General features: G+C 58.6%; 43 protein-coding genes and 4 tRNA genes. 27 read left to right on the forward strand and 20 right to left on the reverse strand.

The annotated features are described in order from the left end of the window. The 3 genes from ABRP87_RS07705 to ABRP87_RS07715 form a co-directional block, all read right to left on the reverse strand. Nucleotides 1-76 (reverse strand) — tRNA-Gly (locus tag ABRP87_RS07705). A 38-nt stretch (nt 77-114) separates the two neighbouring features. Continuing rightward, a tRNA-Val gene (locus tag ABRP87_RS07710) sits at nt 115-186 on the reverse strand. A gap of 53 nt (nt 187-239) precedes the next feature. Then, nucleotides 240-315 (reverse strand) — tRNA-Gly (locus ABRP87_RS07715). Nucleotides 316-572: 257 nt separating this feature from the next. Between ABRP87_RS07715 and ABRP87_RS07720 the strand changes: the two genes are divergently transcribed. From ABRP87_RS07720 to msrB, 5 genes are all read left to right on the forward strand, one after another. Beyond that, nucleotides 573-647 (forward strand) — tRNA-Val (locus tag ABRP87_RS07720). Nucleotides 648-734: 87 nt separating this feature from the next. Then, complete coding sequence (locus ABRP87_RS07725; RefSeq protein WP_349853703.1) at nt 735-1,637, forward strand: DMT family transporter; 903 nt, start codon at nt 735-737, stop codon at nt 1,635-1,637. A 46-nt stretch (nt 1,638-1,683) separates the two neighbouring features. Further along, nucleotides 1,684-2,382, forward strand: a complete 699-nt coding sequence (locus ABRP87_RS07730) for a pyrimidine reductase family protein (protein WP_349868249.1) — start codon at nt 1,684-1,686, stop codon at nt 2,380-2,382. A gap of 6 nt (nt 2,383-2,388) precedes the next feature. Further along, the gene (locus tag ABRP87_RS07735; RefSeq protein ID WP_349868250.1) at nt 2,389-3,540 is read left to right on the forward strand and encodes a glycosyltransferase family 87 protein; all 1,152 of its coding nucleotides are present in this window, start codon (nt 2,389-2,391) and stop codon (nt 3,538-3,540) included. 10 nt (nt 3,541-3,550) lie between these two features. Then, the gene (msrB, locus tag ABRP87_RS07740) at nt 3,551-3,967 is read left to right on the forward strand and encodes a peptide-methionine (R)-S-oxide reductase MsrB (RefSeq protein ID WP_349853699.1); all 417 of its coding nucleotides are present in this window, start codon (nt 3,551-3,553) and stop codon (nt 3,965-3,967) included. A gap of 86 nt (nt 3,968-4,053) precedes the next feature. Here the strand turns inward: msrB and hemQ are convergent, their stop codons facing one another. After that, nucleotides 4,054-4,755, reverse strand: coding sequence for a hydrogen peroxide-dependent heme synthase (gene hemQ / locus ABRP87_RS07745; RefSeq protein WP_349868251.1), 702 nt, complete (start codon nt 4,753-4,755; stop codon nt 4,054-4,056). 149 nt (nt 4,756-4,904) lie between these two features. Between hemQ and ABRP87_RS07750 the strand changes: the two genes are divergently transcribed. Together ABRP87_RS07750 and ABRP87_RS07755 are read left to right on the forward strand one after the other, a co-directional pair. Next, nucleotides 4,905-5,579, forward strand: a complete 675-nt coding sequence (locus ABRP87_RS07750) for a DUF3000 domain-containing protein (protein ID WP_349868252.1) — start codon at nt 4,905-4,907, stop codon at nt 5,577-5,579. Between the two features lies 1 nt (nt 5,580). Further along, on the forward strand, nt 5,581-6,801 hold the full coding sequence (locus ABRP87_RS07755) for an HRDC domain-containing protein (protein WP_349868253.1): 1,221 nt from the start codon (nt 5,581-5,583) through the stop codon (nt 6,799-6,801). On the opposite strand, the gene dxs is transcribed toward ABRP87_RS07755, so the two are convergent. The 5 genes from dxs to dut all read right to left on the reverse strand — a co-directional run bounded on the left by dxs (nt 6,798) and on the right by dut (nt 12,247). Then, a complete protein-coding gene (gene dxs, locus ABRP87_RS07760; RefSeq protein WP_349853695.1) occupies nt 6,798-8,696 on the reverse strand; it encodes a 1-deoxy-D-xylulose-5-phosphate synthase in 1,899 nt (632 codons plus the stop codon). The genes ABRP87_RS07755 and dxs overlap by 4 nt on opposite strands. 106 nt (nt 8,697-8,802) lie before the next feature. Then, the gene (locus tag ABRP87_RS07765; RefSeq protein ID WP_349868254.1) at nt 8,803-10,059 is read right to left on the reverse strand and encodes a class I SAM-dependent RNA methyltransferase; all 1,257 of its coding nucleotides are present in this window, start codon (nt 10,057-10,059) and stop codon (nt 8,803-8,805) included. Next, entirely contained in the window at nt 10,052-10,759 is a 708-nt protein-coding gene (locus ABRP87_RS07770; RefSeq protein WP_349868270.1) for a DUF3159 domain-containing protein, read from the reverse strand. The genes ABRP87_RS07765 and ABRP87_RS07770 overlap by 8 nt, the downstream gene beginning before the upstream one ends. A 29-nt stretch (nt 10,760-10,788) precedes the next feature. Beyond that, nucleotides 10,789-11,760, reverse strand: a complete 972-nt coding sequence (locus ABRP87_RS07775) for a DUF3710 domain-containing protein (protein ID WP_349868255.1) — start codon at nt 11,758-11,760, stop codon at nt 10,789-10,791. 13 nt (nt 11,761-11,773) lie between these two features. After that, a complete protein-coding gene (gene dut, locus ABRP87_RS07780; protein WP_284849651.1) occupies nt 11,774-12,247 on the reverse strand; it encodes a dUTP diphosphatase in 474 nt (157 codons plus the stop codon). A 103-nt stretch (nt 12,248-12,350) separates the two neighbouring features. On the opposite strand from dut, the gene ABRP87_RS07785 reads away from it, so the two are divergent. Continuing rightward, a complete protein-coding gene (locus tag ABRP87_RS07785; RefSeq protein ID WP_005278947.1) occupies nt 12,351-12,812 on the forward strand; it encodes a DUF3093 domain-containing protein in 462 nt (153 codons plus the stop codon). A 657-nt stretch (nt 12,813-13,469) separates the two neighbouring features. On the opposite strand, the gene ABRP87_RS07790 is transcribed toward ABRP87_RS07785, so the two are convergent. Then, complete coding sequence (locus ABRP87_RS07790; RefSeq protein WP_005278945.1) at nt 13,470-13,760, reverse strand: DUF4193 domain-containing protein; 291 nt, start codon at nt 13,758-13,760, stop codon at nt 13,470-13,472. A 111-nt stretch (nt 13,761-13,871) separates the two neighbouring features. After that, on the reverse strand, nt 13,872-14,759 hold the full coding sequence (locus ABRP87_RS07795) for an inositol monophosphatase family protein (protein WP_349868256.1): 888 nt from the start codon (nt 14,757-14,759) through the stop codon (nt 13,872-13,874). On the opposite strand from ABRP87_RS07795, the gene ppgK reads away from it, so the two are divergent. Both ppgK and ABRP87_RS07805 read left to right on the forward strand, forming a co-directional pair. Beyond that, nucleotides 14,758-15,516, forward strand: coding sequence for a polyphosphate--glucose phosphotransferase (ppgK, locus tag ABRP87_RS07800; RefSeq protein ID WP_349863668.1), 759 nt, complete (start codon nt 14,758-14,760; stop codon nt 15,514-15,516). The two genes, ABRP87_RS07795 and ppgK, sit on opposite strands and share 2 nt — an antisense overlap. Before the next feature lie 196 nt (nt 15,517-15,712). Beyond that, the gene (locus ABRP87_RS07805; protein ID WP_349868257.1) at nt 15,713-17,191 is read left to right on the forward strand and encodes an RNA polymerase sigma factor; all 1,479 of its coding nucleotides are present in this window, start codon (nt 15,713-15,715) and stop codon (nt 17,189-17,191) included. Nucleotides 17,192-17,342: 151 nt separating this feature from the next. On the opposite strand, the gene ABRP87_RS07810 is transcribed toward ABRP87_RS07805, so the two are convergent. Together ABRP87_RS07810 and ABRP87_RS07815 are read right to left on the reverse strand one after the other, a co-directional pair. Beyond that, nucleotides 17,343-19,106 carry a DEAD/DEAH box helicase gene (locus ABRP87_RS07810; protein WP_023030626.1) on the reverse strand — a complete coding sequence of 588 codons (1,764 nt, stop codon included), beginning with the start codon at nt 19,104-19,106 and terminating at the stop codon, nt 17,343-17,345. After that, on the reverse strand, nt 19,103-19,354 hold the full coding sequence (locus tag ABRP87_RS07815) for a DUF3039 domain-containing protein (RefSeq protein ID WP_005278940.1): 252 nt from the start codon (nt 19,352-19,354) through the stop codon (nt 19,103-19,105). Before ABRP87_RS07815 ends, ABRP87_RS07810 begins: the two co-directional genes overlap by 4 nt. A gap of 138 nt (nt 19,355-19,492) precedes the next feature. On the opposite strand from ABRP87_RS07815, the gene ABRP87_RS07820 reads away from it, so the two are divergent. From ABRP87_RS07820 to galE, 9 genes are all read left to right on the forward strand, one after another. Next, complete coding sequence (locus ABRP87_RS07820) at nt 19,493-19,876, forward strand: DUF3099 domain-containing protein (protein WP_349863663.1); 384 nt, start codon at nt 19,493-19,495, stop codon at nt 19,874-19,876. A gap of 48 nt (nt 19,877-19,924) precedes the next feature. Next, complete coding sequence (locus ABRP87_RS07825) at nt 19,925-21,502, forward strand: DUF7782 domain-containing protein (protein ID WP_349868258.1); 1,578 nt, start codon at nt 19,925-19,927, stop codon at nt 21,500-21,502. Nucleotides 21,503-21,543: 41 nt separating this feature from the next. Continuing rightward, nucleotides 21,544-21,987, forward strand: coding sequence for a D-aminoacyl-tRNA deacylase (gene dtd / locus ABRP87_RS07830; protein WP_349868259.1), 444 nt, complete (start codon nt 21,544-21,546; stop codon nt 21,985-21,987). A 361-nt stretch (nt 21,988-22,348) separates the two neighbouring features. Next, nucleotides 22,349-23,743 carry an SLC5/6 family protein gene (locus ABRP87_RS07835; RefSeq protein WP_349868260.1) on the forward strand — a complete coding sequence of 465 codons (1,395 nt, stop codon included), beginning with the start codon at nt 22,349-22,351 and terminating at the stop codon, nt 23,741-23,743. A gap of 36 nt (nt 23,744-23,779) precedes the next feature. After that, nucleotides 23,780-25,153, forward strand: a complete 1,374-nt coding sequence (locus ABRP87_RS07840; protein ID WP_349868261.1) for an L-serine ammonia-lyase — start codon at nt 23,780-23,782, stop codon at nt 25,151-25,153. A gap of 128 nt (nt 25,154-25,281) precedes the next feature. Continuing rightward, nucleotides 25,282-26,046: a helix-turn-helix transcriptional regulator gene (locus ABRP87_RS07845; RefSeq protein ID WP_023022681.1), complete on the forward strand. Its 765-nt coding sequence runs from the start codon at nt 25,282-25,284 to the stop codon at nt 26,044-26,046. Between the two features lie 194 nt (nt 26,047-26,240). Continuing rightward, complete coding sequence (locus tag ABRP87_RS07850; protein WP_349868262.1) at nt 26,241-27,254, forward strand: sigma-70 family RNA polymerase sigma factor; 1,014 nt, start codon at nt 26,241-26,243, stop codon at nt 27,252-27,254. A gap of 236 nt (nt 27,255-27,490) precedes the next feature. Then, nucleotides 27,491-28,168 (forward strand): metal-dependent transcriptional regulator, encoded by a 678-nt coding sequence (locus ABRP87_RS07855; protein ID WP_239269833.1) that lies wholly within the window; start codon nt 27,491-27,493, stop codon nt 28,166-28,168. A gap of 3 nt (nt 28,169-28,171) precedes the next feature. Continuing rightward, nucleotides 28,172-29,155: a UDP-glucose 4-epimerase GalE gene (gene galE / locus ABRP87_RS07860; protein ID WP_237800525.1), complete on the forward strand. Its 984-nt coding sequence runs from the start codon at nt 28,172-28,174 to the stop codon at nt 29,153-29,155. Between the two features lie 9 nt (nt 29,156-29,164). Here galE and ABRP87_RS07865 read toward each other — a convergent pair whose 3' ends face one another. Continuing rightward, nucleotides 29,165-30,250, reverse strand: coding sequence for a DUF4192 domain-containing protein (locus ABRP87_RS07865; RefSeq protein WP_239269834.1), 1,086 nt, complete (start codon nt 30,248-30,250; stop codon nt 29,165-29,167). A 260-nt stretch (nt 30,251-30,510) separates the two neighbouring features. On the opposite strand from ABRP87_RS07865, the gene ABRP87_RS07870 reads away from it, so the two are divergent. Together ABRP87_RS07870 and ABRP87_RS07875 are read left to right on the forward strand one after the other, a co-directional pair. After that, nucleotides 30,511-31,530 carry a PAC2 family protein gene (locus ABRP87_RS07870; RefSeq protein ID WP_239269835.1) on the forward strand — a complete coding sequence of 340 codons (1,020 nt, stop codon included), beginning with the start codon at nt 30,511-30,513 and terminating at the stop codon, nt 31,528-31,530. 34 nt (nt 31,531-31,564) lie between these two features. Beyond that, nucleotides 31,565-34,108, forward strand: a complete 2,544-nt coding sequence (locus ABRP87_RS07875) for a DEAD/DEAH box helicase (RefSeq protein WP_349868263.1) — start codon at nt 31,565-31,567, stop codon at nt 34,106-34,108. A 119-nt stretch (nt 34,109-34,227) separates the two neighbouring features. Here ABRP87_RS07875 and ahpD read toward each other — a convergent pair whose 3' ends face one another. Beyond that, complete coding sequence (gene ahpD, locus ABRP87_RS07880) at nt 34,228-34,752, reverse strand: alkylhydroperoxidase, AhpD family (protein ID WP_023022695.1); 525 nt, start codon at nt 34,750-34,752, stop codon at nt 34,228-34,230. Nucleotides 34,753-34,850: 98 nt separating this feature from the next. Then, nucleotides 34,851-35,444 carry a peroxiredoxin gene (locus ABRP87_RS07885; RefSeq protein WP_349853674.1) on the reverse strand — a complete coding sequence of 198 codons (594 nt, stop codon included), beginning with the start codon at nt 35,442-35,444 and terminating at the stop codon, nt 34,851-34,853. A gap of 162 nt (nt 35,445-35,606) precedes the next feature. On the opposite strand from ABRP87_RS07885, the gene ABRP87_RS07890 reads away from it, so the two are divergent. After that, entirely contained in the window at nt 35,607-36,554 is a 948-nt protein-coding gene (locus tag ABRP87_RS07890; protein ID WP_005283411.1) for a LysR substrate-binding domain-containing protein, read from the forward strand. A gap of 65 nt (nt 36,555-36,619) precedes the next feature. Here ABRP87_RS07890 and ABRP87_RS07895 read toward each other — a convergent pair whose 3' ends face one another. Then, nucleotides 36,620-37,552, reverse strand: a complete 933-nt coding sequence (locus tag ABRP87_RS07895; protein ID WP_349868264.1) for a hypothetical protein — start codon at nt 37,550-37,552, stop codon at nt 36,620-36,622. A gap of 120 nt (nt 37,553-37,672) precedes the next feature. Here ABRP87_RS07895 and hrpA point away from each other — a divergent pair, with 120 nt between their 5' ends. Continuing rightward, nucleotides 37,673-41,575 (forward strand): ATP-dependent RNA helicase HrpA, encoded by a 3,903-nt coding sequence (gene hrpA, locus ABRP87_RS07900; RefSeq protein WP_349868265.1) that lies wholly within the window; start codon nt 37,673-37,675, stop codon nt 41,573-41,575. A 290-nt stretch (nt 41,576-41,865) separates the two neighbouring features. Here the strand turns inward: hrpA and nrdR are convergent, their stop codons facing one another. Next, entirely contained in the window at nt 41,866-42,324 is a 459-nt protein-coding gene (gene nrdR, locus ABRP87_RS07905) for a transcriptional regulator NrdR (RefSeq protein ID WP_023022704.1), read from the reverse strand. A gap of 205 nt (nt 42,325-42,529) precedes the next feature. Next, on the reverse strand, nt 42,530-42,934 hold the full coding sequence (locus tag ABRP87_RS07910) for a hypothetical protein (RefSeq protein ID WP_349868266.1): 405 nt from the start codon (nt 42,932-42,934) through the stop codon (nt 42,530-42,532). 251 nt (nt 42,935-43,185) lie between these two features. On the opposite strand from ABRP87_RS07910, the gene lexA reads away from it, so the two are divergent. Together lexA and sugR are read left to right on the forward strand one after the other, a co-directional pair. Beyond that, a complete protein-coding gene (gene lexA / locus ABRP87_RS07915) occupies nt 43,186-43,896 on the forward strand; it encodes a transcriptional repressor LexA (RefSeq protein WP_023022709.1) in 711 nt (236 codons plus the stop codon). 483 nt (nt 43,897-44,379) lie between these two features. Continuing rightward, nucleotides 44,380-45,162 carry a transcriptional regulator SugR gene (sugR, locus tag ABRP87_RS07920; protein WP_023022711.1) on the forward strand — a complete coding sequence of 261 codons (783 nt, stop codon included), beginning with the start codon at nt 44,380-44,382 and terminating at the stop codon, nt 45,160-45,162. Between the two features lie 79 nt (nt 45,163-45,241). On the opposite strand, the gene ptsP is transcribed toward sugR, so the two are convergent. After that, nucleotides 45,242-46,930 carry a phosphoenolpyruvate--protein phosphotransferase gene (ptsP, locus tag ABRP87_RS07925; protein WP_349868267.1) on the reverse strand — a complete coding sequence of 563 codons (1,689 nt, stop codon included), beginning with the start codon at nt 46,928-46,930 and terminating at the stop codon, nt 45,242-45,244. Nucleotides 46,931-47,140: 210 nt separating this feature from the next. Here ptsP and ABRP87_RS07930 point away from each other — a divergent pair, with 210 nt between their 5' ends. Both ABRP87_RS07930 and ABRP87_RS07935 read left to right on the forward strand, forming a co-directional pair. Next, nucleotides 47,141-48,103, forward strand: a complete 963-nt coding sequence (locus ABRP87_RS07930; RefSeq protein WP_349868268.1) for a 1-phosphofructokinase family hexose kinase — start codon at nt 47,141-47,143, stop codon at nt 48,101-48,103. Nucleotides 48,104-48,121: 18 nt separating this feature from the next. Then, nucleotides 48,122-48,831: fructose PTS transporter subunit IIA (locus ABRP87_RS07935; RefSeq protein WP_349868269.1), on the forward strand; the 710-nt coding region annotated here is incomplete at its 3' end.

The following is a 48,831-nucleotide window of genomic DNA, read 5'->3' on the forward strand; positions in this document are numbered from 1 at the left end:
TGGAGCGGATGACGAGACTCGAACTCGCGACCCTCACCTTGGCAAGGTGATGCGCTACCAACTGCGCTACATCCGCATGCGAAACCAGGCCCGGTTTCTAGGACAAAGTCCTTGTGCGCGATACTGGGATTGAACCAGTGACCTCTTCCGTGTCAGGGAAGCGCTCTCCCACTGAGCTAATCGCGCGTTATTCATTTAGTTCCACTTTCCTTTGCGGTATAACACCCTCCAGAAAAGCGTGGAGCGGATGACGAGACTCGAACTCGCGACCCTCACCTTGGCAAGGTGATGCGCTACCAACTGCGCTACATCCGCATCGCGCCGCAGTGCTTAATGCTTTGCGGTGCGTGAACAAACATTATCGTGCTCCCTGCCAGTTTCCAAATCCCCAGCCCAGCACACCTATTGCGCGGCGTAAATCACTCACTTATCGGCGCTGTAAATTGCAATGTTGTCATTTAATCCGCAAGCCAGCCTTTCTAGGCATTTCAGCTTTAACCCACATCTTCCACGCCCTCCATCCAGCCAATTAGGAAAATGGAACGCACCGGGTGTAGATTTATCCCCCGCAAGGTCCTATAGCTCAGTGGGAGAGCGTTCCGTTCACACCGGAAAGGTCACTGGTTCAATCCCAGTTAGGACCACCACCGCCCACTTAAGCTTAATTTTCTTCGCTTAGGTGGGCTTTCCCATTCAAGTGGGCTTTTTGTCTTATCTGAGTAAAGTGTCCACTCGTGTTGTGGATACTTTTGGGAATTCTTGCTGGTCTGGTCTTACCGATACAAACGCTGGTCAATACCCGCCTTCGCGCCTCCACCGGTACCCCGTTTTCCTCCTCGATGATTTCCTTCGCCGTGGGAACGGTCACCCTGCTTATCGTGGCCACGGCCATTACCGGCGGGGATTACGGCATTGCGCAGGCTTTTGATGAACCACTCTGGATTTGGTTCGGCGGTTTGCTGGGAGTTGTGGCTCTGACCGGAAATATTCTTCTCTTTCCACACTTAGGCGCGGTACAGACTGTGGTCTTACCCATTGCTGGGCAAGTTATCATGGGTCTCATTGTTGACCACTTCGGGCTCTTCGAATCCCCTCAATCTTCTCTAACCGCATTGCGCGCCATCGGTGCCATTATCGTGCTTGCCGGCGTAATTGCAGTAGTTGCCACCCCGAGCGCAGCAACAAGTAATGAAGATTCCGCGACCGCCCTGTGGCTGTGGCGGCTAGCCGGATTTGTCTTTGGCTGTTTTACCGCTAGCCAATCTGCCATCAACGGCCACCTGGGCCAAGTCACGGGCTCTCCGGTGAGCGCTGCGCTGGTTTCTTTCGCCGTCGGCGTTACCGCCCTGGTCATCGTCAATATCGTGTTGCGCTGGCGCCCGCGCATCGAGCACCCAGAAGGAAAACCCAACCCGTGGTGGATGTGGATAGGCGGTGTATTGGGCGCGCTTTTCATCTTCGGTAACGCCGCCCTCGTTCCACAGATTGGCACCGGCCTCACAGTCGTCGCCGGCCTGCTTGGCTCGATGCTGGGCTCGCTCATCATTGACCGCGTCAGCGGCGCCCCCATTAAATCTCGCCAGGTGCTAGGGATTGCCCTTCTCTTGACCGGCGTGGTGCTTATTAGGCTGGTGTAGCCGCCAGGACGATTCACGTCCCGCACAACCACTACACTGGCACAACATGGACATCGCTTCGCTTTTAGGGCCCGAACCCGCTCACTTACCCGCCCTCCGGGCCAATATGGTTTCTACCCTCACCGGGTCTGCTACCATCAATGACCTTTCTGAGGCCATGGGCAATGACACCGATGGAGAGCTTTTCCAGGCCTTGCGTGGCTGGGCGGACGTTGTGTTTGTCGGTGGGCAAACGGTCAGGTCAGAAGATTATGCGGGAGTAGAGCAACACTCTCGCGATTCACCTCCCGCCCCCATTGCCGTGCCCACGCAAAGCTTGAAGCTTGATCCGAACTCGAAATTCTTAACTCACTTCACCACCGCCCCACTCTTCCTTGTCCCCCACGCGGCGCTGCAGAACCCGGAGGTCTCCGCGAGGAAAGGCCCCCTTGAGGCAGCAGGTGCAGAGGTAATCGATGCCGGTAAAGGCACCATGCAAGACTATCTCCGCGTATTGCGGGAGCGGGGATTTCAGCGAATCCTCTGTGAAGGTGGGCCAGGAATGCTCGGCCAGCTGGTGCATATCGATGCCATTGATCAGATGTATTTAACCCTGGATCCCCATCTGTCCACCGGCGTGGAAAAGCCCGTGGCTACCTTTCATGGCACGCACTCCCACCGCCGAATGCGGCTAGACAATGTTGCCGCCGATACAGATAGCACGGTGTTTCTGCGGTACTCGCGCGCAGCTGAGTCCGTAGACTAAAAGGTCGTGACTGCTCGAATAAACGCCGCCGCATGGCCTATTGCCATTCTCCTCGTCATTCAGCGCGTCTTCATCGTGGCGCGCAATGGGACGTTGACTGATGATTTCACCACGGTCTATCGCGCGCTAAGGCGCATGATCGACGGTGTTCCGGTGTATGAACAGGCTTATAACCATGTGGATCCGCTGTATCTCTACACCCCGGGTGCAACGCTATTCTTATCGCCTTTAGCGTGGCTCGATTTCAGCCTCGCGCGCGGGCTTTTCATCGTGGTCAATGCCCTTGGCATCATAGCCGCACTGGCGATATTGACCCACGTGGTGGGAAGAGCGCTTACCTCGCCGGTGTTTCCGGTCTCTATCGCTTTAGCCTTCGCCACCGAAGCTGTCACCAATACTTTGGCGTTTACCAATATCAATGGTGTGCTCTTATTCTGCATGGCGCTTTTCCTGTGGGCTTTCTTAGAGGTTGAGCGCACCCCGCAGCTCGCGTGGGTTTCCGGCATAGCCCTTGGACTAGCCATTTTGATTAAGCCCCAATTTGCACCCCTCCTCTTCTTGCCCTTGGTCAAACTGCAGTGGCGCAACCTCCTCGCGGGCCTGGGGATTCCGGTGGTGTTCAATATCCTCGCGTGGCCGCTCGTCCCGGGCGCTAGCGGTTACCTCGACAAGCTGGTGCCCTATCTTTCCACACCCCGCGATTATGCCAATTCCTCCTGGGCGGGATTACGCGCCTATGTGGATTTTGGCCCCGTCCTCTACTGGGTGGTGTGGGTAGTCTTCGCCGCCTTGGTCGGGTGCGCGGTGCTCGGACTGTTGCGGTGGCGACAATCCGAACCGGTATTTTGGGCACTGACGACGAGTGGCACGATTATGGTCGGGATTTTCTTCTTGTCCTCGCTAGGACAGCAATATTATTCAATGTGGCTATTTCCGCTGATATTCACCGTGTTCCTGCCGCGCTCGGTCTTTCACTCAGTGGGCGCATGGGTGGCCGCGTTCCTGTTCTTGGCCCCGGTGACATGGACGTCACACGCGCACCCGGATGCTGGGCGGTGGATGAACACCTTCTCCGGCACAGTGGGATGGAGCCTGCTCATCGTCATCATCTTCTCCTGCGTTGCCGGGTGGTGGCGTGCCACGCAAATAAAGGATTAAACTTAAAGTCATGACTGATTTTAAGCTCATTGCTGATGCCGACTGGCAAAAGCGCCTTAGCCCCGAAGAATATTACGTATTGCGCGAAGCTGGCACGGAGCCGCCGCACGTGGGCGAGTACACGGATACCACCACGGAGGGTGTCTACTCCTGCAAGGCCTGCGGCGAGGAGCTATTCCGTTCCACCGAGAAGTTTGCTTCCCACTGTGGTTGGCCTTCCTTCTTCTCCCCACTAGCCGGTGACAAGATTATCGAGCGAGAAGATAACTCCCTGGGCATGCGCCGCGTCGAGGTTCTGTGTGCCAACTGCGAGTCCCACTTGGGCCACGTTTTTGAAGGCGAAGGCTACGATACCCCGACCGACCTGCGCTACTGCATCAACTCAATTTCCTTGAACCTGGAAGAAAAGCCCGTCGAGGAAAACTAAGATTTCACTACCACGCGCAGTGAGATGAAATGACAGCGCTGGGAGCACTTGTAAAGGGTGCTCCCAGCGCTGTTTTATATCAAGACTTAAGGCAGAACCTTGATGAGTTCCGCGATGTCTTTTACACGGCGTCCGGTGTGGAAAGGAATTTCCTCGCGAACGTGGTGGCGGGCTTCGGTATAGCGCATCTTATACATCAGGTCCACAATGCGGTGCAGTTCGTCGGCCTCAAAGGCTAGCACCCACTCGTAGTCCCCCAGCGCGAATGCCGGCACCGTATTGGCGCGCACGTCCGGGTAGTCGCGTGCCTGCATGCCGTGTTCCATCAGGATGCGGCGACGCTTTTCTTCTTCCATCGTGTACCAGTCATACGAACGCACGAATGGGTAGACGGAAATCCACTCCTTGGGCTCTTCCCCCATGATGAAGGAAGGCAAATGGGATTTATTGAACTCGGCCGGCCGGTGCAAGGAGTTTCCAATCCAGGTCACCTCGCTTACCTGGCCCAAAGTGGTCTCCCGGCGGAAATCGCCAAAGGCCTTTTGGATATCGGAAAATTCCTCGGCGTGCCACCAGATCATGAAGTCTGCGGAATCGCGCATCGCGGTCAGATCGTAGACGCCGCGGACGGTGACCTTATTGTCCTTTTCTAGCTCCGCAAAGAATTCTTGGGCTTGGGAGATGATCTCCTCGCGCTCGGTGCCTAGGCCGCCCGGGATCACCTTGAAAACGGCGTGTTGGGAGTACTGCTGTACCTCGTTGAGTTCCTTGAAATCGAGCTTCGCCATTGCTTTCTCCTTTGCAGAAGCTTATTCGAATATTCGGACATATCCATCATAAGTTGGAGTTACACAGATTGTCATCCCTCCCCCTATGTGCCTCCCACTATCGGCGCGCCTCCGCCAGCTCAACGTAGCGAAACTATAGCTTTAGCAAGGTGAGTAATTCCGAATCGACCACGCCCAGCGCCGGTAAGAATGCCGGAGCCAACTCAGGAGATGGCGCAGCCTTTACCTACCTACGCCGCAACGACGAGGCACAGGAGCCAACGACACCGCCGGCGTTTACTCAGGCGGTAGAGTCCATGCACGCGGCCACTCTTCGCCCAGAGATTAGCCTCGGGTCCATTCGCCCGCCGCAGCGATTAGCGCCCTTTAGCCACGCCATTGGCCTTGAGGTGGGCACGGAAGAGGAGCCGGATATTATCGCCACCGATTCAGATGGCGATGCCTTCGGGCGCCTCATCCTCCTCCATGACCCAGGCGCGGAAGAGGCCTGGGAGGGCGCGATGCGCCTAGTGGCGTATATCCAGGCCGATATGGATGATTCGGTTGCAGGAGATCCACTGCTGCCGGACGTCGCCTGGCAGTGGCTCAATGAAGGCTTAGAAAAAGAGGGTGCAGAGCTTACCAACCTCGGCGGCACCGTCACCTCCACCGCCTCGGTCCGCTTCGGGGAGATCGGCGGTCCCCCGCGCGCTTATCAGATTGAAATGCGCGCATCGTGGACAGCGGAAGGACTAGATTTAGCACCGCACGTGCAGGCCTTTGCACAAGTATTAGCCAACGTCGCGGGCCTGCCGCCTGAAGGCGTTACTGAGCTCGGCCGCTAAGATGGTGGAATTTCGGGAGCGTCCGAAAGAGGGGATTCCGAAGGTCTTATCCACCCCGGCGGAATTTGCCGCTGCCGCCGCGCGGTTGCAGGCAGGCACCGGGGCCTTTGCCATCGATACCGAGCGCGCCTCAGGCTACCGGTACGATAACCGCGCCTTTCTCATCCAGATCCGCCGGCGCGGCGCTGGGACGATGCTTTTTGCCCCAGAAGGCCACCGTGCGGAACTGACCCAGGCGCTGGCTCCGGTGCTCAATGGGCAGCATTGGATCATTCACGCCGCCCCCTCGGATCTCCCCTCTCTTGGGTGGTTGGGGCTTTTTCCCGGCACCCTTTTCGATACGGAATTGGCCGCCCGGTTTGCCGGCTTTCACCGCACCAATTTGGGCGCCATTATCGCGGAGCTTTTCGATGTCCAGTTAGAAAAGGGCCACGGCGACGATGACTGGTCCATCCCGCGGTTGAGTGAAGAAATGCGCGCTTATGCCGCGCTCGATGTCGAGCTCCTGCTGGAACTAGCTACGACGCTGCGCGATATCTTGGCCGAACAAGAAAAGCTGGAGTGGATGGTGGAGGAATGCGCGGCGATCGTCGCCAAGCATGCCCATGACACCGCCCCACAGCCGGGCTCTTGGCACGATATCAAGGGAGTTTCGAGCTTAAAGAATGGGAAGCAGCGCGCCGCGGCGCGGTCTTTGTGGAACCTGCGCGATGATATTAGCCGGCGAACCGATACCGCGCCCGGGCGGGTGCTTCCCAATAAGGTGCTGGTAGAGATTGCCCGGGTTTTGCCCAGCACGCAGCCCCAGCTCACCCGCATCAAGGGGTTTCCGCACCGGCGCAAGGGTGCCGCGCAGCGCTGGTTGCGGGCGGTGCAGCAGTCCCAGAAAATTCCACCGCGGGGGCGCCCGGGTCCGCTCCGTAAGGAAAGAACCGTCCCTTCCAAATCGGTCTGGTCCAGGGAGTATCCAGAACTGTGGGAGGAATATCAGCAAATCCGCGCCGCCGTTGGGGATATCGCCGAAGAGCTCGGGCTACCATCGGAGCTGCTGCTGCGCCCCGCTAGCCTCCGCGCCACCGTGTGGGCGGCCATTGGTGGGAGCGGAACCATCAGCCAACCGGACGACGTACCAGCTTTCCTAGAGCGCGAAGGCGCGCGGCCGTGGCAGGTGAGCCTCGTTGCCCCGGTATTGATTGAGAGCCTATTTTCCCAACCAGATTAAGCGGTGAGGTTTTCTACCCACTCTGTAATCGACGCAGAAATGAGCTCTGGGCTTAGGCCGAACTCTTCCAAAACCTCGCCGCGGGAGCCGTGCTTGGGGAAATACCCAGGAACGCCGAGGCGCCGCACGGGGGTATCCACCTCGGCCGCGCCGAGAGCCTCAGCAATCATGGACCCAATGCCGCCGCGAATGAGTCCATCTTCTACCGTCACCACCAGATCGTGATCTGCCGCCATTGCGATAACGGAACTAGCCACCGGCGCGACCCACCGCGGGTCAATAACCGTGACGTTAAGCCCCTGCTTCTCCAGCTTTTGCGCCGCCTTGATACTGCGCGCGGACATCGCACCGATAGAAACGATGAGGACCTCGGGGGTATCTTCGCCCGCGTCGGCCTCGCCGTAGTAGAGGATATCGACGCCATCGGCAAGCGTATCCACGGCTTCCATATCGGGCAGCAAGTTTCCCTTGGGGAACCGAACAACCGAGGGTCCAGAATCAATGTCCAGCGACTCGTGGAAGAGCTCGCGCAGACGCGCACCATCGCGCGGGGCGGCGATGTGCATACCTGGGACGATGCTCATTAAGGACATATCCCAAATGCCGTTATGGGAGGCGCCATCAGAGCCCGTCACACCGGCGCGGTCGAGCACGATGGTCACCGGCAGCTTGAGCAAGGCGATATCCATGATCACCTGATCCACGGCCCGGTTGAGGAACGTGGAATACACAGCCACCACGGGGTGCATCCCGCCCAAAGCCAAACCGGAGGCAGAGGCCATCGCATGCTGCTCGGCGATGCCCACGTCAAAGAACCGATCCGGGAAGCGTTCCTGGAAGGGAGCCAGCCCCGTAGGACCCGCCATGGCTGCGGTGATTGCAACGATGTCATCGCGCTTTTCCGCCGCCGCGATCAATTCTTCAGAAAATGCGGCCGTCCACCCCGGCTGCTTGGTGCCCTTGGCAACGCCAGTTACCGGATCGATAGCGCCCGTAGAGTGCATCTGGTCCTTCGGCTCATTGACCGCCGGGGCAAACCCGTGGCCTTTTTCCGTGACCACGTGCACGATAATGGGGCCCTCATAATCGCGGGCATAGGAAAGCGCGTGCACCAAACCATCGATGTCATGGCCGTAAATGGGGCCAATATATTTAATCCCCAGCTCAGGGAAAATCTCCGTGGGCAAGACGGTGGACTTGACGCCTTCCTTCATCGCGTGGAGCGCATCGAAGGCGCGCTCACCTACCCACCCCATGGATTTCAAGCGGCGCTTGCCCTGCTCCATGAGCTCGTCGTAGCCATGCTGGGAACGAATGCGCCCCAGGTTTTCGGAAATACCGCCAATCGTGGGCGAATAGCTGCGTCCGTTGTCATTGACCACGATGACCGCATTGCGCTTTTTATCTTCAGAGATATTATTAAGCGCCTCCCAGCACATGCCGCCGGTCAAGGCGCCATCGCCGACGATGCCGATGACGTTGCGGTGGCCTTCCCCGCGAATCTTGAAGGCCTTAGAGAGTCCATCCACCGTCGATAGCGAGGCAGAAGCATGCGAGGATTCCGTCCAGTCGTGCTCGGACTCACCGCGGTCCGTATAACCGGACAGGCCGCCCTTTTGGCGAAGGGTATCGAATTGGGCCGTGCGGCCAGTGAGCATTTTGTGCACATAAGACTGGTGGGAGGTATCGAAGATGATGGGCTCGCGCGGGGAATCAAAGACTCGGTGCAGCGCAATGGTCAATTCCACCACGCCCAAATTGGGCCCCAAGTGCCCACCGGTCACCGATACCTTATCGATGAGGCGCTGGCGAATATCCGCCGCAAGTTCCTCCAACTTATCTGCAGGCAGTGCCTTCAGGTCTTGCGGCGAGTTTATGGTATCCAAGATAGTCATGGAGCGGCCTTCAACTCCTTCTGTGCTTAGTTCTTCCTATCCACCGTACCCGTGGTCCGTATTTTCTTTTATATCGGCTCATTACTTCAGGCGAGGTAATTTCGTGTTAAACGGCACTCTGCGCTGGCTTATCCGCCGCCTTATCTGGGGCAATAAGAGCGATAACCTCAAAGTGATGGGTGCCAGGAAAGGCATTAATTAGCGCCATTTTCTCAGGCTTGTACCCAGCGGTGTGCCACAGGGATAGATCGCGGGCAAAGGTGGCAGGATCGCATCCCACATGAACCACGGCCTGCGGCTTTGCCTCCGCCACGGCGTGGATAACCTGCTCGCCCGCCCCAGTCCGCGGCGGATCGAGCACCACGGCACCAGGTTGGGGCAATTGTGCTGCAACCTGTTCTACCTTGGCGGACTTTACTGCGATATCGATATCGCGCAGCCCCGGCTGCGTAGACGCCGTTGCCGCGGGCGAATAGTCCACGGAAATGACTTTTCCACCGGTGGCATCAGACAATGCGGGCGCGAATAATCCGACCCCGCCGTACAAGTCCCAGGCGGTCTTGTGCTGGTAATCCCGGCCGGCCAGCCACTGCCCCGCCACAGCGCTATAAAGCTCCGGCGCCGCCACATGCGCTTGCCAAAAGGCCGTGGCGGGGAAAGAAAACACGCGGCCATTGACGTATTCGACCACGGTGCCAGAGCCCTCGATAACCTCGCGAATGGTCTCCACGCGCCTGCCCCGCGGGGCCTTGCGCGTTTCCACCACATGCCGGTTACCCGCGCCATCGATAACCGCGACGATTTCAGCCCTCGGGGTAAAATGCCGCGCGCCGTCGCCTACCAAACCATCAACCAAGCCCTCTGCTAGTTGGGTACAACCGACGGAAGTCACCAGCTCATTCGAGCGGTACTTCCGCAATCCGGCGCGGCCTTGCTTGTCGACGCCCAACCGGACCCTCGTCCGCCAGCCCCGTACCGGCGGCAGGTCGTGTTGTTCAATAGCGAGGGACTCGAGCCCTTCTATGCCGCTGCGGCGCAGCTGTTCACGGAGGACGTCCATCTTGATGGCGGGTTCCGCTGCGGGATCCAACTCGGCAAAATCGCAGCACCCGGCGCCTAGCTCTGCGGCGGGACAGCTACTGGGTACGCGCAGCTCACCCGCAGTCACGATGCTGTCGAGCTCGCCCTTGATAAAGGACTTTTTCACCTTACCCGCTGTTGCGCGAACCGTGTCCCCCGGAAAAGCCCGAGGGACAAAGACGACGCGCCCATCCGGGGCGTGGCCGATGCCAAGTCCACCATGGGCCATGCGGTCGATGGTGACTTCCAGGGTGTCTCCGCGAGATAGTGCGGACTCATTCATTTTCTGCCTCGAACTCTTGTGTACTGCGATCTGAACTTGTGACAAGCCCGGCATTTTCTGCCGCTTCTACTGCGGCATCTGCGCGGCGCACCATCCACACGGTTAATGCGGTCACCAACAGTGTCAAGGGCCAGCCCATGACGATCCTGGTAATGCCCAAGGCGGTCGTCTCCCCAGCATCATAAATCGCCCGCTGGATGATAAACCGCGCCAAGAAAATAACGGCCCACCCAGCGGTGGCGATGGAATACGCCCTGCGCGCAAGCTTTACCTTTTGCCAGGCCATATCATCGCCGTTCAAGCCCTTCCAGATAACGCCAACGGCCGGCCACCGGAAGAGAATAGACAGCGCCGCGGCGATAAACAGGGCCAGTGACATCCAAATGCCGTATAAGAAGTAACCTTTGGCATCGCCGGTAAACCAAGCGATGGCGGCGCAAATGGCCACCCCGATAAGGCCAGAGATGGCCGGCTGGATGGTCTGTTTGCGAACGATGCGCCAGATGGCGATCACTACCGCCACACCCAGCGCGGAGATGAGCGCCGGGGTTAGGCCGTAAAGGCTATTAACTGGAATAAGGACGACGATGGGCAAGGTGGCCGCAACCAGGCCGGGAAGGCCTCCCATTTGTTCCAACAGAGTTGGCTCATTATCGCGGTCCTGGTCGTCGCCTAGCTGAGGAGCCTGCGGCTCCGGCAAAGAGTTACTCACGTAGCGTTCTGCTTTACTTACTTATCGGAATCGGGGTTAGACCCCTTGTCTTTGTCATGTGTAGGAGATTCATTCTCCCCCTTGCGTGGCTGCGCGCCCAAATCGCGCAGCTGCTTTTCGGCTTCCGCCTCGGCTGCGGGATCGGGGCCGCCTACCCCGTTTTCCGGGTGCCCTTGGGCCGCCTGCCCCTGGGAATTTGCGCCTGCTTGTTCCTGCTGGCGCTTTTCCATTGCTTGTTTGACCTGCTCCACCAGCTGCTTGGGCATGATGACCGGCAGTGCGTTGCCCGCCAAAATGGGATCCTCACCGCGGTAGACAAAAGTGCGCGATGCTACATCGCGCGCGATCTGCGCCAAATCCTCTTCAAGGCCGGTAGGTGCCGCAAGAGTCAAGCGCAGCATCCACCGCGGGCCTTCGGCGCCAATGACGCGGAGCTGACCGTTGTCATTCTTGCCGACGATTTCCAGCCCCCAAGGGCCTTGCTCCGTGGTGACGGATAGCCCATCGCGGCTCATGCCTTCCTTGATTTCTTCCACGGATTCAGCCCACTGGCCAGGCTTTCGCGGCGCTGCGAAGGCAACGGGAGTAATACGGCCCGCCTTGGTGACAATGTGCAGCATCTTCGGGCCTTGTTCACCCATTTCTACCTGGACCTGGGAGTCCTTGGGCAGCGGAATGCGCATCGAGCCAAGGTCCAAGATGCCGATGGAAGAATCAGAAAAGTCAAAGTCTTCGATATTGACGGAATCGCCATCAAAGGGGCCGGTTTCGCCATTTACGGCGTCGTGGGCAAACTCCGTTGGCACCTGTCCCGAGGCTGCGGCGGCATCGGCAGCCGTATCTTTTACGGATGCAAAGGAACTCGATTCAGCCGAAGCCGATCCTGCGGAATCAGCGGCAGGCTCTTGTGGCTGCGATTGTTGAGGGTTTTCCGGCTCTTCTTTCCGGCCGTCATCGTTTTTCTTTTTGCCAAATGGCCAAATGCCCATTTTGTAATCCTTCCTATACGCCGGTTGATCCGTAGCCGCCGGTACCGCGGACGGTCTCATCCAAGTCTTCTACTTCGCTAAAATCCATTAGTTCTACGCGCTGTACCACGAGTTGAGCGATGCGCATGCCGCGCTCGATCTCGATCGGGGTGTGGGGATCGTGGTTAATCAGGCACACCTTGATCTCCCCGCGGTAGTCAGCATCCACGGTACCCGGCGTATTGACAATGGACAGCCCATGTTTGGCTGCTAAGCCGGACCGCGGATGAATTAATCCCACGGTGCCCAGCGGCAAGGCCATGGCAATACCGGTGCCGACGAGGGCGCGTTCGCCAGGTTGGAGGGTAAGCGCCTCGGCAGCGTAAAGATCGGCGCCGGCGTCACCCCGATGCGCCCGAAATGGCATCGGCAGCTCTTTATCGAGGCGCTTAATTTTGACGTCTCCTACTGGCGTTTGTTCCTGCGGTAGCGAATTCGAATCAGTCACTTAGCCAATCCTACCTGCCCCAGTCGGTTCATTCTGTGCGTGGAGTGGACTAGAATGCCTAGGCGTGTCTGATATTTCTGCTCCTCAACCCGCTGCCCCGAAAGTGTTGTATCGCGAACGCCAATGGGTGCCGTGGTACTTCTGGATTTTTGCAGCGATCGTTGTGGCTTTAACCTCAGCTACGGCAGGTCTCAACCGCTCTGTGTGGTGGACCATCATTCCCGCAGTCCTGCTCGGCGCCATCGCTATCTGGGTGCTCATCACGTGGTCTGGGACCGTTGTTCAAGTAGAACAAGATGAAGATGGAACGCGGTGGCTGCTCGTCAAAGACGCACAGCTACCCAATGAGGTTGTCTCTCGTTCGATTACCGTTCCAAAGTCTGCTCGCCATAACGCGCTGGGCCCGCAATTCGATCCGGCCGCATTCTTGGTCTCTCATGCCTGGATTGACGAGCACGCCATGATGGTCCTCAATGATCCTGAGGATGACACCCCATATTGGCTCATTGCCTCGAAAGATCCAGACCAACTGCTCCGCGCCTTCCTACCGGAGCAACACGCTTAAGCATCTGGGATTCTGTGGGCTCGACCATTCGGAAGGGGTCTCTTAGGACTGCCCTTGGTTTTTCGTTACTACTGCGCCCCTCCGCGGGTTTTGTACTCTCAGTGAAAAGTCGGACTAGCAGGAGAACACAATGGGTTTCGGAGGAGCTTTAGGCAGAACTCAGAAAGATGGGAAACCCTGGATACCTCCGTGGTGGTTTTCCTTCGTGCTACTGCCGCTAATGGTCATCGCTGAATTCTACGTCAGTCAAGTAACCGGTTGGCGGGGAGTGTCCTCCTCCAACGTGGAAGGAGTCTCTTGGAGCGAAGTGAGCTCTGACGGCATCGTCCTTCATGTAGTGGGATACATGGCTTTTTACTTCGTTCTAGTGCTGCCCATCTTCTTGGTTCGTCGATATCTATGGGAGAAGCGACGAAAGCAAGGGAGCACACCGGATGAGAAGAGCAATGACGAGCAGCCTTAGATAGAACAGGATGACTGAGGGGACTTGACCCCAGAAAGTAGACACCCCGAGCGGTTAGGTCCCGCGCACATTGGGTGTCTGCTAAACAAGGAAAACTTCACACCCCCGCCGCGTTTGCCTGTGTAAACTGCGGCGGGGGTGAATCTTTATCTGGGTTGTGCGCAGTAACGACTTGCTAGGCCAATACTGGCTGCTTAGGCACAATCCTTACAGATGGGCATGCCATCTTCTTCGTGCGAATAACGCTTATTGGACTGGACCAAAAAGCAGGAGCCGCAGGTAAATTCGTCTTCTTGGCGGGGAACGACCTGTACGTTGAGTTCCTCGCCGGTGAGGTCAACTGATGGCGGTTGGAATGCTTCGACGATTTCGCCATCGTCATCCATGCCATTGCTTTCGGGTTCAGCTGCTTTCAGTCCCTCTAAAGAGTCAGTTTCAAGTTCGTCTTCTGCACCGCGGCGCGGTGCGTCATAATCGGTGGCCATACTGCACGCCCCTATAAGTCGAGTTGCTTTAGGAATAGTTGTTTATCGATCGCGCATAGTAAAGGACAAACACCGATATGTCATCCTGCTGCTAAAAAATTCTTAGATTCTTCACCCCCGCATCGCTTCCATAGCACCATGTGCTGCTAAAAGTTCCTCAAATGCGGGTGCCAAATTCACCCCCGCGGCCCAGGTTAATTCACCATCAGCGGACCCCTTGTCCAGCCCAGGGTGATGGACTTTAGCTCCTGCCTCGCGAGCGATGAGAGCACCGGCGGCAAAATCCCAAGCGTTAATGCCGTGCTCAAAATAGGCATCTACGCTCCCCTCGGCCACGCGGCACAAATCAAGGGCGGCTGCGCCGATGCGGCGGATATCGCGGACCTGCGGCAGCAACTTAGTCAGCAACTCCGCCTGTTGCTTGCGCCGCTGTGCGCCATAACCAAATCCCGTCGCTACCAAGGAAAGCGCGGGATCATCTTGCACACCGCATCGCAGCGAGGACCGCGTGCCATCCGCAGCGGCAACCGTGGCACCTTCGCCTGCCGCTGCGGAATACACCTGCCCCCGCGCCACATTGACCACAGCGCCTGCTACCAGGCGGCCATCGTATTCCGCACCAATCGAGACCGCGTAGTCCGGAATGCCGTAAAGGAAATTGACCGTGCCGTCGATGGGGTCCACGATCCACCGCACCCCGGTCGTCCCGTCAAAACTCGCGCCTTCCTCACCCAACAGGCCATCGTCAGGGCGGCTTTCCTTAATTGTGCGCGTAATAAACTCCTCGGTGGCGGTATCGACCTCCGTAACGGGATCGACGGCGCTCGACTTAGTCTGAGTATGTGCCGCAATACCGTCGCCAGCCACCAAGTCGGCGCGGCGTGCGCGAATAAGCTCCGCCGCACGCATTGCGGTAGATTCCGCAAAATCTCGCAGCTGCAAAAAATCTATGTCATGATCCATGCTAACCATTGTGCCTTCTTCTACACTTGCGGGCATGACTACTCATACTGGCCACTCTTTTGGCATCGATATCGGCGGCTCCGGCATTAAGGGCGCCGAAGTCGACCTCAATAACGGTGAATTCGTGGGCCCACGGCTAAAGATCCCCACCCCACAGCCGTCCACGCCACATGAGGTAGCTACGGTGGTGGCCCAGATCGTGCGCGAAAAAGAGTGGGACAAGCCCGTCGGCATCACCTTGCCCTCGGTGGTGTCCAATCACACAGTGCACTCCGCTGCCAATATCTCACCTGAGTGGGTCGGTGTGGATACCACTGAGTTGTTTTCGCGTTATCTAGACGTTGACTTTGTGGTCTTAAATGATGCCGATGCCGCAGGCCTTGCGGAAGTCGCGTATGGAAGCGAGTTGGCCAAAACCGGGTCAGTCATCTTTTTGACGCTGGGAACCGGCATCGGCTCAGCCTTCTTCCTCAATGGGCAGCTCTTCCCCAATACAGAGCTTGGCCACCTCACTGTGGGAGCTGACGAGGCCGAGGCAATCGCGTCCTCCGCTGCCAAGGAACGAGAAGGGCTGAAGTACAAGGAGTGGGCGGTTCGGCTCAATCGCGTGCTGCAAGAATACGAGAAATTATTTAACCCCCAGGCTTTCCTCATCGGGGGTGGCATATCTCGCAAATTCCACAAATGGGGACCCCACTTAACTATTGATACCCCCGTTATGCCTGCACAGTTGCAAAATCGTGCGGGTATTGTAGGTGCAGCGATGGCGGTATTAGAAGGCCTAGAGCCATAAAACCGCCGTTGCATTAACCCTATCTACCGGCATTGTGCAAAAATCGCCTATACTGGGCGGTCGATCCAAAATTGCATGGCTCTCGGGCGTGTCTGACCTGCATAAGGCCTACACCCGCTAGCATTCTTAATGCTATTGCCACCCTGTGCGGGTGCGGTGAGCTATTTCCATCAAGTAGTAAGTCGAAAGGGCGTACGTGGCAGCCACTGATTCTTCAGACCAGGCACTCGGCGAAGACGACAAGTCAGTCGAGGCATCTACTCCTGCAAAGAAGACCGCCAAAAAGACGGCAAAGAAAACGGCGAAGAAAACCGCCAAGAAGACAGCTAAAAAGACGGCGAAAAAGACTGCCAAGAAAACGGCTAAGAAGACCGCCAAGAAGTCGGCGAAGAAATCAGCCAAGAAAGCTGTCAACAAGACCGTGCGAGCCTCTGCGGCGGAACCGCAAGACTCCCCTGCAAACTCCGCGGAGAAAGCGCCGTCGGAAGCTGAGGACGCAGAGGATCAACTCGACGCCGTTGAGCAAGACGCCCCTGCGGATGACGTCGACTTCGACCCCACCCACGAGGGCATCGAAGAGGACGAATTCGATGCCCCCACTGACCTCGATGAAGACGATATTCAGGAAGAGTTGGGCGAAGAAGAAGATGAGGACGAAGTAGAAGATACGTCCTCGGTCTGGGATGAAGAAGAATCCGTCGCCCTGCGCCAGGCGCGCAAGGATGCACAGCTGACCGCCTCCGCCGACTCCGTGCGTGCGTACCTCAAGCAGATCGGTAAGGTTGCCCTGCTGAATGCTGAGCAGGAGGTCTCTTTGGCAAAGCGCATCGAGGCCGGCCTGTACGCACAGCACCGCATGGACGAGATGGAAAAGGCTCGCGCGGAGGGCGATAAGGCTGCCAAGCTCTCCCCCATGGAAAAGCGTGACCTGCGCAGCATCGCAAGGGATGGACGCAAGGCTAAGAATCACCTCTTGGAAGCCAACCTTCGCCTTGTGGTCTCCTTGGCCAAACGCTATACCGGCCGCGGCATGGCCTTCTTGGACCTTATCCAAGAGGGCAACTTGGGCCTTATCCGTGCGGTGGAAAAGTTCGACTACACCAAGGGCTATAAGTTCTCTACCTACGCCACGTGGTGGATCCGCCAGGCCATTACCCGCGCCATGGCTGACCAGGCCCGCACCATCCGCATCCCGGTTCACATGGTGGAGGTCATCAACAAGCTGGGCCGCATCCAGCGCGAGCTGCTGCAGGACTTGGGCCGTGAGCCCACCCCGCAGGAGCTGGCGAAGGAAATGGACATCACCGAAGAAAAGGTGATGGAAATTCAGCAGTATGCGCGCGAGCCCATCTCGCTGGACCAGACCATCGGTGATGAGGGAGATTCCCAGTTGGGTGACTTCATCGAGGACTCCGAGGCCGTCATCGCCGTCGATGCCGTGTCCTTCACCTTGCTGCAGGACCAGCTTCAGGACGTGCTGACCACGTTGTCTGAGCGCGAAGCCGGCGTCGTGCGCCTGCGCTTCGGGCTTACCGATGGCATGCCGCGCACTTTAGACGAGATCGGCCAGGTCTATGGCGTTACCCGCGAGCGCATCCGTCAGATCGAGTCCAAGACAATGTCTAAGCTGCGCCACCCCTCTCGTTCGCAGGTATTGCGCGATTACCTCGACTAGATAAGTCGCCCGCCCCGCACAGCATTAAAAGGCCGCACCGCTGTGGTGCGGCCTTTTAATGTGCCTACTACCCTCCTGCGGGTCTGACGCGGCGAAAGAAGCGCGGCGCCAGCCTGCTGGCAGACCAGCCAGCGGCTGACAAGGAATCGCGCTACCACTTACGCAAGTAATTGATGCGCTCGCGCAATTGGTCCGCGCTGCATAGCGCGGTGGGCGGCCCACCGCACGCCTTGCGGACCTCGGTGTGGATGGCACCGTGCGGCCGGCCAGAGCTCTGCGCGGCGATGGAGACCACGGTGTTGAGCTCCTTGCGCAGCGCGCCGAGCTCATCCACCACACCGGTATCCTCCGCGGCATCGGACTCTTGCTGCTTCGCGGCAGGCGCATGACCCATGCCGTAAATCTTGCGGCGGTGGGCCTCTTCTGCCTCGGCGGCCCGGCGCGCCTTCTCCTCGGCCTCGCGGCGGTCCATTTCCTCAGATTGCTTCTTGCGCAGGAGGTCTTTGACCTGGTCAGCGTCGAGGAGCCCGGGGATGCCAAGGAAATCGGCTTCCTCATCAGAGGTCATATCGCCGGTATTAAACTGCGAGCCGTTATAGAGCAGGCCAGAGAATTCGGCTTCGGCGCCTAAAGACTCGTAGGACTTTTCCAGCATGTCCGGTTCGGTCTTTTTCTGGTTTGCCTGCTCGAGTAGCTCGTCGTCCCAGCCTTCTTTCTCCGTCTTTTCTTTGCCCAGAACGTGGTCGCGGGATTTTTCCATGTGCTCGGCAAGGCCGAGCAGCACGGGGACGGAGGGCAGGAATACCGAGGCGGTTTCACCTGGCATGCGGGAGCGCACGAAGCGGCCGATTGCCTGGGCGAAGAATAAGGGGGTCGACGCGGAGGTGGCGTAGACGCCCACCGCGAGGCGGGGCACGTCAACGCCCTCGGACACCATGCGTACGGCAACCATCCATTCATCGGTGGAGTCCGCAAATTCTTGAATGCGGTCCGAGGAGCCTGGGTCATCGGACAAAATGACCGAGACTGGGGTATTGGATAATTGCTTGAGGATTTTCGCGTAGGCGCGGGCGGTGGTGGTATCTGAAGCGAGCACGAGCCCGCCGGCATCCGGCATATTGCGCCGCATCTGCATTAAGCGGGTGTGCGCCGCCTGCAGCACGGCGGGGATCCATTCGCCCTTGGGATCGAGCGCGGTGCGCCAGGCGCGCGCGGTTTGTTCCACGTTCATGATGTCACCTAGGCGCGCGGAGTGCTCTTCCCCGGCGGAGTCCCGCCAGCGAGCCTCGCCGGAGTAGGACAGGAAGACGACGGGGCGCACGACGCCATCGGCAAGCGCATCGCCGTAATCGTAGGTGTGGTCGGCCCGCGAGACCTTGTGGCCTTCCCCATCGTCCTCATAGCGCACAAAGGGGATGGGCGATTCATCGGAGCGAAACGGCGTACCGGTCAGCGCGAGACGGTGGTTGACGTCGTCGTAGGCCTCCTTGACGCCATCGCCCCAGCTTTTGGCGTCACCGGCGTGGTGGATCTCGTCCAAGATCACGAGCGTGCGCCGCGCGGAGGCAACGGCGCGGTGCTTGAAGGGATGCATGCCCACTTGGGCATAGGTCACCACGATGCCATCCATGCTGGGGTTGACCGCAGAGGAGTTCGTGAAGGCAGGATCCAAGGCCAGGCCCACCCGCGCGGCGGCGGCAGACCACTGCGTCTTCAGGTGCTCGGTAGGCACCACGACGATGACGCGCTCTACCGTGCGGTCTTCCATAAGCTCCGTCGCGATGCGCAGAGCAAAGGTGGTTTTACCCGCACCTGGGGTCGCCACCGCCATAAAGTCTTGTGGCTTGGTGGCGAGGAATTTATCGAGGGCTGATTGCTGCCACGCGCGGAGGTTCGTCTTCTTAAACGTCCTCACTTGCGGCGAAGACCCTTAAAAACGCGTTCGCAATCGGGGCATACCGGCGAGCCCGGCTTTGCCTGTTTGGTTACCGGGAAGGTCTCACCGCACAGGGCAACGACGTACTTGCCGTTGACCGCGGAATCGAGGATCTGATCCTTTTTGACGTAGTGGAAGAACTTCGGCGTGTCATTATCCGTCGTCGAAGTGTCTTCACGAATATCTGGCCGTTCAATTGTCTTCGTAGTCGTAGTCACGCACCCCATTTTGCCGCATCAGCATCGAACTTTGCGAGTCATGCGTCTACCCTTGGAGAACATGCACACTCTACGCACTCCAACGTCGGCTCTCCTCTCCCCTGTTGTAGGGTTACGCGCCGCGCTCCAGGGAGGTGCGTAATTTAAGTGTTTGGCAAAAAGGAACGTTTTCTCATCACGGATGCCAAGCTCTCGCCCGCACAAGATCGCAGGCGCCGGGAGCTGTGGTACGGCTTTTTCCAATTCTTGCGCGTGCCGTCCCTGCTCATTGCCGGGGTCTTTTTGTACCTGCATTGGTGGTTGCTCGCGGCGATTATCGTGGGCGTGACCTTTCCTTTGCCGTGGATTGCCGTGGTCATTGGCAATAGCCGCGGTGAGAAGAAGGACAAACGGGATAAGAATGTCTATAAACCCGCGATGAATCGTCAGCTATATTCGCAGTATCAGAACCAACAGATTTCCCGCGGTGGCTCCAAGGCAATCGAATCTCAGCATTCCGTTATTGACCATGACGATACTGCCGCCGATTAGGCGCATAACCCGCATGAATAGCACGACTGGAAAGGATCTTCTCCCAGCATGATGTCCTTTGGCCCCCATTTCGATGCCACCGCGCTGCGCGATCTCGCCCCGGAGCTAGCGGAGGCTTTTTCGCAGGCCGGTTTTACTACCGATGGTTTAGCGGGGCATTTGGGCCCGGAGCTTACGGAGGCCCTCTACCGCGGTGAGCCTGCCGCGGTAGCGCGCGGCACCGCTGGTAATTCCCAGCTGGATACGCTCATCCGCTTCTTCCTGCTGCATGAGCATCTGCCTGCCACGCTGCTTGCCGATGCCCTCGGGGCCCGCCTTGCCACCAAGCTCCTCGACACCGGCGTGGCGCTTTCCGATGATCGCGGCAGCATCTACATTGCCCTCGATATCCGGCCCCATATCATCGTCGGCTCCAACCGCCTCGTCTTTTCCGATGTCGATGCCTCGCTGGTGAGCCACGTCCCCGGCGCGGATCACGTCTTGGGTGTCGGGGCGGCAAGCCTCTCGCTATTGCAATCGACGCCGGTAAGCCCGGTATCAACGGTGCTCGATCTGGGCACCGGCTCGGGCGTGCAGTTGCTGGGTCAGCTCGAGTGCGCGCGCAGCATTACCGCGACGGATGTCCACCGGCGCGCGCTTGATTTGGCCGGCGCCACCGTCGCTGCCGCGGGGGCGAGTACAGAGGTTGAGCTTGTAGAGGGCTCGTGGTTCGAGCCCGTTGCCGGACGCGCCTTTGACCGGATTGTTGCCAACCCACCATTCGTCGTCGGGCTTCCCGAGGTGGGCCATGTCTACCGCGATTCTGGCTTGAACTTGGATGGGGCAAGCGAATTGGTGGTTTCTCAAGCCGTTGACCACCTCGCCCCGGGCGGAACCGCGCATTTGCTCGCCGCCTGGGTGCATACCGGTGGGCAGACCTGGCAGCAGCGCGTGGCCTCGTGGCTGCCGGATAAGGGTGTGGCTGCCTGGATAATTCAGCGGGATGTCGCCGATCCTTCCCTCTACGTATCCACCTGGCTCAAGGATGAATCGCTTGATGTGCGCAGCGATGAGGGCAAGGCGCGCTCAAAGGCCTGGCTGGATCATTTCCACCACCACGATGTCACGGGTATCGGGTTTGGGTTCGTCGCCATCCAAAAAATTGCCGAAGACGCGCCCTCCGATATCTTGGCCGAAGAAATGCCGCAGCACTTTAGTGACCCATTGGGACCCGAGGTAGAGGAATACTTCGCTCGCGTGGCGTGGCTGCGCGACTTGGTTCCTGGTGAGCTGGAGGGAAAGCACTTCCAGGTGCGCCCTCAGGTAGCCAAAGAAGAAGTCAGTGTGGCCGATACCGATAATAAACAAGGATTTAACCGGGCGGTTATCCGCCTGACACGTACCGATGGTCCCCGGTGGAGCCACGAAGTCGATGAACACCTGGCAGCAATCGTAGCTGGCCTATCTCCCCACGGGCTCAACCTTGGAGAGACCGTTGGCCTGTATGCGGTGGCGCACGGCTTCGATGAGGCAGAACTGACCGCGGCCGCTCTTCCCGCCATCATCGATATGGTTCGCCATGGCCTGCTCATCCCGGCCGATCTGCTGCTCGAGGATGACGCTTCCCCGGCTACCCACACTGAATAACACTGAAGAGCACCGAATAGTCAGGAAAGGAAGATACAGGCATGCGCGCAGTTCTAACCCGCGTATCCGAAGCAGCTGTCACCGTCGCGGGCGAGACCGTCGGCACCATCGACTGCCCTGAAACCGGCGGGCTTTTAGCCCTCGTCGGTGTCTCCCGGGAGGATTTAGCCGATTGGAAACCGCGTGCAGAAAAGATGGCCCGCAAGATAGCGGAGCTGCGCATCCTAGACGGTGAAGTATCGGTTGCAGATGCCGGAGCCCCAGTCTTAGTGGTCAGTCAGTTCACGCTGTATGGCCGCACCGCCAAGGGGAGGCGCCCGTCGTGGGCCGATGCGGCTCCAGGAGAAGAGGCCGAGCCGGTCATTGAGTACATCATCGAGCGCCTCCGCGAACGCACTATCGCGGTCGAATCAGGCCAATTCGGGGCTATGATGCGCGTATCGTCCGTCAACGAAGGCCCGTTTACGGTTTTGGTCGAGACCTAATTTCCTCTCACGCATTTTCCCTTCATCCGGCGTTTACCTGCACGAGCGCCCACTCACACCCATGATTATCTATGAGCTAGCTCGCAAAGAGGCCGATATTGTTCAATAATGCATATCGCTGGGCGCCGCGCAAGCTTTTTCAGAGTGATAATTAACCCACCCCAAAATGTAATAAATTATTATCACGTGGCATTACTGCGGGCTTATACTTAACGCGTAACGAAGCGAATGGGCTGGATACAAGCTGAAAGTTTAATTTCAGACCCTTGCCCGCGCACGCTGGTGAGAGAAAATATTTTCTCACTCCAGGGTGACAGGAGCCCTCAAGCTTCGGTCAACCCCATGCAGAGGAGGAAAGAAGATGTCCCACAAGCTCTTGCGCCACGGACAAGTCGAACACCCGGAACACAGTGCGCAAATTCCGGAACAACCACCCGCAGAAGAAAAGCCACCCGCTGACGGCATAGAAACCCCATTTGCGGGCCAAGAAGGCGCCCCAGCGTGGAACAAGGAAGACACCGTATGGATGCTCTCGCTATTCGGCACCGCCATTGGCGCCGGCGTACTCTTCCTGCCTATCAACGCTGGCATCGGCGGCATCATCCCGCTTCTTATCATGTCCGTCGTCGCCTTGCCGATGACCTACTGGGCCCACCGCGGCATGACCCGCTTGGTCCTATCAAGCTCAAAGCCAGACGGCGATCTCACCGATGTCGTGGAGGAACACTTCGGCGTTAAAGCCGGCGTGTTGATGAATATCCTCTACTTCCTCTCCGTCTACCCCATCCTCTTGGTGTACTCGGTAACCATCACCAACACGGTCAATTCCTTTTTGGAACACCAACTAGGTCTCACTCCTCCGGATCGGTGGCTCACCTCGCTGATTCTCGTAGGCGGCCTCATCCTCGTCGTACGCATGGGCAAAAGCGTGGTCGTCCATGTCATGTCCTACTTGGTGTATCCGTTCATCGGCATCCTGGTCCTGCTCTCGCTGTACCTCATCCCCAAGTGGAATACCGCGCTCTTTGATAGCTTCGACCTCGACGTCGCGCGCGAAGCCTCCGGCCACGGCATGGGCATTACCTTGATGCTCTTGGTCCCAGTCATGGTCTTTTCCTTCAACCACTCGCCCATGATTTCTTCCTTCGCCGTTGACCGCCGCCAAACCTACGGCAAGTACGCGGAATACAAGTCCCGCAAGATCTTGCTGCGCGCGGAAATCCTCATGGTCGTCGTCGTGATGTTCTTCGTATTCTCCTGCGCGCTCAGCCTATCGCCTGCTGATATGGCGGAAGCCAAGGAACAAAACATCACCATCTTGTCGTACCTGGCCAACCACTTTGACAACCCCGTCATCCAGTGGATTGCCCCCATCATCGCCATGATTGCCGTAGCCAAGTCCTTCTTGGGCCACTACCTCGGCGCTGCAGAGGGCTTCGAAGGCCTCCTAGTTAAGGGCAGCAAGAACGCCAATAAAGATGATGCAGAATCCAGCCACAAGCTCGACACCATCACGCTCGTCTTCATGCTGGTCACCGCATGGCTCGTTGCCTGGGCGGATCCTTCCATCCTCGGCATGATTGAGACCCTATGCGGCCCAACCATCGCCATCATGCTGTTCCTTATCCCGATGATTGCCATCCACAAGGTCCCAGCACTCGCCCGCTTCAAGGGCAAGGCCTCGAACTACTTCGTCTTCATCATGGGCCTTATTGCCCTCGCCACCATCATCTACTCCATCGTCCAGGCTTTCTAAGCAGCACCCCTTCTCAGGATTTTCCAGGAGAAAACCATGTTCATCAGCATCTTCGATATGTTCAAGATCGGCATCGGCCCCTCAAGCTCACACACCCTTGGGCCAATGAAAGCCGGCAAGGCCTTCGTCGATGAGCTCAAAGAAAAAGGCCTCATGGATAAGGTCACCCGCGTTCAGGCCAACGTCTACGGCTCCCTATCCTTGACCGGTGTGGGCCACTCCACCGATAAAGCCATCCTGTTGGGACTAGCCGGCGAAGAACCAGAAACCGTCGATATCGACGGCATCTCCGCCTTCATGAAAGAGGTCAACCAGAGCGAAACGCTCCTTCTCGGCGGCACGCACACGGTGAGCTTTCCCAAAGACGGCGGCATCTACTTCCACGATGAATACCTCCCCATGCATGAAAACGGCATGTGCCTTATCGCCTTTGCCGGCGAGGAAGACATCTTGCACAAGACCTACTACTCGGTGGGCGGCGGGTTCATCGTCAAGCAAGAAGACTTCGCCATGCGCGGACAAGATACCGTGGACGTCCCATTCGCTTATGCCAGCGCGGAAGAACTACTGGCGCTGTGCGAAACCAATAATATGACACTCCCGGAGCTCGGCAGGGCCAATGAAAAGGCGCTGCACAGCGACGAGGACATCGACGAGCACCTGCGCAAAGTCCGCGATGTCATGTACACCGGCATTAAGCGCGGCTCCACCACCGATGGCCCACTCCCCGGTGCGCTACTCGTACCGCGCCGCGCCGCCTCGCTGAAGCGCAGGCTGGAAGAATCCGATCCGCACGATGGCCTCAACATTTTGAGCTGGGTGAATATGTTTGCCCTGGCCATTTCGGAGGAAAATGCTGCCTGCGGCCGCGTCGTCACCGCACCTACCAACGGCGCATGCGGCGTCGTGCCTGCGGTCCTGGCCTATTTCGATGAATTCGTCGAGCCGGTTACCCCAAGCATGTTCGCGGACTATATCTTCGCCTGCAACCACATCGCCGCGCTCTACAAGATGAACGCCTCCATTTCCGGTGCGGAAGTTGGCTGCCAAGGAGAAATTGGCGTCGCCTGTTCCATGGCCGCGGCCGGGTTGGCCCAACTGATGGGGGCAACACCGGAACAGGTGTGCGTGGCGGCCGAAATCGGCATGGAACACAAATTGGGCCTGACCTGTGACCCGGTCCTCGGCCAGGTGCAAGTCCCCTGCATCGAGCGCAACGCCGTAGCTGCGGTTGACGCCATTACCAGCGCACGCATGGCCCTAGACCGCGAAAGCAAACCATGCGTCAGCCTCGATGAAGTCATCTGGACCATGTACAACACTGGCAAGGACATTAACGCCAAGTACAGGGAAACCTCACAAGGCGGCCTCGCCCTAGCCGTCCACCCGCCCATCCCGGTATGTGGTTAATGCCGGCAACCTAGGCTCCGGAAAGAGCGCCATATAAGGAGGTGAGTACTTGGGCACGGCCGGGTACTCGCCTCCTTTGTGGTTACTTTGTGGTACCTTATCAATAATCTGACAGGAATTATAAGGACATGCTTCAGCTAATGAACCTTTCTAGCAGCCATGCCCCCGAAGAAAACTTCCTCGAGCAGTACATACCACTCGTCGATTTCCTCGGTCAGGCCATGGGCCCTAACACCGAAATCGTGCTCCATGATCTCGATGTACCCGATAAATCCATCATCGCCATTGCCAACGGTCACATTTCCGGCCGCGAACTAGGCGGCCCGGTTACAGACTTTGCGCTCTGGTTCATGAAACAGGGCGACGCCGCTGCCGTTCCTATGATGACCGGGTACCGCGCGGTCAATAGCGAGGGAAAAGTCTGCCGCTCCTCGAGCTATTTCCTGCGCGATGCCACCGGGCATATGCGCGGCATGCTTTGTATCAATGTGGAATTATCCGAGCTTATCCAGATCCGCGATGCCGCTAACGCGTTGATAGGCGGTACCGAGCCGGCCATCGATAAGGCGAAGGCCTTCGGCGGCTACCCCGGCACCACCGCACCGCAGCGCACTCCCGCACCGGAAGCGCCCGCGCAGAAAAAGCCGGAGGCACCCTATAGCGAATCGCTGCGTTCCAACGTTGAGCACCTTTTGGACTCCATGCTGGATTCCGCGATTTCCACGCACTCCACCCCGGTCGAGTCGATGCAGCGCCACGAACGGCTAGAGGTCATCGCTTCCCTCGAGGATGCTGGCTTCTTCCTCCTCAAAGGCGGCATTGCCGCGGCGGCCACCCGGCTCGGAGTATCTGAACCCACGGTCTATCGCTACCTCGTACAGGTCCGCGGCTAAGACTTCCCCGCCACCTGGATGTAGCAGTTTTACTGCATCCACGTGGCGCATGCGCTTGCCGACGCCCCCCAAAAAGGTGGGGCACAGCGGCCTGCACGTCGCCGTTTTAAACATTTCAGGATGCGTGGGAACTAAATGCGTCCTCACACCGTTGTACTTTTTGAAACAGGCGACAATTTCAGGAGGCTGAAAAGATGACGAATCCATCTGCCAACACCGCCAATGGCACTTCGACTTCCACTACTGATGAGGAACAGGAAGTAGACCGCGGGTCTCGCCGCAATCAAACCAATGACAATCCCTCTGCGGACTTGGTACGCGTCTACCTCAACGGAATCGGTAAGACCGACCTGCTCAGCGCCGAGGATGAGGTCGAACTCGCGCAAACCATCGAGGTAGGCCTGTACGCAGAATACAAGCTCAATAATGCAGAGAAGCTAACGCGCGCAGAAAAGCGCGACCTGAAGATCTTGGCCCGCGAAGGCAAGAAGGCCCGCTCCCACTTGCTGGAGGCAAACCTTCGCCTCGTAGTCTCCCTGGCTAAGCGCTACACCGGCCGCGGCATGCCGCTTTTGGACCTCATCCAAGAGGGTAACCTTGGCCTTATCCGCGCCATGGAAAAGTTCGATTACGCCAAGGGCTTTAAGTTCTCCACCTACGCCACGTGGTGGATCCGTCAGGCCATTACCCGCGGCATGGCCGACCAGTCGCGCACCATCCGCCTACCGGTCCACCTGGTGGAACAGGTAAATAAGCTCTCCCGCATCAAGCGTGAGATGTATCAGTCCTTGGGCCGCGAGGCGACCAATGAGGAGCTGTCGGAGGAATCCGGCATTGATGAGAACAAAATCGAGATGCTGCTGCGCCAGTCGCGCGATCCCGTCTCGCTCGACATGCCCGTCGGCACCGATGAGGAAGCCCCATTGGGTGACTTCATCGAGGATGCTGAGGCTACCGATGCTGAGACGGCCGTCGTGGCCTCTATGCGGCACTCCGATATCCGCGGTGTCATTGACACGCTAGAAAAGCGCGAGCAGGACGTCATTCGCCTGCGCTACGGCTTGGATGACGGCGTTCCACGCACCCTTGACCAGATTGGTCGCCGGTTCGGGCTCTCCCGCGAACGCGTACGCCAAATCGAGCGTGAGGTCATGGCCAAGTTGCGCGATGGCAACCGCGCCGACCGCCTCCGCGAGTACGCGCTATAAAACTTTTCGCCTCCTGAACCTTCTTTAATCGCGACCTCGAACGTGCCGCCGAGAATTTTTTCCAGTGTGCTTTCGAGGTCGCGTTCTCTATGCAAGCGGCGAGCTCGAACTCGTCTCCTTAAAATCTCTCCAGCAAACTTAGGGGAACTTAAGCTAGTCTGGATACAAAATGTAAAAAGCGCTGTCTGCTTTGAGCACGGCACGCATTACTGTTTCTCAAAGAAAGGTATGCCCACGTGAGGGACCTCGTTGATACTACTGAGATGTACCTTCGAACCATTTATGAATTGGAAGAAGAAGGCATCACTCCCCTGCGCGCCCGGATTGCGGAACGCCTAGAGCAATCCGGACCTACCGTATCCCAAACCGTTGCCCGCATGGAGCGCGATGGTCTCCTCCACGTCCGTTCGGATCGGAGCTTGGATCTAACGGAAAAGGGACGCGAATTGGCTACGGCGGTCATGCGCAAGCACCGCCTTGCAGAGCGTTTGCTTACTGATGTCCTCGGGCTCGATATCAGCAAGGTCCACGATGAGGCCTGCCGCTGGGAGCACGTGATGAGCGAAGAGGTGGAAAAGCGCATGGTCACGGTCCTCGACGATCCCAGCCGTTCTCCTTTTGGCAATCCGATTCCGGCGCTGGCGGAGCTGGGCTTCCAGGTCCCCGAACCATCAATTGGGACGCGGGCTATCGATCTCCCCGATGGCGAAGAAAAATCCGCCAAGATTATCCAGATCAATGAGATCCTGCAGGTAGATGAGGCTACCTTCCGGGACCTTGCTGAGGCTGGAATCCGGATCGGTACCGAGGTCACCGTGGTCAATAATGGCGGTACGATTTCGCTTACCACTCCCTCGGGAAAGGTCATCACCTTGTCAGATGATCTCGCACACGCCGTGCGCGTGGAGGTCTAGGCCATGAAGCTTTTGGTTACTGGCGGTGCCGGCTATGTCGGCAGCGTGTGCTCCGCAGTCCTCGTTGAGCAAGGCCACGACGTCACCATCATCGATAACTTTTCCACGGGAAACCGGGATGCCGTGCCGCCCGCAGCCCGCGTGGTAGAAGGCGATGTGGCCGACAAGGCTGCAGAAGTACTGGGCGAAGGCGGCTTCGAGGGCGTCCTCCACTTCGCCGCCCGCTCGCTCGTCGGTGAATCCGTGGAAAAGCCGGACGAATATTGGCAGCACAACGTCGTGACCACGCTGCGCTTGCTCAACGCCATGCGCGATAACGATGTCAAAAGCCTCGTCTTTTCTTCTACCGCAGCCACCTACGGCGAACCGGAGCAGGTCCCTATTACTGAGGACATGCCGACCCAGCCCACGAATCCCTATGGCGCTAGCAAATTGGCTATCGACTACATGATTACCTCTTTTGCACAAGCCTTTGGGCTCGCGGCAACGTCCCTGCGCTATTTCAACGTCGCTGGTGCCTACGGCTCCATCGGCGAAAACCGCGAGATTGAAACCCACCTCATCCCCATTGTGCTGCAGGTTGCTCTGGGGCACCGCGATAAGATTTTCATGTTTGGCACGGATTGGGATACCCCGGATGGCACGCCGGTGCGCGACTACATCCATATCCGCGATCTTGCCGATGCCCACGTGCTTGCCCTCCACAGCAATGCCCCCGGCACCCACCGGATCTATAACTTGGGTTCCGGCGAGGGATATTCCGTCAAGCAGGTCATCGAGATGTGCCGGAAAGTCACCGGCCACGAGATTCCGGCGGAGATCGCCCCGCGCCGCGCCGGAGATCCAGCCACGCTGATTGCGTCCTCAGACAAGATCAAGCGGGAGCTGGACTGGAATCCTCAGCGCACCGACTTGGAAACCATCGTGACCGACGCGTGGAATTTCACTCGGCAATTGGGCGACCGGGCGCATTCGGCGCGGCGCTAAAACGCGGGGCTACACAAAGCCATCGGCATCAATCCCCGCTGCCTCCCGCGCCGCGTCGCAACCGCGGCTCAGGCTGGTAATGAGGCGTTCCCCCATTCCGCTGCGATAGGCTTGGGCAATGAGCTGGCTCAAATTGTGACCCGGTGCCTCATCGAGGGCGACGGTAAGCGCTGGGCCGGCATAGAGCCCGAATTTCTGCGCCACCTGGGTCGCTGCAAATAACGCCAGCGCGTTATAACGGATGGTGCCGCCAAAGGTGCGCGCCGTGGCTAGGAGCAAGGTACCGGCCGCGTGCGGGGATTCGACGAGGTCTCGGATGACCAAGTCGCGCATCCACGTCGTCGACATCCACATCGCTCCCACGCAGAGTAATTCTTCGTTGTCTAGGGTCTCTTCCAGCGTCTCTACCTCGCTTAATACATACTGCACATCCGCGATGAGATGTTGGACCACCCGCGTTGGATCCGTTGTGCCGTAGCCGTGGCCGGCGCGCATCTGCCGCGACAATTCCTCAGCGCAGCGCTGCATGGACCCGATTTCTTCGTGCCCGAAGTAAGGGTTGTGCGGGGCGAATTGTTGGACGAGCTCGTCGCGGGAAAGCTCCGGCAAGGTGCCGTTTTCTACGCAGGCGCGCATAGAGGAACTGGTGGAAATAGCGGGAATGGTCCCTTCGGTCCAAGCGTGCATAGGGCCCTTGCCGTTCCCAGTGCTAAAGCCAAAGACGAGGTCGTAGGCGGTGGACGTTGCAATTTCTTCTACCAACCAGCAGGCATCGATTCCGGTGCCCTCGTCATCTTCGAAGTGGTAGAGCGACTCGATCATCTCCCAGAGCTCTACTTCCTCGCGCTGGGAAATGATAAAGCCTAGGACTACTTCCGGGTTGCCGCAGTGAAAGGCGCTCATGATTTCTGGCAGGGCGGCGGGGACATCGGACAAGTCTATGCGCGCGACTGGCCCCATGGTGCGGCCCGCTGGGGTTGGTTCGATGGAGATAAGGACGATGGACTCTGCTGGGAAGAATCCGAGGATTCCTGGAATATTGGCAAGGATATCGCCGGGTGTACGGATGGGCTGTTGTGGTGTTGTGATCTTCATGGCTTCTAGCTTCGAGGCCTGCGGCAAGTGCCGAAAGCCCAGCGCGGGCAGAGGGCCAAAATCTGTGGATAAGGTGGGTTGAAAGGGGCATCGGCAAGCAGTTATGCACAGGCCCATCGCACCGACCCTAGCGCCGGTTGCCTCGTTAGGGCATAATGGGTTATTTAACTACTCCGCGAACACTGAAGTAAGTGCGTGTGGGAATAGTGCGGTCCTGGCGGTCGTTGATCTAGATTAAGAGACCAAGGAGGTAACACATCATGCACGAAGAAGAGCGCAGCATGTACGAATTGGAGTACCCCGCTCCGGTGGTCAAGGACAATTCCGGTGAAGGAAAAGGCCCCACCATGATTGTTGCCATGCACGGCTATGCCGATGCGGGCCAGGCTATTGAGTCGAGCGCCGATCACCTCAAGGCGGCGCTGGAAAACCGCCAGCTAGCCTCCTTTAACTCTGATGAGCTCATCGATTACCGCTCGCGTCGCCCCGCCGTCACCATCGATAATGACCGGGCACTCGAGGTAGAACCCATGGATTTGGGCTTGAAGGTGCTCCGGGATAATTCCGGCAAGTCCTTCCTCCTTCTGTCTGGCCCCGAGCCGGATATGCGCTGGGAAGCATTTACCACGGCGGTGGTCAAGCTGGTGGAGAAATTTGATATTGAAGATACCATCATGCTCTACGCAGCGCCGATGCCCGTACCGCACACCCGCCCCACCGTGGTCACCGCACACGGTACTTCCTCCCGCCTGACAGACAGCATGGTCAAGATGGATTCGACCATGATGGTTCCGGGCGCCGCGGCGCTCTACATAGAAAAGGCCCTAGCGGATAAGGGTCGCACGGTAGCGGGCTATACCGCGCACGTGCCGCACTACCTGGCAGCCTCCCCCTACCCGCAGGCGACGCTGGAGCTCCTCGATTCCGTGGCTAAGGCCGCCCAACTCAATATCCCGCTGGGCAGCATCGAGGCGGATATTTCCCGCGTCGAGGGTCAACTGGATGAGCAGGTCAATGGCTCCGAAGAGATTGAGGGAGTGGTCCAGCAATTGGAGCAGCAGTACGATGCCTTCATGGAACGCTACCGCCAGGAGCACCCGCAAGCCATCATGCCGGGCGAAGAAGCCGTGCCCAGCGCTGAGGAAATCAGCGAGGAGTTCGAGGCATTCCTCGCCTCGCTCGATGAAGATGATAGCGAGGAGATTATCCACACGGATATTGATGACCGCGAAGACTCTGCCGACGATGACGATGACAGAGACTTAGGCGACGATATCTAACGAACCCGCCCCCATCGCCGCTAAGGTGGTGGGGGTGAACTTATCTCAACAGCTGCCAGATTTAACGGAAGTCCCCGAGTCCCTCATTGATGAGGCCATTTGGGATACTTTTAACTCGTGGACCACCAGCAAGGGAATCAATCTATATCCCGCGCAGGAGGAGGCCTCGCTCGGCATCTTGGCCGGAGATAATGTCATCCTCGCGACCCCTACGGGTTCGGGCAAGTCCATGGTGGCCAACGCCGCCCACTTCATCGCCCTCGCGCGCGGGCAGCGGAGTTTTTATACCGCACCCATTAAGGCGCTGGTAAGCGAGAAGTTCTTTGCGCTGTGTGAAATTTTTGGCGCAGAGAACGTAGGCATGATGACTGGCGATGCCACCGTAAACGGCAACGCCCCCATCATCGCCGCCACCGCCGAGATCGTTGCGAATATCGCGCTTCGCGATGGCGCCGAAGCCAACATCGACCAGGTGGTCATGGACGAATTCCACTACTACTCCGATCCAGATCGCGGCTGGGCCTGGCAGGTGCCGCTCTTGGAGCTACCCAAGGCGCAATTCCTCTTAATGTCCGCCACGCTCGGTGATACCGACTGGCTGCAGGAGGACCTCACCCGCCGCACGGGGCGCGAGACTAATCTGGTAGCCGGCTCCACTCGCCCGGTGCCGCTGGATTTTTCCTATGTTTTCAGCGCGGTGCACGAAACCATCGAAGAACTGCTCGCCGATAATAAGGCACCCATTTATGTCGTGCACTTTTCCCAGCGCGAGGCGGCCGAGCGGGCCCAAGCCCTGACCTCGCTGTCTAGCATCATTGGCAAAGAGGAAAAGGAAAGCATCGCTGAAGAAATCGGCGGGTTCCGCTTTACCACTGCCTTTGGCAAAGACCTCTCAAAGTTGCTTCGCAAGGGCATTGGCATCCACCATGCGGGAATGCTGCCCAAGTACCGGCGACTTGTGGAGCGCCTTGCACAACGCGGCCTCCTCAAGGTTATTTGCGGCACCGATACCTTGGGCGTGGGCATCAACGTGCCCATCCGCACCGTGTTGATGACCGGCCTGGCCAAGTTTGATGGGCAACGCCAGCGCATCTTGAAATCCCGCGAATTCCACCAGATTGCGGGGCGCGCTGGGCGTGCGGGCTATGACACGGAAGGCACCGTCGTCGTCGAGGCCCCCGAGCACGAGATTGAAAATGCCAAGGCCCGCAGGCGCATTGGCGATGACCCGAAGCGGCTGAAAAAACTCAAGAAGAAATCCGCACGCGAGGGCGAGGTCTCCTGGTCCGAGAAGACCTTTGCGCGGTTGACGGAAGCAGAACCGGAGCAATTGACCTCGCAATTCCGGGTCTCGAATTCGATGCTGCTCAATGTCTTAGCCCGCCACGGCGATGGTTATGCGCATATGCGCCACCTCTTGCGCGATAATCACGATCCCCGCAGCAAGCAGAACAAGGATATCCTCACCGCCCTCGACCTCTTCCGCGGATTGCTAGATTCCGGTGTGGTCCAAAAATCCACCAAGGGGCTGGATATCTACGGCCGCCCCTACCACCTCGTGCGGGAATTGCCGCGCGACTTTGCTCTGAACCAGCCCCTCGGCCCCTTTGCCTTGGCCGCGCTCTCCTTGTTAGATCCGGAGGCGGAGAGCTATCACCTTGATGTGATCTCGGTCTTTGAGGCGATCCTCGATGATCCCCGGCAGGTACTGCAAGCCCAGCAGAAGAAGCGGCGCGGGGAAGAAATTGCCGCCCTCAAGGCGGACGGGGTGGACTACACCGACCGCATGAATATCGTGGAAGATATTACCTGGCCCAAGCCTCTAGAGGAGCTACTCGAGCAGGCCTACGATACCTTCGCGGAGACCAATGCGTGGGTAAAGGAATTCGAGCTGCGGCCGAAATCCGTGGTGCGCGACATGGTGGAAAATGCCATGACCTTCTCGGACTTGGTGGCCACTTACGGCTTAGCCCGCTCTGAGGGCGTTATCCTCCGCTACCTTACCGATGCCTGGCGCACCCTTAAGCAGTCCATCCCCGATGAATATACGACGCCCCAAATTGAAGACATCATTGTCTGGTTGGGCGAGCTCATCCGCCAGGTGGATTCCTCGCTTGTCGATGAATGGGCGCAGATGGCCGGCGAAGACTCCCCCATTGATCAAGATACGCTCGACCGCGAGCTGGCCTTCGGCGTCGAAGATCCTACTGCCCTCACTGCTAACCGTCGCGCCTTTGGCATCATGGTGCGCAATTACATGTTCCGCCTCGCGCAGCTTTTCGCATTGGAGGAAGAAGACCGCCTGGCCGAGGTATTGGATTATCTGGACGAGGTCCCCGATTTTGGCGCCGTCTTGGATGACTACTTTGACGAATACGACGATATTGATACCGGCCCTGAGGCGCGCGGACCAGAGTACTTCCGGTTGGAAGAATCAAGCTCCCGCAGCTGGCCCGTGCGGCAAATTATCAAGGACCCAGCAGGCGATCGCGCCTATCAATTCGTCGCCACGGTCGATCTGGATGCCTCCGATGAAGCCGGTGAAGTCCGCTTGTCGGAGTTGCGCGTCGAGTATTAGGCACGCGCGAGTTGGGTAAAACGATAAAAGCCACCCCCTGCGCTGCAACCGGCATCCTATGGGAAACCGGGAGCAGCGCGCGGGGGTGGCTTATTCTAAAGGCTGATTAAGCAGCGCTTTTAGCGCGCAGCCTCAATCTGGACGGCCTGTGCGACTGCCTGAATGACAGAAGCAACCTTGATAGCCTCCCAGACCTGCTCCTTGGTCGCGCCAGTATCGTTGAGCTTCTGGGTATGTGCGCCCAAGCAGTGCTCGCAACCGTTGATGGCGGAAACTGCGATATTCCACAGCTCGAAGTTAGCGTCCTCCACGCCAGGCTTGGAGATGAAGTTCATCCGCAGGCCGAACTTAACCTGTGCGTAGTCATCGCCCAACCAACCCTTGGCTCGGTAGGCTACGTTGTTCATTGCCATGACGGTGGCAGCGCCGTAAGCGGCGTTGATAGCTTCCTCAGAGAGGTGCTCTTGTGCCTCTTCCGCGATTTCAGAAATCACGGTGTCATTGCGGGTAGCTGCCGCCGAAGCCAACAGGGTGCCCCACAGCTGCTCTTCATTAAGTTCAGTCGTGCGGGTCAGCGCGCCGAGATTGAGCTTCTGGTCCTTGGCGTACTCGGGTAGCGATGACTTCAAGTTCTCGATAGACACGGTCTTTCTCCTTCTAAATCTTTTCTCAGTAATTTAAATTGCAGGGCAAGTGCATGCCCCGCCAGAAAGCGGGGAAAGCACCTACTGATAACTAAGGCTTAAAGCTGGGACTGAACAACGTCCATCTTGTCGATGTTCTTGGTTGGGTCGTTCTTCTCCCAGTTGCAGGCGCAGACCTCTTCGGACTGCAGTGCGTCGAGGACGCGCAGAACCTCGTCAACGTTGCGGCCCACAGCATCCGGGGTAACGGAGACGAACTGAATAACTCCATCTGGGTCGATGATGAAGGTTGCGCGGTCAGCAACGCCGTCAGCGTTTTCTACGCCCAGTGCGCGGATCAGGTCGTGGCGCACGTCGGAGAACATCGGGAAAGGAACTTCCTTCAGGTCCGGGTGGGTTGCGCGCCAGTTGAAGTGAGCGAACTCGTTATCGGTGGAGCCGCCCAGCACCTGGGTATCGCGGTCTTGGAACTCTTCGTCCAACTTGCCAAAGGCAGCGATCTCGGTCGGGCAAACGAAGGTGAAGTCCTTGGGGTAGAAGAAGACGACCTTCCACTTGCCCTCGTACTTGTCTAAGGAAACCTGCTCGAAGTAGTCCTCTGGCTGGCTAGCGTTAACGTCGTGCAGGTCGCCGCCGGTCAGGGCGGTGAGGTCGAATTCTGGGAACTTTTCGCCAACGGTCATGATAGGCATGTTCTTCAACTCCTTCTTAAAAGGGTAATCTTTTTCAAGTTTCCGACAGTCCCGTACCGAGGACCACGGGCCGGACCCTCTCCGGCCCAACACCAAAGACAATACCATTAATTTCGGTCACGTCAATAGCTAATCCTATAGATAAATGTTAGAGTGATAGGCATGCATAATAAAGAGTATCGACCAACACTTGCCCAGCTGCGCACGTTTGTCACCGTGGCGGAAAACAAGCACTTCGGCACCGCTGCCGCCAAGCTGGAGATCTCTCAGCCTTCCCTCTCCCAGGGGCTGGTGGCGCTCGAGCAGGGGCTCGGCGTGCAACTCATCGAGCGCTCCACCCGCAAGGTCATCGTGACCTCGGCCGGCGAAACCCTACTGCCCTATGCCAAATCCACCCTCGAGGCCGCCGATACCTTCCTCGCACATGCCCGCGGCGCCCACGGCACCCTGTCCGGCCCGCTGACCATTGGCGTCATCCCAACCATCGCCCCGTATATCCTCCCGGACTTGCTGGCGAAGATTACGGAGACCTACCCGGAGCTTGAGCCGCGCTTTGTGGAGGAGCAAACCCAGCACCTCATCGCGCGCCTGCGCAACGGCAACCTCGATTTAGCCGTCCTCGCCTTGCCTTCAGAGGCCACGGGCATGGTCGACAGCCCGCTGTACACCGAGGACTTCGCCATCGTCAGCCCGCCCGATCACCCCATCGCCGGGCGTACGGACGTCCAGGTTGCGGAGTTGCGGGACTTGGATTTGCTGCTGCTTGACGATGGCCACTGTCTCCGCGACCAAGTCGTCGATCTCTGCCGGCACGCCCACGTCAACCCGGCAGAGGCAACGAATTCCGTCACGCGCGCCTCATCACTGACCACCATTATGCAGTTGGTCATGGGCGGGCTCGGCTGCACCCTTATCCCCAAGTCCGCTTTGGCCACCGAATGCCACGGCAAGAACCTCGGCATAGCCTACTTTGACCCCGATGTCACCGCTGAGCGCGAAATCGGCCTCGTCTTCCGCTCCTCTGCCGCACGCAGTGAAGAGTTCCGCGAATTCGGCACCCTGATTACCGCTGCTTATGAAAATGCCCTCGCCCGCTCGCTGGAGGGCTAAAATCGCCACGCACGTTTAAGGCCACCGGAGCAATGCCTCGGTGGCCTTAAATAAGGGTAAAGCGCTTACGCAGCTTGGCTGGTCGCGCGGCCTGCGCACTGTCGGAACAAATAAGCCGTAGCCAGTAAGGTAACCGGTACGGCGACAATCAAGCCAACCAGGAGCAGGATGCCGCCGGCAATCACAATCAGCGCGTTGAGCACCGTCAGCAGCAAGAGCTGGCCGTAGTTTCCCTTACCGGCCTTAAATCCGTTCTTGATGGCTTGGCCAATCCCGTCACCGTCGGCAGCAAACCACTGCATCAGCATATAAAGCGGTTGGATGAATAGGCTGATGAGAGACACTACAGCTAAGACTCCGAAAAAGCTCGCTATGGCCTCTAACGCCTCTTCCTCGGTGGCGTCGGCGCCCGCGTCTGGGCCGAGGAAAATCGAGCCCCCAACGAAGATGAACATGACTACCGAGGTAATAATGCCGATGATGATCATAATCACCAGCGGCTGCCACCACCGCACGTCTTTGCCCACATAGCTCCATCCAGTGCGCGGATCATCAATCTGGAAGAGCGCCAGTCGCATCGCCAACAAGCTAACGACGACCGTGATGATGTAGGACACGATTTGCACAATGGATCCCGCACCGGAGGCATCCGCACCCTCTGAAGGAGCAACGGCCATACTCACGCCGGAGATAGCTACGACAATGACGCCAACGAGCAAGGCACCAAGGATCCATAGTTTCCAGTTCTTAAATACCGTGCGAAAGGCCCAAGAAATCGAATCAATGGCCGAGGGCTTTCCGGTAAAACCGCCAGGATTTACGGTATTGTCCTGTGCTTGGTAGCCCGCATATCCTTGGTTGCCGGAGCTTTCGTAGCTGCCACTCTCGTGGCTGCCGCCGTAGGAAGGCAGGCTTCCGTAGCTCGGCTGGTCTTCTGGGTGGTCAGTCGGTTCATAGCGCGGAAAATCGTCATTTCCACCGGATTTATCGCCGTTCATCAGCGGTGCCTTCCTTCTACATTCGGGTTGGGCGCAACGAAAAAGTATCTTTTAGACAAGTGTTTTCACAATAGCAACTTTTTCCACTCCACGTAACCGGGGTAAGCTCATAGACTAGCCATGACACAGCATGAAACAACGACGTCGCAGGCCCCTAGCCGCGATGAACTTTTTGCCGCATTAGACAACGTCACCATCGCCGAGGCCCGCAGCTTCCGCCGCCGCCTGTCGAAGGCACGCGCCCCCAAGGCCCTGCGCGAAATCGGCCAGGATATCCAGGCTGCCACAGATCGCCTGGCGCTTGTCGATGCCGCCGTCCCCCAACTCACCTACCCCGATTCCCTGCCGGTCAGCGCCCGCAAGGACGATATCGCCGCCGCAATTGAAGAAAACCAGGTCATCATCATCGCCGGCGAAACCGGTTCTGGTAAGACCACGCAGATCCCCAAGATCTGCCTCGACATCGGACGGGGCCGCCGCGGCCTTATCGGCCATACGCAACCGCGCCGCATCGCCGCGCGGACCGTCGCCGAGCGCATCGCCTCCGAGCTGGACCAAGATATCGGGGAATCGGTAGGCTACGCCATCCGCTTCGATGACCAGGTCTCTGATACCACCGCCGTAAAACTCATGACGGACGGCATCCTGCTAGCGGAAATGCAGCGCGATCGCTTCCTTAATAAATACGACACCATCATTATCGATGAGGCACACGAGCGTTCGCTGAATATCGACTTCCTCTTGGGGTATCTCAAACGGTTGCTTCCCAAGCGGCCCGATCTCAAGGTGATCATCACCTCCGCAACCATCGATCCGGAAAGCTTTGCCGAGCACTTCGCCCAACCCGATGGCACCCCCGCGCCCATCATTGAAGTCTCCGGGCGCACGTACCCGGTAGAAATCCGCTACCGCCCCCTCGAATTCGAGGCCGGTGGAAAGCTGGTGGATCAAGACCCGCTCGATGGCTTAACCGAAGCCATCGAGGAGCTCATGGCAGAAGGCGACGGCGATATCCTCTGCTTTTTCCCAGGCGAGCGCGATATCCGCGATGCCATGGAAGCCATCGAGGCCAAAAAATGGAAAAACGTCGAAGTCGCTCCTCTCTTCGGGCGCCTATCCAACCAGGAACAGCACCGCGTATTTAGCAATCACCGCGGGCGGCGCATCGTTTTGGCCACAAATATCGCCGAAACCTCGCTGACCGTACCCGGAATCCGCTACGTCGTGGATACCGGCACCGCGCGCATCTCGCGCTATTCCACGCGCACCAAGGTGCAACGCCTGCCCATCGAGCCCATTTCTCAGGCCTCTGCCAACCAGCGCTCCGGTAGGTGCGGCCGCGTCGCCGATGGCATCGCCATCCGCCTCTACAGTGAGCAGGACTTCCAAAGCCGCCCGGAATTTACTGATCCGGAAATCCTGCGCACCAACCTGGCCAGCGTCATTTTGCAGATGGTCTCGCTCAAGCTCGGCGAAATCGAGCAATTCCCCTTCCTCCAGCCACCCGAGTTCAAGGCCATTCGCGATGGCCTCAACCTCCTCCACGAGCTCGGGGCGCTCCAGGATAAGCACGAGAAGCCTAAGCTAACAGAAACCGGCCGCAACTTGGCCCGCATCCCACTCGATCCACGCATGGCGCGCATGCTTATCGAGGCCCATACCAACGGCTGCCTCCACGATGTCATCGTCATCGTTGCCGCCATGACCATCCAAGATGTGCGCGAACGTCCGCTGGACTACCAAGCGCAAGCCGATCAGGCGCACGCGCGCTTTAAGGACAAGACCTCTGACTTTTTGTCCATGCTGAAGTTGTGGGATTACATCAAGCAGACCCGCAATGAGCAATCGGGCAATAAATTCCGCAAGCGCATGAAGCAGGAGTTCCTCCACTATATGCGCATCCGCGAGTGGTTCGACTTGGTCCGCCAACTCAAGGACGTCTCCAAGCAGCTGGGGTGGGATTACCAAGAAGGCACCGAACGCCGCTCCGACGATATTCATATCGCGCTGCTTTCTGGCCTGCTATCCAATATCGGCGCCCGCGACGGCAATTCCAAGGAGTTCCACGGCGCGCGCAATACCCGCTTCCTCGTCTTTCCAGGCTCCGCCTTGGCCAAAAAGCCGCCCGAATTCCTCATGGCGGCTGAGCTCGTCGAAACCTCTCGGCTCTGGGCCCGCGACGTTGCCGCCATCGATCCGGCGTGGGTGGAAAAGCTCGGCGCGGACCTGCTCAAGCACAACTATTCCGATCCCACGTGGTCCCGCAAGCGCGCGGCCGCCATCGCGCACCAAAAATCCACGCTCTACGGAGTGCCAATCGTTGCGGATCGCACCGTGCCCTACCACCGCGTGGATCCCGTCGCTGCGCGCGATATGTTCATCCGCAACGCCCTTATTGCCGGCGAGTGGAACGTGCACCACGACTTCCTCAAGGCAAATGCGCAGGCCCTTGATGAGGCCGCAGAATACGAGGAAAAGGCCCGCCGCCGCGGTCTCATCGTGGATGAGGATACCCTCTTTGATTTCTATGACCAGCGCATTCCAGACAAGGTCACCACGGGCCGGCATTTCGATTCTTGGTGGAAGAAAAAGCGCCGCCAGGAACCCGATCTGCTGAATTTCGATCCAGCCACGCTTGTCGATGACTCCCACGACGTCACCGAAGTCTCCTTTCCCGATCACTGGCGCAAGGGCTCCATCGATTACGAGCTGACTTATAAATTCGAACCCGGCGATCCCCTCGATGGCGTCACCGTCATGGTTCCCGTTCCCATGCTTGCCGGTCTCAATACCGAGGGCTTCGATTGGCTCGTCCCCGGCCTGCGGTTCGAGCTCGTCAACGAGCTTATTCGTTCCCTTCCCAAGGCTCTGCGGCGCACCGTCGTGCCCGCGCCGGAATTTGCCGAGCGCGCCGTGGAACGCCTCATCCCCTTCGAAGGCCCCCTTACCCAGCAACTTGCCGATGTCCTGCGCGAGCTCGGCGGCCACGGCATCAACGCCTCCGATTTCCAACCGGACAAGCTGCCGGAACATTTGCGGATGAATTACGCGGCCATCGACAAGCGTGGCACCATCATCGATTCCGATAGGAACCTTGCCGCCCTGCGCGAACGCCAGGCTGGCCACATTAAATCGTCCGTATCGCGGGTAAGCCGGACAGCCGAATCCACCGCGGTCAGCGAATGGACCGACGATACCCTCGGCACCGTTGACGAGACCGTCACCACCACCGTCGATGGCCACGAGGTCACCGCTTACCCAGCGCTGGTGGCCACCAAGGATGGCGTGGAGCTTAAGGTTCATCCCACCAAGGCGGCTGCCGATGCCGCCATGGTCACCACCACCCTCACGCTTTTGATGCGCGAGATTTCCGTCTCGACCGCGCAAATGGTCAAGGGGCTTCCCTTGCAGCAGCGCGTCGCCGTGGATTCTTATCCGCATGGCGGGGCCGACGGGCTGGTCAATGACGCCCGCGTCGCAGCAATCCGCGACCTCATGCTCGAAGCCGGCGGCCCCGTGCGCTCGCCAGAAGCGTTTTCCGAGCTCAAGGATACCGTGAAGCCGCAGGTTCCCGGCCGCGTGCGGCAATCAATCGTCTCGATCGCGCCTGGCTTGGCTGAGTACTCCAACCTCCGTGCCGAGCTTTCCCAGTGGGACGGTCCCGCCATCGACGATATGGAAAAGCAACTTAATTTCCTTCTTCCGCCGAATGCCATCACCGTGCACGGAGCCACGCACCTGCGCCACCTTCCCCGCTATATCCAGGCAATGCGCATCCGCCTGGAGGACATGTCGCTCGATCCGGATCGCGATGCCGACCGTCAGGCCGAAGTCGATAATGCCAAGGCCTATCTTGCAAACCGGCTACGAAATCTCCCTGCGGGCCGCGAAAAGACGCGCGAAGTCAAGGACATTCATTGGATGATCGAGGAACTGCGGGTCTCCCTATTTGCCCAGCGCCTCGGCACGGCGCACGCAGTGTCCCTGCGGAGAATCCAAAAGGCAGTGGATAAGCTGCGCTGACGTTCCTATCACCGCATTCCCGGCACTCGCCGGGAGCTCCGCTCCCACCATCGCTGGCTGGTTGGCCGGCCAAACCCCACCAGCTAGCCAAAGCTGCTGCCCAGCCACATCTGCTGCCCAAGCACTGCTTGCGCCCAAGCACCACTGTCGGCAAGAAGCCGCTGCCAGTCACCAACAAGGAAATCTGTTCTCTCAGCCGCCAGTGACGTCAGAATTAGGCGGCCTCACCAAAATCATGGGCCCAAAACCCCAGTTAAAGCTGCTTCGAGCCTGCCCTAAACCCCCGCAGTTTAAAGGCCCCCGCGATCGCGTCGCCGCATCAGTCGAATCTCCGATTCAAAGTCATCCGCGCTCTCGAAAGATTTATATACCGAGGCGAAGCGCAGATATGCGACCTCGTCTAGGTCACGCAATGGCTCAAGGATCGCTAACCCGATTTCGTTGGCATTAACCTGTGAAGACCCATGCCCCCGCACGGTTTCCTCAACTTCTTGCGCCAACTTTTTAAGGGCGTCATCGCTAACATCTCGGCCTTGGCAAGCGCGCCTGACACCCCGAATGAGTTTATCCCGGCTAAATGGTTCTGCAAGGCCATTTCTCTTAACGACCAGCAGTACAGCTTTTTCCACAGTGGTAAAACGCCCTTTACACGAAGCACACTCGCGACGCCGCCGTATCGATGCGCCTGCATCTACCACGCGAGAGTCGATAACGCGGGATTGTTCGTTATGGCAAAACGGGCAGTACACACTAGTCCTTTCGCTAATTTAGCTTCTCGGCTTAGTTTACTCCCGAGGCCAAGCCAAGAATCGGACGCCGCTACTCCAGACTCGTGCTGCCCGCATGCCTGCCTCCTTAAGCGAGCAAGGTCACCCCTGCCCTAGGAGGCAAGCTGATGGCAGATAAGACGCCCAACCTAGAGCCTTCCCAGCGCCCGCTTAAGTACTAGATGCATTACTTAACGATCGCTGCTTCTACTTGCTGTACCGAAGTACCAGGTTCAGTCGGTGCCTCAGCGCTCGTGCCCATCAATCCACCGACGACCGTGCCAAAAAATACCGCAGCGCCGAACACAGCACCAAGCAGGTAGTTTTTGCGTGAACTCTGTGTATCGTCTTTTTCAATCGCGTTGTTTGCCACATTAAGCAGCGAATATTCGTCAATCCACATATTCGAATCCTCTTTAGGATTCGTTCGATATTCAGAATCTAGCGTCCTAATTTTTTCTATTCCAGAGCGGGGATGCTGCGCACCCCACCTACGATCATCGATATCCCAGATGGCGGCTGAAGGTACGATCTGTGGACGTGCCGAGTGCTGTTTAACCATGTTATTGCGAGAGTTAAGTAGTTGAGACATTTTTTCCTTTCGACGACCGCAATAAGTCTAAAGCGGCCCCTTGACACGACAGGAGCACAATGTCGCTCCTGTGTTCGAGATTGATTCTATGTTCGATTTATAGCACCCTTTCGAAACCCTGTCCAGTTTTCGGCGCAAATCTCGAACGCCTGTACTTTTCGTGCTACAAATGGGTTATGGCACGCAGCTGCCACCCAGTCCCTTTTCAAGCTACGACCGCAGAATCTCAGACCCCTAGCTAGGAGCCGCACATGGGCCGCAAAAAAGCAAGCAATGCAAAGAACGATTACGCTTCCCTTTCCGAAAGGCAACGCCGCATCCTTAACGTCATCAGCGATGCGGTGATGCTACGCGGATACCCACCCAGCATCCGCGAAATCGGCGATGCCGCAGGCCTGCAATCCACTTCGTCCGTGGCCTATCAGCTCAAGCAGCTTGAAGAAAAGGGTTTCTTGCGCCGCGATCCTAATAAGCCACGCGCGGTCGATGTGCGTCACCTCAATACTGACGACGGCGAAAAGAAACCGGGGCGTAAATCTAAAGAGGCCACCGATACCTCTGCCCGCAGCGCTGAAGAGTCCGCTGCCGTAGCTTATATTCCCGTCGTGGGACGCATTGCTGCCGGTGCACCGATCACCGCAGAGGAAAATATCGACACGTATTTCCCCATGCCAGACGAGGTCGTCGGCGGAGGCGAGCTTTATATGTTGCAGGTTGTGGGCGATTCCATGCAGGATGCCGGCATCCTCAACGGCGACTGGGTCATCATCCGGTCACAGTCAGTGGCTGAGGAAGGCGAGTTTGTCGCCGCGCTTCTCGATGGCTCCGAGGCCACCGTCAAGGAATTCCACCGCGACTCCTCTGGCGTTTGGCTCCTTCCGCACAACGATGCCTATCCGCCCATCAACGGCGATGATGCAGAGATTATGGGAAAGGTGGTATCCGTGTTCCGCAAGCTCTAGGCCTCGGCAAGCTACTTTAACCAAGCCGCACGCGAGTTTTCGCCTGCAGTTCTTGTCGCCGCCTGCACTCTGCGCCCGCTTTCTTGAAACCCGCTCTTTGCACGTCGTACGCTGCCCTGTTCCCTTGCTTGGGGAGCAGGGCCGTTCGAGTTTTAACGCATTCCACGCCTTTCTGCCTCGCAAGCGCGCCCCAAAAAGCCAACTTAAGCGCGCGGGGCCTATTGATAAAGCACCCCCAAAATAACGGATCCGTAAGTAAAGCGCTAACAGGGCCGACTTTCATCTAGGGGAATTAGAACTTACTGACCAGCAATTTTTGTTCAAACCAGACAACGGAACAAATCTGGATTTTTGTTTTCGTCCGATTACCGCCGAATTTTGACACAATGGAGGGAGAAACCCCACATGATTTAGCTTTCACCGCGCGCGTGCATTCGCAAATAGAGTTCACGCTCGGCCGAAGGCGAGGAGCAAGGAGGATCCGTGTACGCAGAGGAGCGACGCCGCCAAATCGCGTCCCAAACTGCTGTCGAGGGTCGCGTCAACGTCACCGATTTATCAGAGCGTTTCGACGTGACTGCCGAAACCATCCGCCGCGACTTGGCCGTACTGGATCGAGAGGGCGTTGTCCACCGCGTTCACGGTGGCGCCGTTGCTTCGCAAGCGTTCCAGACCGCGGAGCTCACGCTTGATACCCGCCAGCGTTCTGCATCGGGGGCCAAGGCCGCCATCGCGCACGCCGCGCTCGATTTCCTTCCCCCTGGCGGCGGCAGCATCTTCCTGGACGCCGGCACCACGATTAATACCTTTGCCGAGCTCATTAGCCAGCAATACCCGCAGGCGCAGTTCAATATCGTCTCCAATAGCCTGCCCATCGCGCTGTCGCTAGCCAATAGCGGTGTTCCCGATGTCCAGCTCCTCGGCGGCACCGTACGCGCTATCACCCAGGCCGTCGTCGGCGATACCGCCCTGCGCACCATGGCGCTCATGCGTGCCGATGTCGCCTTCATCGGCACCAATGCCCTGACCCTCGATCACGGCTTGTCGACGGCCGATTCCCAAGAAGCAGCCATCAAATCCGCCTTCGTCACAAATGCCCACAAGGTCGTGGTCATGTGTGATTCCAGCAAATTGGGAAACGACTACTTGGTGAGCTTCGCCTCCATTGCCGATATCGATGTCGTCATCACCGATTCCGGCGCACCGGAATCCTTCGTCGATGCCCTGCGCGAGCGAGAAATCGATGTCGTGCTCGCCAGCGAATAGCTCCATTACGCGCACGACTTCGCCCTCCCTACCCCGGTGCCATTTCCAACCGAGGTAGGGAGGGCGAAACCTTATGCCGCTAGTTGAACTTTTCTATCTGCTCCATCGCTGCGACACGGGCGGCGGAGGGGCCTTCGGAGTTGAGGGCGGCATCGGCAAGCTGTTGGCACTGGTCAAAGGTCAGCTCGGCCAATTGGGCACCAACGCCGGCGACTGCGGTCGACGCCGCCGACAAGGAGTTGACGCCAAGGCCGGTCAATACGCAGGCCAATAGCGGATCGGCCGCGGCCTCACCACACACGCCAACCGGTACGTTGTATTCGTGTCCGGCGATGCAGGTGTGCTGGATAAGCCGCAGCACGGCCGGCTGCCACGGGTCAGTGAGGTACGCCAGCTGCGGCGACAGGCGGTCAGCGGCCATCGTGTACTGGGTGAGGTCATTGGTGCCGATAGACACGAAGTCTAAATGCGGCATGATCTTATCTGCCATTAGCGCGGCTGCGGGCACCTCAATCATCGCGCCCGCGGTCAGGCCGCGCTCCCGGCACAGCTCCGCAAACCACTGGGCTTCCTTCGACGTCGCCACCATCGGTGCCATGACCCAAGTCTCGGCATCGCCGCCGCGGGACTCCGCGGCCTGGGCGATGGCGTCCAGCTGGCGGGTTAACAGGGACTCGTTATCGCGGGCAATGCGCAGACCGCGCACACCCAACGCCGGGTTCTCTTCCGAGGACAACGTGGCATAAGAAATCGGCTTATCGGAACCAGCGTCCAAGGTGCGCACCACGACCTTAAAATTAGGGTAGGCGTTAAAGACCTTCTTGTAAATTTTTGCCTGCTCGTCAACGGAAGGCTCCTCGCTCGCGGACAGGAACGACAACTCCGTGCGGTAGAGGCCAATGCCCTCTGCCTGCGAGTCGGAGGCAATGCGGGCGGCGTTGCCATCGGCCACGTTGGCCAACAGCTGCACGCGGTGGCCGTCCTTGGTTTGCGCCGGCCCAGTCCATTCGGCCACGCGGGCGGCGCGCTCGCGGTATTCCGCGACCGCCTTGGTGGATTCTTCCTCGTCCGCACCCAGCGTCACGGTTCCGAGCGCACCGTCGACGAAGACCAGAGTGCCGCTTTCGATCTCCCGCAGCTTATTTCCCACGGCGACGATACACGGAATATCGAGCTGGCGGGCGATGATCGCGGTGTGGCTAGTAGGCCCGCCCAGCTCGGTGACGAGCGCGCGAATATGCGCGGTATCCAGGGTGGCGGTATCGGCAGGCGCGAGGTCATCGGCAAAAAGCACCGCTTGGCCCTCCACCATGGGCAAACCAGGCTCCTGCTCGCCGCGCAGCTGGGCGATGACACGGTCGCGCACGTCCTTCAGATCGGTGGTGCGCTCGGCCATGACGCCGCCTGCCGCTTCAAACATGGTGACGAACTTATCCGTGGCTCCCACCGTGGCGAACTCGGCATTCTTGCCCGAGCGAATGTTCTTGCGCACGGCCTTGTGCCACCCGCGGTCCTTGACCATGCCGGCGGTGGCCGTCAGCACTTCCGAGGCTTGGCCCTCGGCGGCTGCGGCGCGGTTTTCCAAGCGGCCAGCGACGACATCGACTGCCTCGAGGAAGCGATCGTATTCGGCTTCGCTGCTGGCCTCTTGGTCAATACTTCCTTCAGTAGGCAGCTCCGGGCGGGGGCGCACCCATACGGCTTCTGCATAGGCAACTCCAGCGACAACGCCGGTTCCTTTAACAGTGGACTGAAGCGTATTTTCCATGGCGATACTTCCTTCGAAGATAGCGGCTTATTTATTTCCAGATCATCACAAATCCAACAGAAATGCAATGTATGCCACACGGTTTCTATTGACTTTCCAACACAATCGGGCAAGAATAAACATTAACGGCGGGCTTAAGCGCGAATTCCAACCGGACCGGACTGCGTGTGGCCCCCAATATACGCACTCTGCGAAAGGGATAAGTTCTCGATGATCCTCACGCTCACCCCAAACCCAAGCATTGACGCCACCCTGGCGCTCAATCAGCCACTGACCTCAGGCGATGTCCACCGAGCCGCCAGTGTTACCCAGGTTGCCGGCGGCAAAGGCGTCAACGTCGCCCACGCCGTGCACCTCGCCGGGGAAAAAACCCTCGCCCTCTTCCCTGCCCGCGCGGCCGATCCCTTCATCAACCTCATCCAGGAGGTCCACCTCCCCTACGCCCACGTGGACATGGACGGTGGCGTCCGCGTCAATACCACCATCACCGAGCCAGATGGCACGACCACCAAGGTCAACGGCCCTGGCCCGCTGCTTTCCGATGCCACCCAAAACCACCTCATTTCCACGCTTACCCACCATGCCCAATCCGCCGATTGGGTAGCCCTTGCCGGATCGCTGCCCAAGGGTGTTGACGCCGGCTGGTATACCGACCTCATCAAGGAGATCCGCACTGCCGCCCCGCAGGCGCGCATCGCCGTCGATACCTCTGATGCTCCGATGAAGGCCATCGCCAAGCAGCTCGCTTCCGCCGCCCCGGATCTCATTAAACCCAACGGTTTCGAACTGGGGCAGCTGACCGGCCAGGATGGCCTCGCCCTCGAGCGCGCCGCTGCGGCCGGGGACTATAGCCTAGTCGTGGAGGCTGCAAGGGATGTCGTGGGGCGCGGCATCAAGGAAGTGCTCGTCACCCTCGGCGGCGCCGGCGCCGTGCTGGTGACCGCAGACGGCGCGTGGGCTGCGACCCCACCTCCCGCCACGGTGAAATCCACCGTTGGCGCGGGTGATGCCGCATTGGCCGGATACCTACTGGGGCACACGCAGGGGAAAGGGCCAGCAAATTCCCTCGCGCTCTCGGTGGCTTATGGCACCGCTGCGGCCGCAAAACCCGGCACCCAATTCCCCAGTCCCGAAGAACTCGATACCGCCCATACCTCCATCTCCGCTCTATAGCTAAAGGAGCCTTCCATCATGGCATCCGATCTCATCACCACAGAACTCGTCGCGCTTGACGCTGACTTTGGCGATAGCGTCGATTCCGTTATCACCAACCTCGCCACTTTGGTGCACGATACCGGGCGCGCAACCGAGGTCGCAGGCCTCGCCCAGCCCGCCATCGACCGCGAGGCCAAGGCCGGCACCGGCGTGCCAGGTGGCGTGGCCATCCCCCACTGCCGTTCCGAGGCCGTCACCGAGCCGGCCCTAGCTTTCGCCCGACTTTCCCGCGGCGTGGATTTTTCCGGCCCCGACGGCGATGCCCAGTTGGTCTTCCTCATCGCCGCCCCCGCCGGCGGTGGCAAGGCCCACCTGCAGATTCTTTCCAAGCTCGCCCGCGCCCTCGTCCGCAAGGACTTTTTAGAGGCCCTGCGCACCGCGTCGACGAAGGAAGAAATCGTCAAGGAAATCCTAGCCGTCGTCAACGCGGAAAAGCCGAAGAAGAAAAAGCAGGACACCGCGGAGGCTGCAGCTGGGGCTGCGGAAGGGGCATCGGCAAGCGCGGGTGCTTCGGCGCAAGCTACCCGCATCGTTGCCATCACGGCCTGCCCAACCGGCATCGCGCACACTTACATGGCTGCCGATGCCCTCACCCAAACTGCCGGCGAGCGCGACGACGTCGATCTCACCGTCGAAACCCAGGGCTCGTCCAATAATGAATCGGTCTCGCAGTCCACCATCGACGC

The organism is Corynebacterium sp. KPL2830 (assembly GCF_040225635.1).
GTDB lineage: Bacteria > Actinomycetota > Actinomycetes > Mycobacteriales > Mycobacteriaceae > Corynebacterium.

Excerpts from the sequence above, each read along its gene's own strand:
- ABRP87_RS07730 (WP_349868249.1), top strand. The coding sequence starts at position 1,684 with ATGGACATCGCTTCGCTTTTAGGGCCCGAACCCGCTCACTTACCCGCC.
- msrB (WP_349853699.1), top strand. The coding sequence starts at position 3,551 with ATGACTGATTTTAAGCTCATTGCTGATGCCGACTGGCAAAAGCGCCTT.
- hemQ (WP_349868251.1), bottom strand. The coding sequence starts at position 4,755 with ATGGCGAAGCTCGATTTCAAGGAACTCAACGAGGTACAGCAGTACTCC.
- ABRP87_RS07755 (WP_349868253.1), top strand. The coding sequence starts at position 5,581 with ATGGTGGAATTTCGGGAGCGTCCGAAAGAGGGGATTCCGAAGGTCTTA.
- dxs (WP_349853695.1), bottom strand. The coding sequence starts at position 8,696 with ATGACTATCTTGGATACCATAAACTCGCCGCAAGACCTGAAGGCACTG.
- ABRP87_RS07765 (WP_349868254.1), bottom strand. The coding sequence starts at position 10,059 with ATGAATGAGTCCGCACTATCTCGCGGAGACACCCTGGAAGTCACCATC.
- ABRP87_RS07775 (WP_349868255.1), bottom strand. The coding sequence starts at position 11,760 with ATGGGCATTTGGCCATTTGGCAAAAAGAAAAACGATGACGGCCGGAAA.
- ABRP87_RS07790 (WP_005278945.1), bottom strand. The coding sequence starts at position 13,760 with ATGGCCACCGATTATGACGCACCGCGCCGCGGTGCAGAAGACGAACTT.
- ppgK (WP_349863668.1), top strand. The coding sequence starts at position 14,758 with ATGACTACTCATACTGGCCACTCTTTTGGCATCGATATCGGCGGCTCC.
- ABRP87_RS07795 (WP_349868256.1), bottom strand. The coding sequence starts at position 14,759 with ATGCCCGCAAGTGTAGAAGAAGGCACAATGGTTAGCATGGATCATGAC.
- ABRP87_RS07815 (WP_005278940.1), bottom strand. The coding sequence starts at position 19,354 with ATGGGGTGCGTGACTACGACTACGAAGACAATTGAACGGCCAGATATT.
- ABRP87_RS07825 (WP_349868258.1), top strand. The coding sequence starts at position 19,925 with ATGATGTCCTTTGGCCCCCATTTCGATGCCACCGCGCTGCGCGATCTC.
- dtd (WP_349868259.1), top strand. The coding sequence starts at position 21,544 with ATGCGCGCAGTTCTAACCCGCGTATCCGAAGCAGCTGTCACCGTCGCG.
- ABRP87_RS07835 (WP_349868260.1), top strand. The coding sequence starts at position 22,349 with ATGTCCCACAAGCTCTTGCGCCACGGACAAGTCGAACACCCGGAACAC.
- ABRP87_RS07840 (WP_349868261.1), top strand. The coding sequence starts at position 23,780 with ATGTTCATCAGCATCTTCGATATGTTCAAGATCGGCATCGGCCCCTCA.
- ABRP87_RS07845 (WP_023022681.1), top strand. The coding sequence starts at position 25,282 with ATGCTTCAGCTAATGAACCTTTCTAGCAGCCATGCCCCCGAAGAAAAC.
- ABRP87_RS07850 (WP_349868262.1), top strand. The coding sequence starts at position 26,241 with ATGACGAATCCATCTGCCAACACCGCCAATGGCACTTCGACTTCCACT.
- galE (WP_237800525.1), top strand. The coding sequence starts at position 28,172 with ATGAAGCTTTTGGTTACTGGCGGTGCCGGCTATGTCGGCAGCGTGTGC.
- ABRP87_RS07865 (WP_239269834.1), bottom strand. The coding sequence starts at position 30,250 with ATGAAGATCACAACACCACAACAGCCCATCCGTACACCCGGCGATATC.
- ABRP87_RS07870 (WP_239269835.1), top strand. The coding sequence starts at position 30,511 with ATGCACGAAGAAGAGCGCAGCATGTACGAATTGGAGTACCCCGCTCCG.
- ABRP87_RS07885 (WP_349853674.1), bottom strand. The coding sequence starts at position 35,444 with ATGCCTATCATGACCGTTGGCGAAAAGTTCCCAGAATTCGACCTCACC.
- ABRP87_RS07890 (WP_005283411.1), top strand. The coding sequence starts at position 35,607 with ATGCATAATAAAGAGTATCGACCAACACTTGCCCAGCTGCGCACGTTT.
- ABRP87_RS07895 (WP_349868264.1), bottom strand. The coding sequence starts at position 37,552 with ATGAACGGCGATAAATCCGGTGGAAATGACGATTTTCCGCGCTATGAA.
- hrpA (WP_349868265.1), top strand. The coding sequence starts at position 37,673 with ATGACACAGCATGAAACAACGACGTCGCAGGCCCCTAGCCGCGATGAA.
- ABRP87_RS07910 (WP_349868266.1), bottom strand. The coding sequence starts at position 42,934 with ATGTCTCAACTACTTAACTCTCGCAATAACATGGTTAAACAGCACTCG.
- lexA (WP_023022709.1), top strand. The coding sequence starts at position 43,186 with ATGGGCCGCAAAAAAGCAAGCAATGCAAAGAACGATTACGCTTCCCTT.
- ptsP (WP_349868267.1), bottom strand. The coding sequence starts at position 46,930 with ATGGAAAATACGCTTCAGTCCACTGTTAAAGGAACCGGCGTTGTCGCT.
- ABRP87_RS07930 (WP_349868268.1), top strand. The coding sequence starts at position 47,141 with ATGATCCTCACGCTCACCCCAAACCCAAGCATTGACGCCACCCTGGCG.